The organism is Actinokineospora lacus (assembly GCF_053813445.1).
Map to the genome: position 1 here is coordinate 501521 of NZ_JBQERA010000001.1, position 55636 is coordinate 557156.

At 73.2% G+C, this 55636-nt stretch carries 54 protein-coding genes (2 of these 54 cut by a window edge); 32 read left to right on the plus strand and 22 right to left on the minus strand.

The window, feature by feature from the left end:
* Positions 1 to 352 carry the final stretch of an ATP-dependent chaperone ClpB gene (clpB, locus tag ACTG9Q_RS02495; RefSeq protein WP_455570907.1) on the plus strand. It extends 2240 nt beyond the left edge of the window, so the window shows 352 of its 2592 coding nt (coding positions 2241-2592); the start codon falls outside the window, past its left edge; the stop codon is at positions 350 to 352.
* 85 nt (positions 353 to 437) lie between these two features.
* On the opposite strand, the gene ACTG9Q_RS02500 is transcribed toward clpB, so the two are convergent.
* The 3 genes from ACTG9Q_RS02500 to ACTG9Q_RS02510 all read right to left on the minus strand — a co-directional run bounded on the left by ACTG9Q_RS02500 (position 438) and on the right by ACTG9Q_RS02510 (position 2626).
* Positions 438 to 1007, minus strand: coding sequence for a TetR/AcrR family transcriptional regulator (locus tag ACTG9Q_RS02500; protein ID WP_455570908.1), 570 nt, complete (start codon positions 1005 to 1007; stop codon positions 438 to 440).
* On the minus strand, positions 1004 to 1819 hold the full coding sequence (locus ACTG9Q_RS02505) for a DUF4097 family beta strand repeat-containing protein (RefSeq protein ID WP_455570909.1): 816 nt from the start codon (positions 1817 to 1819) through the stop codon (positions 1004 to 1006). Before ACTG9Q_RS02505 ends, ACTG9Q_RS02500 begins: the two co-directional genes overlap by 4 nt.
* Positions 1820 to 2059: 240 nt before the next feature.
* Positions 2060 to 2626, minus strand: a complete 567-nt coding sequence (locus tag ACTG9Q_RS02510; RefSeq protein ID WP_455570910.1) for a TetR/AcrR family transcriptional regulator — start codon at positions 2624 to 2626, stop codon at positions 2060 to 2062.
* A gap of 184 nt (positions 2627 to 2810) precedes the next feature.
* Between ACTG9Q_RS02510 and ACTG9Q_RS02515 the strand changes: the two genes are divergently transcribed.
* From ACTG9Q_RS02515 to ACTG9Q_RS02560, 10 genes are all read left to right on the plus strand, one after another.
* Positions 2811 to 5072 (plus strand): (Fe-S)-binding protein, encoded by a 2262-nt coding sequence (locus tag ACTG9Q_RS02515; RefSeq protein WP_455570911.1) that lies wholly within the window; start codon positions 2811 to 2813, stop codon positions 5070 to 5072.
* Positions 5073 to 5179: 107 nt separating this feature from the next.
* On the plus strand, positions 5180 to 6352 hold the full coding sequence (locus tag ACTG9Q_RS02520) for an MFS transporter (RefSeq protein ID WP_455570912.1): 1173 nt from the start codon (positions 5180 to 5182) through the stop codon (positions 6350 to 6352).
* 264 nt (positions 6353 to 6616) lie between these two features.
* Positions 6617 to 8005 carry a GH1 family beta-glucosidase gene (locus ACTG9Q_RS02525; RefSeq protein ID WP_455570913.1) on the plus strand — a complete coding sequence of 463 codons (1389 nt, stop codon included), beginning with the start codon at positions 6617 to 6619 and terminating at the stop codon, positions 8003 to 8005.
* A 35-nt stretch (positions 8006 to 8040) separates the two neighbouring features.
* Entirely contained in the window at positions 8041 to 9174 is a 1134-nt protein-coding gene (locus tag ACTG9Q_RS02530; RefSeq protein WP_455570914.1) for a radical SAM protein, read from the plus strand.
* Positions 9175 to 9182: 8 nt separating this feature from the next.
* A complete protein-coding gene (locus ACTG9Q_RS02535; protein ID WP_455570915.1) occupies positions 9183 to 10712 on the plus strand; it encodes a flavin-containing monooxygenase in 1530 nt (509 codons plus the stop codon).
* Positions 10709 to 12772 (plus strand): MFS transporter, encoded by a 2064-nt coding sequence (locus tag ACTG9Q_RS02540; RefSeq protein WP_455570916.1) that lies wholly within the window; start codon positions 10709 to 10711, stop codon positions 12770 to 12772. The genes ACTG9Q_RS02535 and ACTG9Q_RS02540 overlap by 4 nt, the downstream gene beginning before the upstream one ends.
* Positions 12753 to 13466 (plus strand): PIG-L deacetylase family protein, encoded by a 714-nt coding sequence (locus tag ACTG9Q_RS02545; RefSeq protein WP_455570917.1) that lies wholly within the window; start codon positions 12753 to 12755, stop codon positions 13464 to 13466. Before ACTG9Q_RS02540 ends, ACTG9Q_RS02545 begins: the two co-directional genes overlap by 20 nt.
* Positions 13463 to 15946 (plus strand): glycoside hydrolase family 3 N-terminal domain-containing protein, encoded by a 2484-nt coding sequence (locus ACTG9Q_RS02550; RefSeq protein ID WP_455570918.1) that lies wholly within the window; start codon positions 13463 to 13465, stop codon positions 15944 to 15946. The genes ACTG9Q_RS02545 and ACTG9Q_RS02550 overlap by 4 nt, the downstream gene beginning before the upstream one ends.
* A gap of 21 nt (positions 15947 to 15967) precedes the next feature.
* Positions 15968 to 16822: a helix-turn-helix domain-containing protein gene (locus ACTG9Q_RS02555; protein ID WP_455570919.1), complete on the plus strand. Its 855-nt coding sequence runs from the start codon at positions 15968 to 15970 to the stop codon at positions 16820 to 16822.
* A gap of 109 nt (positions 16823 to 16931) precedes the next feature.
* Positions 16932 to 17114, plus strand: coding sequence for a DUF397 domain-containing protein (locus ACTG9Q_RS02560; protein WP_455570920.1), 183 nt, complete (start codon positions 16932 to 16934; stop codon positions 17112 to 17114).
* 161 nt (positions 17115 to 17275) lie between these two features.
* On the opposite strand, the gene ACTG9Q_RS02565 is transcribed toward ACTG9Q_RS02560, so the two are convergent.
* Positions 17276 to 17827 (minus strand): type VII secretion system-associated protein, encoded by a 552-nt coding sequence (locus tag ACTG9Q_RS02565; RefSeq protein ID WP_455570921.1) that lies wholly within the window; start codon positions 17825 to 17827, stop codon positions 17276 to 17278.
* Between the two features lie 297 nt (positions 17828 to 18124).
* Between ACTG9Q_RS02565 and ACTG9Q_RS02570 the strand changes: the two genes are divergently transcribed.
* The 4 genes from ACTG9Q_RS02570 to ACTG9Q_RS02585 are packed head-to-tail and all read left to right on the plus strand — an operon-like array spanning position 18125 to position 20897.
* Positions 18125 to 18361, plus strand: coding sequence for a hypothetical protein (locus tag ACTG9Q_RS02570; protein WP_455570922.1), 237 nt, complete (start codon positions 18125 to 18127; stop codon positions 18359 to 18361).
* A 7-nt stretch (positions 18362 to 18368) separates the two neighbouring features.
* Positions 18369 to 19736 carry a hypothetical protein gene (locus tag ACTG9Q_RS02575; protein WP_455570923.1) on the plus strand — a complete coding sequence of 456 codons (1368 nt, stop codon included), beginning with the start codon at positions 18369 to 18371 and terminating at the stop codon, positions 19734 to 19736.
* On the plus strand, positions 19736 to 20518 hold the full coding sequence (locus ACTG9Q_RS02580; RefSeq protein ID WP_455570924.1) for an ESX secretion-associated protein EspG: 783 nt from the start codon (positions 19736 to 19738) through the stop codon (positions 20516 to 20518). The genes ACTG9Q_RS02575 and ACTG9Q_RS02580 overlap by 1 nt, the downstream gene beginning before the upstream one ends.
* A gap of 7 nt (positions 20519 to 20525) precedes the next feature.
* Positions 20526 to 20897: a sterol carrier family protein gene (locus tag ACTG9Q_RS02585; protein WP_455570925.1), complete on the plus strand. Its 372-nt coding sequence runs from the start codon at positions 20526 to 20528 to the stop codon at positions 20895 to 20897.
* Here the strand turns inward: ACTG9Q_RS02585 and ACTG9Q_RS02590 are convergent.
* Positions 20870 to 21535 (minus strand): TVP38/TMEM64 family protein, encoded by a 666-nt coding sequence (locus ACTG9Q_RS02590; RefSeq protein WP_455570926.1) that lies wholly within the window; start codon positions 21533 to 21535, stop codon positions 20870 to 20872. The two genes, ACTG9Q_RS02585 and ACTG9Q_RS02590, sit on opposite strands and share 28 nt — an antisense overlap.
* A gap of 109 nt (positions 21536 to 21644) precedes the next feature.
* Between ACTG9Q_RS02590 and purF the strand changes: the two genes are divergently transcribed.
* The 5 genes from purF to arfB all read left to right on the plus strand — a co-directional run bounded on the left by purF (position 21645) and on the right by arfB (position 26152).
* Positions 21645 to 23177, plus strand: a complete 1533-nt coding sequence (purF, locus tag ACTG9Q_RS02595; protein WP_455570927.1) for an amidophosphoribosyltransferase — start codon at positions 21645 to 21647, stop codon at positions 23175 to 23177.
* Between the two features lie 25 nt (positions 23178 to 23202).
* The gene (gene purM, locus ACTG9Q_RS02600) at positions 23203 to 24282 is read left to right on the plus strand and encodes a phosphoribosylformylglycinamidine cyclo-ligase (protein WP_455570928.1); all 1080 of its coding nucleotides are present in this window, start codon (positions 23203 to 23205) and stop codon (positions 24280 to 24282) included.
* Positions 24283 to 24347: 65 nt separating this feature from the next.
* The gene (locus tag ACTG9Q_RS02605; RefSeq protein ID WP_455570929.1) at positions 24348 to 24851 is read left to right on the plus strand and encodes a SigE family RNA polymerase sigma factor; all 504 of its coding nucleotides are present in this window, start codon (positions 24348 to 24350) and stop codon (positions 24849 to 24851) included.
* A complete protein-coding gene (locus tag ACTG9Q_RS02610; protein ID WP_455570930.1) occupies positions 24851 to 25696 on the plus strand; it encodes a hypothetical protein in 846 nt (281 codons plus the stop codon). The genes ACTG9Q_RS02605 and ACTG9Q_RS02610 overlap by 1 nt, the downstream gene beginning before the upstream one ends.
* A 27-nt stretch (positions 25697 to 25723) precedes the next feature.
* Positions 25724 to 26152, plus strand: coding sequence for an alternative ribosome rescue aminoacyl-tRNA hydrolase ArfB (arfB, locus tag ACTG9Q_RS02615; RefSeq protein WP_455570931.1), 429 nt, complete (start codon positions 25724 to 25726; stop codon positions 26150 to 26152).
* 524 nt (positions 26153 to 26676) lie between these two features.
* Here the strand turns inward: arfB and ACTG9Q_RS02620 are convergent.
* Positions 26677 to 26871, minus strand: coding sequence for a DUF3073 domain-containing protein (locus ACTG9Q_RS02620; protein WP_455570932.1), 195 nt, complete (start codon positions 26869 to 26871; stop codon positions 26677 to 26679).
* Between the two features lie 277 nt (positions 26872 to 27148).
* On the opposite strand from ACTG9Q_RS02620, the gene ACTG9Q_RS02625 reads away from it, so the two are divergent.
* On the plus strand, positions 27149 to 27928 hold the full coding sequence (locus tag ACTG9Q_RS02625; RefSeq protein WP_455570933.1) for a hypothetical protein: 780 nt from the start codon (positions 27149 to 27151) through the stop codon (positions 27926 to 27928).
* Between the two features lie 7 nt (positions 27929 to 27935).
* Here the strand turns inward: ACTG9Q_RS02625 and ACTG9Q_RS02630 are convergent, their stop codons facing one another.
* The 5 genes from ACTG9Q_RS02630 to ACTG9Q_RS02650 are packed head-to-tail and all read right to left on the minus strand — an operon-like array spanning position 27936 to position 31961.
* On the minus strand, positions 27936 to 28898 hold the full coding sequence (locus tag ACTG9Q_RS02630; RefSeq protein WP_455570934.1) for an asparaginase: 963 nt from the start codon (positions 28896 to 28898) through the stop codon (positions 27936 to 27938).
* 8 nt (positions 28899 to 28906) lie between these two features.
* Entirely contained in the window at positions 28907 to 29482 is a 576-nt protein-coding gene (locus tag ACTG9Q_RS02635; RefSeq protein WP_455570935.1) for an RsiG family protein, read from the minus strand.
* A 37-nt stretch (positions 29483 to 29519) separates the two neighbouring features.
* On the minus strand, positions 29520 to 30374 hold the full coding sequence (locus tag ACTG9Q_RS02640; RefSeq protein ID WP_455570936.1) for a 3-keto-5-aminohexanoate cleavage protein: 855 nt from the start codon (positions 30372 to 30374) through the stop codon (positions 29520 to 29522).
* A 16-nt stretch (positions 30375 to 30390) separates the two neighbouring features.
* Positions 30391 to 31497 (minus strand): CAF17-like 4Fe-4S cluster assembly/insertion protein YgfZ, encoded by a 1107-nt coding sequence (gene ygfZ / locus ACTG9Q_RS02645; RefSeq protein ID WP_455570937.1) that lies wholly within the window; start codon positions 31495 to 31497, stop codon positions 30391 to 30393.
* Entirely contained in the window at positions 31494 to 31961 is a 468-nt protein-coding gene (locus ACTG9Q_RS02650) for a Fur family transcriptional regulator (RefSeq protein WP_455570938.1), read from the minus strand. The genes ygfZ and ACTG9Q_RS02650 overlap by 4 nt, the downstream gene beginning before the upstream one ends.
* Here ACTG9Q_RS02650 and ACTG9Q_RS02655 point away from each other — a divergent pair.
* Complete coding sequence (locus ACTG9Q_RS02655) at positions 31960 to 32805, plus strand: aminodeoxychorismate lyase (RefSeq protein WP_455570939.1); 846 nt, start codon at positions 31960 to 31962, stop codon at positions 32803 to 32805. The two genes, ACTG9Q_RS02650 and ACTG9Q_RS02655, sit on opposite strands and share 2 nt — an antisense overlap.
* Here the strand turns inward: ACTG9Q_RS02655 and ACTG9Q_RS02660 are convergent.
* The 6 genes from ACTG9Q_RS02660 to ACTG9Q_RS02685 form a co-directional block, all read right to left on the minus strand.
* Positions 32784 to 33653, minus strand: a complete 870-nt coding sequence (locus tag ACTG9Q_RS02660; protein ID WP_455570940.1) for a 5-oxoprolinase subunit C family protein — start codon at positions 33651 to 33653, stop codon at positions 32784 to 32786. The genes ACTG9Q_RS02655 and ACTG9Q_RS02660 overlap by 22 nt on opposite strands.
* Positions 33650 to 34252 (minus strand): 5-oxoprolinase subunit B family protein, encoded by a 603-nt coding sequence (locus tag ACTG9Q_RS02665; protein WP_455570941.1) that lies wholly within the window; start codon positions 34250 to 34252, stop codon positions 33650 to 33652. Before ACTG9Q_RS02665 ends, ACTG9Q_RS02660 begins: the two co-directional genes overlap by 4 nt.
* Positions 34253 to 34286: 34 nt before the next feature.
* Positions 34287 to 34919 (minus strand): FABP family protein, encoded by a 633-nt coding sequence (locus ACTG9Q_RS02670; protein ID WP_455570942.1) that lies wholly within the window; start codon positions 34917 to 34919, stop codon positions 34287 to 34289.
* A gap of 212 nt (positions 34920 to 35131) precedes the next feature.
* The gene (locus ACTG9Q_RS02675; RefSeq protein ID WP_455570943.1) at positions 35132 to 35437 is read right to left on the minus strand and encodes a DUF1416 domain-containing protein; all 306 of its coding nucleotides are present in this window, start codon (positions 35435 to 35437) and stop codon (positions 35132 to 35134) included.
* A gap of 15 nt (positions 35438 to 35452) precedes the next feature.
* Positions 35453 to 36286 carry a sulfurtransferase gene (locus ACTG9Q_RS02680; RefSeq protein WP_455570944.1) on the minus strand — a complete coding sequence of 278 codons (834 nt, stop codon included), beginning with the start codon at positions 36284 to 36286 and terminating at the stop codon, positions 35453 to 35455.
* 627 nt (positions 36287 to 36913) lie between these two features.
* Entirely contained in the window at positions 36914 to 37774 is an 861-nt protein-coding gene (locus tag ACTG9Q_RS02685; RefSeq protein WP_455570945.1) for an LmeA family phospholipid-binding protein, read from the minus strand.
* Positions 37775 to 38130: 356 nt separating this feature from the next.
* On the opposite strand from ACTG9Q_RS02685, the gene ACTG9Q_RS02690 reads away from it, so the two are divergent.
* The 10 genes from ACTG9Q_RS02690 to ACTG9Q_RS02735 all read left to right on the plus strand — a co-directional run bounded on the left by ACTG9Q_RS02690 (position 38131) and on the right by ACTG9Q_RS02735 (position 47488).
* The gene (locus ACTG9Q_RS02690) at positions 38131 to 38859 is read left to right on the plus strand and encodes a winged helix-turn-helix transcriptional regulator (protein ID WP_455570946.1); all 729 of its coding nucleotides are present in this window, start codon (positions 38131 to 38133) and stop codon (positions 38857 to 38859) included.
* 38 nt (positions 38860 to 38897) lie between these two features.
* Positions 38898 to 39782 carry a mycothiol synthase gene (gene mshD / locus ACTG9Q_RS02695; protein ID WP_455570947.1) on the plus strand — a complete coding sequence of 295 codons (885 nt, stop codon included), beginning with the start codon at positions 38898 to 38900 and terminating at the stop codon, positions 39780 to 39782.
* Between the two features lie 201 nt (positions 39783 to 39983).
* A complete protein-coding gene (gene pstS, locus ACTG9Q_RS02700) occupies positions 39984 to 41114 on the plus strand; it encodes a phosphate ABC transporter substrate-binding protein PstS (RefSeq protein ID WP_455570948.1) in 1131 nt (376 codons plus the stop codon).
* Positions 41115 to 41293: 179 nt separating this feature from the next.
* Positions 41294 to 42220, plus strand: coding sequence for a phosphate ABC transporter permease subunit PstC (pstC, locus tag ACTG9Q_RS02705; protein WP_455571308.1), 927 nt, complete (start codon positions 41294 to 41296; stop codon positions 42218 to 42220).
* Positions 42217 to 43128 (plus strand): phosphate ABC transporter permease PstA, encoded by a 912-nt coding sequence (pstA, locus tag ACTG9Q_RS02710; protein WP_455570949.1) that lies wholly within the window; start codon positions 42217 to 42219, stop codon positions 43126 to 43128. The genes pstC and pstA overlap by 4 nt, the downstream gene beginning before the upstream one ends.
* A 10-nt stretch (positions 43129 to 43138) precedes the next feature.
* A complete protein-coding gene (gene pstB, locus ACTG9Q_RS02715; RefSeq protein WP_455570950.1) occupies positions 43139 to 43915 on the plus strand; it encodes a phosphate ABC transporter ATP-binding protein PstB in 777 nt (258 codons plus the stop codon).
* A gap of 163 nt (positions 43916 to 44078) precedes the next feature.
* Positions 44079 to 44465: a hypothetical protein gene (locus tag ACTG9Q_RS02720; RefSeq protein ID WP_455570951.1), complete on the plus strand. Its 387-nt coding sequence runs from the start codon at positions 44079 to 44081 to the stop codon at positions 44463 to 44465.
* 29 nt (positions 44466 to 44494) lie between these two features.
* Positions 44495 to 45067 carry a DUF3558 domain-containing protein gene (locus ACTG9Q_RS02725; RefSeq protein ID WP_455570952.1) on the plus strand — a complete coding sequence of 191 codons (573 nt, stop codon included), beginning with the start codon at positions 44495 to 44497 and terminating at the stop codon, positions 45065 to 45067.
* Between the two features lie 22 nt (positions 45068 to 45089).
* Positions 45090 to 46730 carry a hypothetical protein gene (locus tag ACTG9Q_RS02730; RefSeq protein WP_455570953.1) on the plus strand — a complete coding sequence of 547 codons (1641 nt, stop codon included), beginning with the start codon at positions 45090 to 45092 and terminating at the stop codon, positions 46728 to 46730.
* Positions 46730 to 47488: an ESX secretion-associated protein EspG gene (locus ACTG9Q_RS02735; protein ID WP_455570954.1), complete on the plus strand. Its 759-nt coding sequence runs from the start codon at positions 46730 to 46732 to the stop codon at positions 47486 to 47488. The genes ACTG9Q_RS02730 and ACTG9Q_RS02735 overlap by 1 nt, the downstream gene beginning before the upstream one ends.
* Before the next feature lie 18 nt (positions 47489 to 47506).
* Here ACTG9Q_RS02735 and phoU read toward each other — a convergent pair whose 3' ends face one another.
* The 5 genes from phoU to dusB all read right to left on the minus strand — a co-directional run.
* The gene (gene phoU / locus ACTG9Q_RS02740) at positions 47507 to 48172 is read right to left on the minus strand and encodes a phosphate signaling complex protein PhoU (protein WP_455570955.1); all 666 of its coding nucleotides are present in this window, start codon (positions 48170 to 48172) and stop codon (positions 47507 to 47509) included.
* A 76-nt stretch (positions 48173 to 48248) separates the two neighbouring features.
* Positions 48249 to 53690, minus strand: a complete 5442-nt coding sequence (locus ACTG9Q_RS02745; RefSeq protein ID WP_455570956.1) for an LCP family glycopolymer transferase — start codon at positions 53688 to 53690, stop codon at positions 48249 to 48251.
* A gap of 220 nt (positions 53691 to 53910) precedes the next feature.
* Positions 53911 to 54819 carry a GGDEF domain-containing protein gene (locus ACTG9Q_RS02750; protein WP_455570957.1) on the minus strand — a complete coding sequence of 303 codons (909 nt, stop codon included), beginning with the start codon at positions 54817 to 54819 and terminating at the stop codon, positions 53911 to 53913.
* A gap of 174 nt (positions 54820 to 54993) precedes the next feature.
* On the minus strand, positions 54994 to 55443 hold the full coding sequence (locus ACTG9Q_RS02755; protein WP_455570958.1) for a hypothetical protein: 450 nt from the start codon (positions 55441 to 55443) through the stop codon (positions 54994 to 54996).
* A gap of 2 nt (positions 55444 to 55445) precedes the next feature.
* Positions 55446 to 55636 carry the 3' portion of a tRNA dihydrouridine synthase DusB gene (gene dusB, locus ACTG9Q_RS02760; protein ID WP_455570959.1) on the minus strand. The gene runs 940 nt beyond the window's last position, so the window shows 191 of its 1131 coding nt (coding positions 941-1131); its start codon lies off the right edge, out of view; its stop codon occupies positions 55446 to 55448.

Here is a 55636-nt window from a genome sequence, read left to right on the forward strand (position 1 = left end):
GGTGCAGCGCCACTTCAAGCCGGAGTTCCTGAACCGCCTCGACGACGTGGTCGTGTTCCACTCGCTGGCCACCGAGGAGCTGACGGCCATCGTGGACATCCAGGTCGCCCGCCTCGGCAAGCGCCTCGCCCAGCGCAGGCTGACCCTGGAGGTCACCCCGAGCGCCCGCGACTGGCTGGCCCTCAACGGCTTCGACCCGGTCTACGGCGCCAGGCCGCTGCGCAGGCTGGTCTCCTCGGCCATCGGCGACCAGTTGGCCAAGGGCCTGCTGTCCGGCGGCATCCGCGACGGCGACACGGTCACGGTGGACGTCATGGACGACAACTCCGCGCTCACCGTCGGCAGGTCCTGAGGACAGGACTGAGAACATGACTGGGCCCCTCGACCGGAAGCGGTCGAGGGGTCCGGTTCAGGAGTCCCGGTTCAGGAGTCCCGGTTCAGCGGCCGTGGGTGCTGGTCCCCACCAGGTGCAGGACCGCGGTGCGCATGGCGCCGGGGGCGGACTCGCGGCTGACCGAGCGGTGCAGGTCGGCGGCGACCGCGGCCATCAGCGTGTGCGCCAGGGCGCGCGGGTCGGCGGGGGCGCGGGCCTCCACCAGCAGCCGCGCGACGTGGTGGTGCCAGTACCGGTACGGCTCGGCCCGGAAGCGCACGCCGGGCTTGGAGGTCTCCGCGATCCGCATGAGGTCGAGGTTCGCGGTCAGGAAGGCCAGGTAGGCGTCGAAGAAGGCGACCAGGCGCTTGGCGGGCGGCGCACCAGGCCCCAGCGGCGCCTCGCCTGTCGTCACCCGGATGTAGAGCCCCCGCTCCGCCTCCGCGAGCAGCGCCCTGGCCAGTCCCGCCTTGTCCCCGAACCGGCGGAACAGCGTGCCCTTGCCGACCCCGGCCGCGGTGGCGACGTCGTCCATCGTCACCGCGTCGGCCCCGTGCCGCTCGACGAGCAGCCGCGCGGCGGTGAGGATGCGGCGGCGGTTGCGGGCGGCGTCGGCGCGCTCGCGGGTGCTCACGCGTACCGCACGGTGACGTCCCCGCTGGACGCGGCCAGGTCGAGCGCGGCCGTGCCCGCGGGGTCGTCGGCCACGGCGCTGTCGACCTCGCCGCTGCCCACGTCCACGGTCATCCGGTAGCGACCGCGCGGCACGGTCACCGACACCGCGCCGCTGTTCGCGTGGGCCCGGACATCACTGACGGTGGAGACGCCGACGGCCACGTCCCCCGACGTGGCCTCGACGTCCACCTTCCCCCCGACCCCGGCGACGGTGACGGTCCCCGACGAGGACCGGACGGTGGCGTCCCCCCGGACGCCGCGCAGGTCCACATCCCCCGACCGCACCTGCACCGAGGCGTTCTCCCCCACGTCGGCGAGCTCGACCCGACCGGAGTTGGCCTCGACCGAGACCGCTCCGGACACCCCCCGCACGTCGACGTCCCCCGACGACGTCCGCAGGTCGACCGACACCGCCCCCTCGACCGTCACGTCCCCCGACGCGACGTCCCCCGCGAGCGCCACCTTCCGCGGGACGACCACCTCGTAGTCGATCCAGCAGTTGTTGAGCCCGCAGCCCTCCAAGATCAGCGCGCCCCCCTCGACCCGGTGCGTGGCCCCGGGTTTGTCGTCGAGGTGGTGCACCGTCCGCGTCACCGACGGGGTGCCGCCGACGCGGATGTTCACCGCCCCCGCGTCCTGGTTGAGACGGATGCTGGTGATGTCCTGCCCGATGCCGTCCTTCTCGGTGTACCGGCTGGTGGCCAGCCCACATCCCCCGACCAGTGTCGCCGCCAGTCCCGCGACGGCTATCCCCGCCAACACCCTGCTCATCGCTCCCCCTTCAACCGGACCGGACATCGCAGAACGCTATGGCCGGGGCGGGCGCGCGGACATCAGGGACGCCCCCGAGGTGACCCGGAGGTTGCCCCTACCGCCATCCGGAGGCCGGTGGCATGAGGCTAGGGACACCGGCGGTCAGCACACGTCAGCCGGAGCTAGCACGCGGTGCACGACTTCCGTCGTACTCCAGGGCGTGTGGCAGGCCGGGTGCCTGCCGTTATGCCAGGCGTGTCAGCGCAACGGCGCCAGCAGTGCCTCGACCACCGGGAGGAGTTCGGCGGCCGTGGGCGGCTCGTCGTCGATCAGCCCTTGCAGGAGCAGACCGTCCACTCCGGCCAGGAACGCGCGGAAGCCGACCTCGTCGGGGTTGCGGGCCAGGCTGGTGAGCACGTCCAGCCACCGCCGCGCGGCCGGGCGCAGCGCGGGCCTGCGGGCGGCGAGCAGGTACAGCTCGTACTCGGCCATCGTGCGGCCCCGGCGCGGGCCGACGGCCTCGGCGAGCACGTGGGCCACCGCCGCGGCCGGGCTCGCGCCCTTGATCCGGCTGGACTCGATGGAGTCGCGCATGTCGGCGGCCATGTCCTCCGCCGAGGTGGTCAGGGTGGCGACGAGCAGGTCGTCGAGGCTGGCGAAGTGGTAGGTGGTCGAGGTCGGGGGCACGCCCGCCTCGGCGGCGACGCCGCGGTGGGTGACGCCGGAGACGCCCTCGCGCTCGATCACCCGCAGGGCGGCCTCGATCAGCTCGGCCCTGCGGCGCTCGCCGCGGACTCGGCGGCCGTCGGCCCTGGGCCGGGGCATGTCAGCGGGACCGGCGCGCGGGCTCGGGCGGCGGCGAGCAGGATTGACTGGCCATGCCCCAATTTAGCTGGACAATCGTCCCAATATCCTGGAGGTGTGCGCCACACTTGGCCGCCTTAGGCTTCTCTAACTCGGTTACCGACGAGTAAGAAGAGTTCCACCCGAACGGAAGGTCGACACCACCATGGGCGCGGTGCAGTTGACACTGGGACTGATCGCCGTCGCGGTCAGCCTCGTGGCCTGGAGCATGTTCGTGCGCACGGTCGCGCGGATGGTCGCCGTGGTCCGGCTCGGCCAGCCGGACGCCACCCGCAACGGCCCGTTCGCGCCCCGGATGCGCACGCTCGTCACCGAGTTCGCCGCGCACACCAGGATGAACAAGTTCCGCCACGTCGGCTGGGCGCACTGGCTGGTCATGTGGGGCTTCCTCGTCGGCTCGGCGGCGCTGTTCGAGGCCTACGGCGAGGTGTTCGTGCCGACCTGGGGCTGGCCGGTCCTCGACGACTGGAACCTCTGGCACCTGCTGATGGAGCTGCTCGGCGTCGGCACCATCGTCGGCGGGCTGGCGCTGGTGATCATCCGCCAGCTCAACCACCCGCGCCGGGCCGACCGGCAGTCGCGCTTCCAGGGCTCGAACTTCTGGCAGGCGTACTTCGTCGAGTTCGTGGTGATCTTCGAGGGCGTCGGCATCCTCGGCGTCCGCGCGGGCAAGGCGGCGCTGGGGGCGCACGAGCTGCCGCTGTGGGCGGCGTTCGTGTCCAACCCGATCGGCGCCCTGCTGCCCGCGAGCCCGAACTTCGTCTCGGTCATGGCCTTCATCAAGCTGATGGGCGCGATGGTCTGGGTCTACGTCGTGGCCAAGTACATGACCATGGGCGTGGCCTGGCACCGGTTCAGCGCGTTCTTCAACATCTACTTCAAGCGCGAGGCCGACGGCGGCGTCGCCCTCGGCGCGGTCAAGCCGATGACCTCCGGCGGCAAGCCGCTGGACTTCGAGGAGGCCGATCCGGAGAAGGACGTCTTCGGCGCGGGCAAGGTCGAGGACTTCTCCTGGAAGGGCTGGCTGGACTTCACCACGTGCACCGAGTGCGGGCGCTGCCAGTCGCAGTGCCCGGCGTGGAACACCGGCAAGCCGCTCTCGCCCAAGCTGGTCATCACCCAGCTGCGCGACCACGCCTACGCCAAGGCGCCCTACCTGCTGGCGGGCGGTCGCAAGGACATGGCGGGCGACGAGGTCGGCCTGTCCGGTGAGGACATGTACGCGGGCATCGACGTGCTCGCCATCGCCGAGGCCGAGCGGCCGCTGATCGGCGGGGTGGACGACAACGGCGTCATCGACCCCGAGGTGCTGTGGTCGTGCACCACCTGCGGCGCCTGCGTCGAGCAGTGCCCGGTGGACATCGAGCACGTCGACCACATCGTCGACATGCGCCGCTACCAGGTGCTCATCGAGTCGAACTTCCCCTCGGAGCTGGGCGGGATGTTCAAGAACCTGGAGAACAAGGGCAACCCCTGGGGCCAGAACGCCAAGGACCGCCTCGCCTGGACCGCCGACCTCGACTTCGAGGTGCCGGTCTTCGACGGGGAACTGGCCGAGGATGTCGAGTACCTGTTCTGGGTCGGCTGCGCGGGCGCGTTCGAGGACCGGGCGAAGAAGACCACCCGCGCGGTCGCCGAGCTGCTGCACACCGCCGGGGTGTCCTATGTGGTCCTGGGCCCGGAGGAGACCTGCTCCGGCGACCCGGCGCGCCGCGCGGGCAACGAGTTCCTGTTCCAGATGCTGGCCCAGCAGAACGTCGAGGTCATCAACACCGTCTTCGAGGGCCGCGCGCCCGGCAAGCGCAAGATCGTGGCGACCTGCGCGCACTGCTTCAACTCCCTGGCCAACGAGTACCCGCAGCTCGGCGGGAACTACGAGGTCGTGCACCACACCCAGCTGCTCAACCGGCTGGTGCGCGAGCGTCGGATCGTGCCGATCGCCCCGGTCGCCGAGGACATCACCTACCACGACCCGTGCTACCTCGGCCGCCACAACAAGGTCTACGAGGCGCCGCGCGAGCTGATCGGCGCGTCGGGGGCGAACCTGCGGGAGATGCCCCGCAACGCCGACCGCTCGATGTGCTGCGGCGCGGGTGGCGCCCGGATGTGGATGGAGGAGCGCGTCGGCAAGCGGATCAACGTCGAGCGCGTGGACGAGGCGCTGGGCACCGCCCCGGCGAAGATCGCCACCGGCTGCCCGTTCTGCCGCGTCATGCTGACCGACGGGGTCACCGCGCGGCAGGCCGACGGGCTGGCCGGGGAGCACGTCGAGGTCGTCGATGTCGCGCAGCTGCTGCTGAGCGCGGTGAAGCGCGGCCTCCCCGAGCCCGCCGACACCCCGACCGACACCGAGCCCACCGGCACGCCGCTGCCCGACGAGGACAACTCGCCCCGCGTGGGCGGCTGATCCACCCGAAGGCCCGGCCCAGGTCCACCGTCGCCCGGCGGACCTGGGCCGTTCATATTCTGGTATCACTGTTCCGCTGGGCGGGATAATTTAGCTAGCGTAAGCATATGGGACAGCGCTGGGTGATCCTCGCCGTGGCGGTCGCGGCGCAAGCGGCCATGAGCGCGCTCGTCTACGGCCCGCCGTTCCTCCTGCCCGCCATGCAGGCGGCGGAGAACCTGACGCTGGTGCGGGCGAGCACGCTCGTGGCCGCCCCCATCCTCGGAATGCTGCTCACCATGATCATCTGGGGCGCGCTCGCCGACCGGTTCGGCGAGCGGCTGGTGATGGCGGTCGGGATGGCGGGCAGCGGGCTCGCCGGGGTCGGCGCGGTCGTCGTCCCCGGCGTCGTCGGGCTCGGCGTCCTGCTCGCCGTCGCGGGCGTGTTCGGCGCCTCGATCAGCGCGGCGGGCGGTCGGGCGGTGCTGGGCTGGTTCGACGTGCGCGAGCGCGGCCTGGCCATGGGCATCCGGCAGACCTGCACGCCGCTGGGCGTGGGCGTCGCCGCGCTGACCCTGCCCGCCGCCGCGGCCGAGTGGGGCTACCGCGCCGCGCTGGCCGTGCCCTCGGGGCTCTGCCTGATCACCGCGGTGGCGGTCGCGGTGCTGCTGAAGAACCCGCCCCGGCCCGCGGCGAAGGAGGCAGGCGCGACCGGGTCGCCCTACCGGCAGGCGCGGCTGTGGCGGGTGCACGCGGCGAGCGCGCTGCTGGTCGGGCCGCAGTTCACCGCGAGCACGTTCGCGCTGGTGTACCTGGTGGCCGAGCAGGGCTGGGACGCCGTCGCCGCGGGCGCGCTGGTGGCGGTGGTCCAGCTCGTCGGGGCGGGGGCGCGGATCGTCGCGGGGGTGTGGTCGGACCGGGTGGGCAGCCGGATGCGGCCGATGCGCGCCATCGCCGCGCTCGCGGGGCTCTCGCTGCTGCTCTGGGCGGTCGGCGCGGTCGTGGCGCCGTGGCTGGCGGTCGCCGGGCTGGTCGCCACGCTCGTGGTGTCCGTCATGGACAACGGGCTCGGCTTCACCGCGACCGCGGAGCTGGCGGGGCCGTACTGGGCGGGCCGGGCGATCGGCGTGCAGAACACCGGCCAGGGGCTGCTCGGCCTGGCGGTGGCCCCGGTCTTCGCCGCGGCCGTCACCGCGCTGGCCTGGCCGCTGGCGATCGCGGTGTCGGCCGCGCTGCCCGCCGCCGCCGTCGCGCTGACCCCGGTGCGCGGGGAGCGCCTTGAGGCGCCCGCCGCGCGCTGAGGCCGTCTTCGCCGTCCGCCGGGTTTCCACCGTGGCCCCAATGCCGGGGCGCGCCCGAGGCCACATCGCGAACCAAACTGCCTGGGAGCGCTCCCAATGTGGGCGGAGTCTCACGACTGCGTTTGGGTGAACACTGCCGAGTCACCAGGCAACTTCCCGTCCTGATGGTGGTTGAGCCATTGACGCTCGTCACCGTTCCCTGTCAAGATTCGTGAGAGCGCTCCCAAGAGTGCGTGCTGTCCGGGCGAAAGGTGCGAACTCCCCATGACCGACCACGATGGCCCCGCTGACCTGCTCGGCTTCCCCGCCGACTTCCGCTGGGGCGCGGCCACATCGGCGTACCAGATCGAAGGCGCGGCCGCCGAGGGCGGACGCAAGCCGTCCATCTGGGACACCTTCGCCCGCACGCCGGGCAAGGTCGTCGGCGGGGAGACCGGCGACATCGCCGTCGAGCACTACAAGCGCTTTCCCGAGGACGTCGCCCTGATGGCCGAGCTGGGCCTGCGCGCCTACCGGTTCTCCCTGTCCTGGGCCCGGTTCCAGCCCGACGGCCGCGGCCCGGCCAACCCCGAGGCCGTCGCGTTCTACCGCAGGCTCCTGGAGTGCCTGCACGAGAACAACATCGAGCCCGTCGCCACGCTCTACCACTGGGACCTGCCGCAGGCGCTTGAGGAGGAGGGCGGCTGGCTCAACCGCAACACCGCCTACCGCTTCGCCGAGTACGCCGAACTGGCCAAGCAGGCCCTCGGCGACCTCGTGCAGACCTGGGTGACGGTCAACGAGCCCTGGTGCGCGGCGTTCCTGGGCTACAGCAGCGGAATCCACGCCCCCGGCGTGCAGAACCCGTCCGGCTCGCTGTGCGCGGCGCACCACCTGCTGCTCGCCCACGGCCTGGCCAACCAGCGGCTGCGCACCGGCCCGCACCCGGCCAAGGTCGGCCTGGCGCCCAACTTCTACCCGGTCGACCCGCTGACCGACTCCCCGGCCGACGCCGCGGCCGCCCACCGGATCGACATGCTGCAGAACCGGCTGTTCCTGGAGCCGGTCATGCGCGGCGGCTACGCCGAGGACATCCGCGAGCACTTCGACAAGGTCTGCGGTGTCGACCACGTCCGCCCCGGCGACGAGGAGATCATCGCCGAGCCGATCGACTTCGTCGGGGTGAACTACTACAGCGTCTACCAGGTCAGCGCGGGCGCGGCCGACGGCGAGCCGACCTCGTGGCCGGGCGCGGAGGACGTGGTCTTCCACCGCTACAACACCCGCAACACCGACATCGGCTGGGACGTCGCGCCCGAGGGCCTGCTGCGCACCCTGGAGCGCCTCGGCAAGGAGTATCCGGAGCTGCCGGTGTTCATCACCGAGAACGGCGCGGCGTACCACGACAAGCCCGACGCCGAGGGCCACGTCCAGGACGACAACCGGATCGCCTTCCTGCGCGACCACTTCGCCGCGGTGCACGAGGCGCTCAAGCGCGGGGTGGACGTGCGCGGCTACTTCCTCTGGTCGCTGCTCGACAACTTCGAGTGGGCCGAGGGCTACGGCATGCGCTTCGGCATCGTCCACGTCGACTACCAGACCCAGCGCCGGACCCGCAAGGCCAGCGCGGACTTCTACGCCGAGGTGATCCGCAACAACGGTGTTCGGGTCTGACCAGGGCGTCAGCGCTCATCGGAAGGACCAAGCAGTTGTCAGTAGTTCCGTTACCCACCCCGCGTCCCCTGGGCACGGCGTACGTCGAGAAAAGCCTCGACCTGGTGGGCAAGCTGTACCAGCGGTCCATCCACCCGTCCGTCCGCGTGGTCGCGGACGGCGGGCGGCTGGCCGCCCCCCTCGTGGTCGACCTGGACCCGACCACCCTGTGCGACCTGGCCTGCCCGGAGTGCATCAGCTCCAGCGTGCTGCACACCGGGCAGTTCGGCCGCGACCGCATCAGCGACCTGGCCGACGAGCTGTCGGCGGCCGGGGTCAAGGCGGTCATCCTCATCGGCGGCGGCGAACCCCTGATGCACCGGGCGATCGGCACGGTCATCAGGACCCTGCACGACGGCGGTGTCGCGCTCGGGCTGGTCACCAACGGCACGCTCATCGGGCGCTACCTCGACGAGCTGGCCGGGATGCTGTCGTGGGTCCGGGTGTCCATCGACGCGGCCACCGCGGACACCTACGACAAGTTCCGCCCGAGCAAGCGCAAGACCACCGTGTTCCCGCTGGTGATCGAGAACATGCGGCGGCTGGCCGAGCGCAAGTCGGGCAGGCTCGGGTACTCGTTCCTGCTCATGCAGCGCTTCGACGCCGACGGCCGGGTGACCGACACCAACTACGACGAGGTGTACGCCGCGGGCGTCCTGGCCAAGGACATCGGCTGCGACTACTTCGAGATGAAGGCGATGCTCGACGCCGAGCACTTCACGGTGAACCAGCGCGCCGAGGACATCGAGAAGGTGGAGGCGCAGCTGGCCGCGCTGCGCGAGCTGGAGGACGACTCCTTCCGGCTGCTCGGCTCGTCCAACTGGGCAGCGGTCCGCATGGGCAGCGATCCCGTCCAGCCCAAGGACTACGCCACGTGCGCCACCGCCGAGCTGCGCACCACGATCACCCCGAACGGCGTCTACGTCTGCCCCTACCACCGGGGCAACGAGCGCGGCCTGATCGGGGACATCGCCACGACCCCCTTCGACCGCATGTGGGCCGAGGCGGACACCTCGGTCATCGATCCGCGCGCCGACTGCCGGTTCGTCTGCGCGCGGCACCCCACGAACCTGGCCGTCGCCGACCTGGGCGCTCCCGCGCTCGTCGACGACTTCGACCCCTTCATCTAGGCGGAACCATGCGGATAGCGGTGATCGGCGCGGGCCCGGCCGGACTGACCGGCGCCAAGCAGGCCATGGCCGCGGGCCACGACGTCGTCGTGCACGAGAAGCACGCCGACGTGGGCGGCATCTGGAACCCGGCGGCGCGCGGGGCGTACGACTCGGTGCGCATGCAGACCTCCCGGATGGCGTTCCCGTTCACCGACTTCCCGCCCGCCACGCCGACGGACTTCCCCTCGCTCGCGGAGGTGCACGCCTACCTGCGCGAGTACGCCGAGCACTTCGGCGTGCTGCCCGCCATCCGGTTCGGCAGCGAGGTCGTCGGCGTGGCCAGGGCGCAGGGCTCGTGGCGGGTGGCGGCCGGGGGCGGCGTCGAGGAGTTCGACGCGGTCATGGTCGCCACCGGCGAGCTGTGGCGGCCCAGGCTGCCGGGGCGGATGTCGCCCGGGCAGCTGCCGCCCGGCGTGCTGACGGCCAAGGACTACCGCGGACCCGAGCCGTTCCGGGGCGGGCGGGTGCTGGTGGTCGGCGGCGGGGTCAGCGGCGCGGACATCGCCGCGGAGCTGACCGGCTCGGCGGCCTCGGTCGACTGGTCGGTGCGGCGCAAGCAGCTGTTCCTTCCCCGGTACTGCGGGGAGTCCTACAACGACGCGCTGTTCTCCTACGCGGGCCGCGTCGCCCTGGAGGAGCTGCCCTACGGCGAGTACCTGCGGTGGCTGGAAGACCTGATGCCCGCCTACATGGCCGCCTACCGCGCCACCGGGCTGCTGCCCGATGACGGCTTCCACGGCGCGGTGCACGTCAACGAGAAGATCATCCCGCTGGTCGACCAGGGCGCCGTGCTGGCCCGCCCGGCGTTCGGCGCCGTCGAGCCCGACGGCGCCGTGGTGTTCGCCGACGGCTCCCGCGAGCGCTACGACACGGTGATCCTCTGCACGGGCCACGAGATGCCCGACTACGGCTTCATCGAGGACTTCGCCCGCCAGGACCTCTACGAGCACCACTTCCACCGGCTCGACCCGACCCTCGCGGTGATCAACACCCCGGTGGACACCGAGGCGTTCGGCACCGCGTGCCCGTACTTCGAGGCCATCGCGGGCTGGGTGCTCGCCGTCTGGGACGGCCGGGCCTCGCTGCCGGACGCCCGCGAGCGCGCGCGCTGGTGCGCCGAGCACATGGCCGACCTCGACCGCAAGCGCTACCTCGACTGCTGGCTGGAGACCATCCGGTTCCGCCTGCTCAGCGGGTCGCTGCCGGACCCGGCCACCGACTTCGCCGACTACTGGACCGTGCTGGCCAGCACCGTCTCCCCGAACAACCTGCTGTGGCCGAGCCCGCGCCCGGCCGCGCACGACAGCGCCGTCGACGTCACGGGCGTGCGCCGCCGGGTGCTGGCCGCACTGCCGGAAGGCACCCGGGACGCGCTGCTGGCCGATGCCCAGATCACCCCCGACGACCACGCCGCGGCGGCGCTCGTGCCCCCGGGGTCGGCGCTGGACCCGTCGCTGCCCTACCGCCAGTGGCCCAGGGTCGGGACGCACCGGTGAAGGCGCTGGCACGGGTGCTCTCGGACGGGCCGCTGACCCGGCTGGCGGGCGCGACCGCGGTGATCGGCGTCGGCGGGGCGTTCGTGGTCACCACGACGAGCCTGTTCCTGGCCGAGGCCGTGCTGGCCACGCCGCTGATGATCGGGCTGTTCTTCGCCGGGCGGGCCGCCGCCGAGATCGGCACCGACCTCTACGTCGGCTCGCTGTCGGACCGGCTGCGCAGCAGGCGCACGCTGATCGCGGTCTGCGCGCTGCTCTCGGCGGTCGGCGCGTTCTCGTACATGCTGCTGCGCGACTACACGGCGCTGCTCGTCGCGGGCGCGCTGTTCTTCGGCATCGGCGGGGCGACCTTCGCGCAGCTGTTCGCCTACACGCGCGAGTTCGCCGAGCACCGCAGGGTCGGGCCGACGCTGTTCACCTCGGCGCTGCGGTCGGTGACCACGATGGCCTGGATCATCGGGCCGCCGCTGGCGTTCCTCATCATCGCCGAGTTCGACTTCGCCACCCTGTACGCGGTCGCGGGCGTGCTGTACCTGGCGGGCGCGGCGCTGTCGCGGTGGGGGATGCCGGACCTGGCCAAGGCCGTGGAGGAGCGGCCCCAGCGCCGCCGCTCGGTGTACGCCGGGCTGGGCGCGCGGACGTACCTGCTGCTCGGCGCGCTGGTGCTCATGCTGACGGTGAACATGGCCTACCAGATCACCATCGCGCTGTTCGCGACCAAGGACCTCGGCATGGGCACCGGCGTGCCCGGCCTGCTCGTCGGGCTCGCCGCGGTCATCGAGATCCCGGCGACCCTGCTCATCGGCGCGCACGCCGACCGGCTCGGCAAGAGCCGCATCCTGCTCGCCAGCACCGTCATGGCCGCGGTGTTCTTCGCCGTGCTGCCCTTCGCCACCACCCTGCCGATGCTGCTGCTGTTGCAGGTCCCCAACGCCCTGTGGACCGCGGGCGTGCTGAGCCTGCCGGTGATCATGCTGCAGGACGAGATGCCCGACCGGCTCGGCGCCGCCTCGGCGCTCTACGCGTCGGGGTTCAAGGCGGGCGCGCTGCTCGGCGGCAGCGTGACCGGCGTCGCGGGCCAGTTCCTGGGCTACACCAACGTGTTCTGGGTGTGCGCGGGCCTGTCCGCGCTCGCCGCCCTGTTGATCGGAGTGCGCGGTATGTCAGATGTCCGTCCGGTCGCCGTCACCGTGGTCGTCCCCACCTACAACCGGGCGGGCCTGCTGCGGCACACGCTGGACTCGCTGGCCCGACAACGCGTCGGGGAGCGGTACGAGGTGGTCGTGGTCGACGACGGGTCCACCGACGACACCGCCGAGACCGCGCTGGCCTACCGCGACCGGCTCGACCTGACCTACGTGTTCCAGGAGGACCAGGGCTACCGCGTGGCCAAGGCGCGCAACGCCGGGCTGGAGCGCGCCCGCGGCGACATCACCGTCTTCGTCGACTCCGGGGTCGTGCTGCACTCCGGGGCGCTGGCCGCGCACCTGGCCAGCCACCGCGGCAGCGCCGACGCGGTCGCGGTGTGCGGGTACGTCCTGTGCTTCAACGAGAACAACGAGGACGGCGCGGAGATGGTCGCGGCCATCGACTTCGCCGACCCGGACTCCACAATGGACCAGCTGCGGGCCCAGGGCCGCTGGCTCGACATCCGCGAGGAGTTCTACGCCAAGTACGGCGACGAGTTCGGCGGCCTGCCCGCGCCGTGGCTGATGTTCTGGACCTGCAACGTCTCCGCTCCCACCGCGCTGGTGCGCGGGGTGGGCGGGTTCGACGAGGCGTACCGCTCCTGGGGCGTCGAGGACGTCGACCTGTCCTACCGGCTGCACAAGGTGGGCGCGCGCTTCGCGCTCAACCGCGACGCCTGCGCCATCCACGTGCCCCACCCCAAGAGCTACGAGGCGAACATGGCCTCCGCGGCGGGCAACTACCGCTACTTCGCGGCGAAGTACAACACGCCGATCACGGACCTGTTGGTGGACAACCACTTCTTCGTGATCAACGACATCATCCGCGACCGCAGGCTGCAGGAGGACACCGATGCCGCGCCCTCCCGCTGAGCTGGTCGTCGTCCTGTCCCCGCACCCCGACGACGACGTGATCGCCTGTGGCGGGACGATCGCCGCGCGGGCCGCCGCGGGCGCGCGGGTGGTGGTCGTCGTGGTCACCGACGGCGCCCAGTCGCACGCCGCCGTGCTCGGTCTGGCCGACCCGACGCCCGCCGAGCTGACCGAGATCCGCCGCGGCGAGGCCCGCGCCGCCGCCGCCGTGCTGGGCGCGGCGGAGGTGCGCTTCCTCGGCCACGGCGACACCCGGCTCGCCGAGAGCCTGACGCGACTGCGGGCGCAGCTGCTGCGGCTGTTCACCGAGCTGCCCGCCGACGAGGTGTTCCTGCCCCACGACGTGCTCGAGCTGCACGGCGACCACCGGCTCACCGGCGAGGTCGCGCTGGGCTGCCTGAAGGAACTCGGCCAGACCCCGAAGCTGCGCAAGTACGTCGTGTGGGACGAGCGCACCGAGGCCGAGTTCGCCTTCACCAGCCGCAGGCCGACCGACCGGCCCGCGCCCGCGGGCGAGCGGCTGGCCGAGTTCGACATCTCCGCGCACCGCGAGACCAAGCGGGCGGCACTGGCGGAGCACCGCACGCAGGTGGAGCTGTTCGCCCCCGGCCAGACCCGGCCGGTCGTCCCGGTGGCGTTCCAGAAACGGGTGTTGGACCGCACGACCGAGGCGTTCTGGACGGAGCACGCATGAGCCGACTGCCCTACCACGAGACCTGGCCGCGGCTGCGCTCGGCGATCCCGCCCGACCCCGCGGTCGAGGCCAGGGTCGCCCGGCTGGTCACGCAGATGACGCTGGAGGAGAAGCTCGGGCAGATGATCCAGCCCGAGCTGGCCCAGCTGACCCCGCAGGACGTCACCGACTACAAGATCGGCTCGGCGCTCAACGGCGCGGGCATCTGGCCCGGCGGCGACCGGCACGCGGGCGTCGCGGCGTGGGTGGAGACCGTCGACACGTTCTGGACCGCCGCTGAAGCGGCCTACCGCGACCGGCCCTTCCGCGTCCCGTTCATGTGGGCCACCGACGCCGTCCACGGCCACAACAACGTCTACGGCGCGACGGTCTTCCCGCACAACATCGGCCTGGGCGCGGCGGCCGACCCGGACCTGGTCCGCCGCGTCGGCCGCGCCAGCGCGCGCGAGATCCTGGCCACCGGCATGGACTGGACCTTCGCCCCGACGGTCACCACGCCGCGCGACCGGCGCTGGGGGCGCTACTACGAGGGCTACTCCGAGGACCCCGAGCTGGTGCACGCCTACGCCGCGGCCATGGTCGAGGGCCTGCAGGGCGGGGCGGAGTCGCTGCGCGCCGGGCGCGGGGTCATCGCCACGGTCAAGCACTGGGTGGCCGACGGCGGCACCGCCGACGGCGGCGACCGGGGCACGGCGCGCTGCGACGAGGACCTGGTCCGCAACATCCACGCCGCCGGGTTCTACGCCGCCATCGAGGCGGGCGCGCAGTGCGTCATGGCCTCCTTCAGCAGCTGGGAGCACCCGGCCAACTACGACCACTCGCCGGGCCGCGGCGATCCGTACAACCACAAGGTGCACGGGTCGAAGTACCTGATCACCGACGTGCTCAAGGACGCCATCGGCTTCGACGGCATCGTGATCAGCGACTGGGACGCCCACTCCGAGGTCGCCAACTGCCATATCGGCGACGCGGGCTACGCCATCAACGCGGGCCTGGACGTGCTCATGATCGCCGGGCGCACCGCGTGGCAGTCGGTCTACAACACCGCAGCCGAGCAGGTCAGGGCCGGGATCATCCCGATGTCGCGCATCGACGACGCCGTGGCCAGGGTGCTGCGCGTCAAGCTGCGCGCCGGGCTGTGGACCCGGCCCCGGCCCACCGAGCGCCCGGTCGGCACCATCGGCGACCCCGCCCACCAGTCCCTCTCCCGGGAAGCCGCGCGCCGGTCGGTGGTGCTGTTGAAGAACACCGCGGGCGTCCTGCCGATCCGGCGCTCGGCGCGGGTGCTGGCCACCGGCAGCGGCGTCAACGACATCAGCAAGCAGACCGGCGGCTGGACGCTGACCTGGCAGGGCGACGACATCGTCCCCGCCGACCTGCCCGGCGGCGCCACCGTCGCCGAGGCCCTGGCCGCGGTGGCCGCCGACACCGTCGTCGACCCCGAGCTGATCCGCGTCGACCCCTCGCTCTACGACGTCGCGGTGGTCGTGCTCGGCGAGGACTCCTACGCCGAGATGCGCGGCACGCTGAAGCCGTGGCGCAGCATGGGCTACGCCGACCTCAAGCTGTCCTACGCGCGCGACCTGGAGATCCTGCGCAAGCTGCGGGTCGTCGGGGTGCCGATAGTGACGGTGTTCCTCACCGGCCGCCCGCTGTACGTGACCGAGGAGATCAACCTCTCCGACGCCTTCGCCGTGGCCTGGCTCCCCGGCCCGCACGGCGGCGCGGTCACCGACCTGCTCTTCGGCGACCACGACTTCAGCGGCACCCTGCCCAGCAGCTGGCCGCGCGGCAGGCTGGCCTCGGCGGTCAACCGGATACCGCCGCACATCCCCGGCTACGCCGTCCCCGCCGAGGAGGCCGAGCCCGAGGGCGACGACGCCCCGCTGTTCGAGGTCGGCTACGGCCTGCGCCTGGGCGACACCGGCCCCGGCCCGCTGCCCCTCGACCCGCCGAGGGTGGCCAGGCCCGCGGCCGCCGAGGCGACCCCGCTGCCGATCCTGACCGGCGGGCAGCCCGCCGACGGCCTGCGCTTCCGCATCGGCGGGCACAACACCTGGTCGCGCGTGGACATCGACTTCGACGCCCCCACCGACGAGCTGATCGTCCGCGCCGACCCCCTCGGCGGCGAGCTGCGCCTGCGGTTCAAGGGCTTCCCGGCCTTCGTCTACGCCGAGAACACCTCCGGGCTGCCCCGCGACCTGCGCGGCTACGCCGCCGCGGGCGGCGCCATCTCCCTGGGCATCCGGGTGGTCGAGCGCCCGGAGCGCCCGCTGTACCTGGCCGTCCACGACGACTACCCGGCCCAGCCGGGCCTGGACATCACCGACCGCCTTGGCGAGGACTGGACCACTCTGCGGGTGCCGCTCGCCGAACTGCGCGGGATAGGCTCGGACCTGGAGCACGTCGACGTGCCCTTCATGATCTACACTGAGGGTTCGGGTTGCATCGAACTCCGCAACATCCGCTGGACCCCATAAAGGACCCAATCCGGCAAAGTCATGGACCGCGTGCAGACGATCCGCAGCCGAGAACTCGGCGACGCACTGCGACAAGCCCTCAAAGCCGCGGGCCTGACCGGACAGGAAGCCTCTCGCAGGCTCGGCTGGTCACCATCGAAGGTCTCCCGCCTGCTCTTGGGCGCCCGTGGGGCGACGGAACGGGACGTGGCCTCCGTTCTGCTGCTCTGCGGCGTGAACGGGGCCGAACGCGCCCGTCTGCTGTCGCTGTGCCGCGAGCCCAGCGGCGGCGGCTGGGTCCAGCAGCTGGGCAGGCTGCCCACCCAGCTGCGGACCCTGGTCGACCACGAGAACCAGGCGTCGACCATCGACGAGTTCGAGCCGACGCTGGTGCCCGGCCTGCTGCAGACGGTCGACTACGCCCAGGCGATCGTGCGGGCGAACACGAACGTGGCCGACCACGAGGTCGATGAGCGGGTGGTCGCGCGCACGGCCCGCCAGCAGCTCTTCCGCCGCGCCCGCCCGCCCGCTTTCTCGTTCCACATCCACGAGTTCGCCCTGCGGCTGCCGGTCGGCGGGCCGGAGGTCATGGCCGACCAGCTGAACCACCTGGTGCGGATGTCGGCGCGGACCAACATCAGCGTGCGGGTGGTGCCCGCCGCCGTCGGGGCCCACGCCGCCCTGGCGGGCGCGTTCCGGCTGATGGAATTCCCGCACTACAAGCCCATCGTGTACCTGGAGAGCGAGAACTCCAGCCTGTTCCTCGAGCGGCCGGAGGAGATCGCGGCCTACCGAGGCATCCTCACCGCCCTGTCCGACACGGCCCTGTCCGCCGAGGAGTCGCGGGCGGTGATCTCCGCCCTGTCCGCGGAGCTGTACGCCGAGGACCCGGTCTGAGCCGTCTGGTCCCGTCCGCTCGGCCCTCGCCCGCACTCGGCCGCGTGCGGGAGAATCGCCGCAGCCGTCGCCCCACAAGGCGGCAGGCTGTACGCGGACGGAGAGGACAATGGGGTCCCTTGAGCCGGAGCCGCCCGCCCGCTGGCGCCGCAGTGGCGCGAGCGCGGCGAACGGGAACTGTGTCGAGGTCGCGCAGGCGCCCGCGGGGTGGCTGGTGCGCGACAGCAAGCACGTCGGGCCGCTGCTGCGGTTCCCGGGCGCGGCTTGGGGGGCGCTGTTGACGCGGCTCTAGGTCGTGTTTCAGATGTGGGGGGTGGCAGAGTCGTGATCAGTCCGCTCGCCGGCGGTGCGGACGGATCGTCCTAATACCGGTGTTGTATTCGGGTGTGTCCGGCCGTGCCGCCTGCGGGTGGACTGGCGCGGCTATGCCGTGCTCCACATCTGAAACACGGCCTAGCCCAGCTGCCCCAGCAGATCCGACGCGGGGACGATGGCGGTGATCGGACCGGCGGGGTTGACCACCAGCGGGTAGCCGTTGAGCAGCGGGGCCAGCGTGGAGCCCGTCACCTCGCGCCACCCGGGCCACTGGCGGGGCACGCGGGCCACCGAGGTGCAGGCGGGCACCATCACCCGGCCGTCGAGGTCGGGGAACGCCGTCACCGCGGTGTCCTGGCCGTCGCGCGAGTAGACCAGGAGCTTCGCCGCGCGCAGGGCGGGCAGGAGGGCGGGCCGCTCGAGGTGGCGGGTGCTGACGAGCTGCATCACCTCCTCCACCTCGTTGGACGGCAGCGGCATCCGCAGCGCGTGCGGGGAGGGGCGGTAGTCGGCGTTGGGGCGGAAGACTTCTTGGATCTCGCCCGAGGCGTCGACCGGGTAGGCGCCCACGACCCCCCACGGCGGCACCTCCTCGTCCGGGCCGAAGGCCGGGTCGATGACGTGGAGCCAGCTGCCGGGGTTGGCGCGGGCGGCGACACGCATGTCGAGGGTGATCTCCGGCTGGTGCATCCGCTACTCCGAAAGGCGTATCTCACGTTGGGCCGCCTATCGTATGCGCTCGATCACCGGTGGTGAAGGGCGCACGGTTCCACCAAGTCGGTGGGAACCATTCCGCATCCGTCGCCATCACAGCTAAAGTCGTCGCAATCGCACAGGACGAGGGAGCCGCAGGTGTTTCTAGCCGATGGCGGAGGGGGCTCGGCCGTACCAGCGCCGCCCGCCTATTCCGGGACCCAGACCCTGAAGATCGAGCCGTCCGCCATCCCGGGCGCGCTCGCGGCCTTCCGGGACGCACACGAGCGCGTGATGGCGAAGGTCAGGGCCCTCGACGGCCTCCCGGTGCGCGAGTGGGCCGGTGACCCCGTCAGCGGGGAGACGGCCGCGCAGTTCGCCGAGCGGACCAACAGCGGCGCGGCCGACTCGGCCATCGCCTGCCTGCGCGGCTACGAGCGCCAGCTCCAGGGCGCCATCGACGCGCTGAAGGCCGCGAACGACGCGTACACCATGACCGAGGGCACGAACGCCGCCATGTGGGGCAGGTGATCCGGCGATGACCATGCACCGCTGGCGCGGATACGACCATCCCGAGCTGCACCGGATGATCAACGAGGGCCCCGGGCCCGCCGCGTCGACCCCGCAGACGGAGTACTGGGAGACCCTGCTCTCCGAACTCGGCGAGATCGACGCCGACCTCAACGCCAAGCTGGCCACCATGGCCGCCACCTGGGAGGGCGCCGCGGCCGATGGCGCCCAGAGCGCGCTGAACCCGTTGCAGCAGTGGGCCGTCGACGCGCAGACCGGCGCCAGCGGGATGCGCGCCTCCACCGAGTACCAGGCCGACATGATCGCCCGCGCCCGCGCCGAGATGCCCGAGCCGGTCGCGGTCACCACGCCCGCGCCCTCGGGCTGGGCCAAGGTCGCCGCGGGCGCCGCGGCGCTGACGGGCAACCTCGGGCCCGCCGCGGCCGTCGTCTCGCAGGCCGCCGACCACGAGGCCCAGGAGGCCAAGCAGGACGCGGCCTCGCAGAAGGCCGTCGACACCATGGACTCCTACTCCAACAGCAGCGAGTTCAACCGCAACACCCTCGGCGAGTTCGTGCCCCCGCCGGACGTCGTGGTGGCCACTCCCGCGCCCTCCGGTGGCACCGGCACGGCCGCGGCCACCTTCAGCGGCGGCGGGTACGCGCCTTCCGGCGGCTCGGGGAGCACGGCTCCCGCGGGCTACACCCCGACGGCCCCGCCCTCCGGCGGCGGCGGTGGCTACACTGCGGTGCCCGGCGGCACCCCCGGCCACACCCCGACCACCCCGCCCAGCGGCGGGGTCACCACGCCCACGGGCTACGCCCCGCCGACCGGCACCACCCCCTCCGGCTACGCGCAGGCCCCGGGCACCCCGGTCACCCCCGGCGTGCCCGCCCCCACCACGGCGCCGACCGGCGCGAACCGGTACCTGCCCGGCGGCGCGGGCCCCACCGGCCTGCCGCTGCCCGGCGGCCCCGGCTCGCCGTCCGGCGGCGGTCTGGGTCCGCGTGGCGGATCGGGCGGGTTCGGCGCGGGCGGTCAGGGCACGGGCGGCCTGGGCTCGGGCGGTCTCGGTGGCGCGGGCGGCGCGGGTGCTGACGGCACCCGCCAGACCGGCCAGCCGCTGCGCCCGGGCATGGGCGCGGAGTCCGGCCTCGGCCGCGGCGGTGTCATCGGCGGCGCGGGCGGTCCCGGCGGCGCCGGCGTGACCTCCGGCGCGGGCGGTCGCGGCGGCGCGGGCATGGGCGCGGGCGGCGGCATGGCGGGCGGCCGCGGCGCGAACGGCGACGACGACCACGAGTACGAGCTCGCCGACTACCTGGTCGAGACCGAGGACGTCTGGGGCGATGAGCGCATCGTCTCCTCGTCGGTCATCGGCGACACCCCAGAGAAGTGATGCCGTTCATGGCGGCGGAGGTCGACAGCGAGCCGGTCTCGCTCTCCGCGCTGGAGTTCGACATCCTGTGGGAGCACCTGTCGCTCGGCGCCATGCCGCTGATCGTCAAGGTGCCCTCGCCGGGCAAGACCCACGAGGAGCGCGCCGCGATCGAGGACGGCGTCTGGGCCGGGCTGGCCCAGCGCGGCATCGACCGGCAGGACCCGAGGCTGGCGGAGCTGTTCGGGCTGCTGGCCCGGCCCGAGCGCGAGGTCGACGGCAGGCTGTGGGCCGGGCGCGGCGTCCGGTTGCTGGCCTGCGCCGCCGCCGACACGGCCGCGCTGGCCGTGCTGGCCGGCGACACGCTCACCCTGAGCCCGATCTCCGCGCTGGGCCTGGCCGCCGCCGCCGTGGGCGCGCTGCCCTCGGCGCCCGCCGGTCCCGGCCGGTCGGTCACGCTGCGCACCGCCGACTTCGAGGCCGCCGCCCAGGGCGACGGCACCGCCCGCGGCTTCGAGGCCGGGCTGCACGCCCGCGGCGTCCGCGGCGACGACGCCACCGCGCTGGCCGAGATGATCGGCGACGTGGTCAACACCGGCAACTTCGGCGCCGCCGTCCGCGACCGCCTCGGCCGCCGGGTCCGCCGCGACCGGGTGGTCTCCTTCTTCGACACCGACGCGGGCCGCTACGTCCAGATCCGCAGGCCCGCCCCCGACGGCGAGCTGTGGACGACCATCTCCCCGGCCGACGCCCGCAAGCTCACCCACCACGTCGAGGAACTGCTCACCGAGAGCGACGAGTGACCCCCGGGTGAGGACCGTCGACGCCCACGCCCTGCGCGCCGCCGTCACCGAGGTCCTGCCCTGGCTCGACGGCGGCGAGCGGCCCGCCCGCCCGGCCCTGGCCGCCGCGGTCCGGCTGAGCCTGCGCTCACTGGCCCAGACCGCGCCCGGGCGCACCGTCGAGGTGCGCGTGCCGCCGTTCGCGGCCGTGCAGTGCGTCGAGGGCCCCCGGCACACCCGGGGCACCCCGCCGAACGTCGTCGAGACCGATCCGCGCACCTGGCTCGAACTCGCCACCGGCAGGCTGGGCTGGGCCGACGCCGTGGCGGCCGCCCGGGTCACCGCCTCGGGCAGCCGCGCCGACCTGGCCGCCTACCTGCCGGTCGTGCGGTTCTCCTGAACGGCCTCCGGGTGCGTCCGCTTGAGCGCCCGGTACAGCCCGAGGCCGCCCGCGACCGCCAGCACGCCGTAGATCACCAGCAGCTCGGGCGGGGTGGTGCCGGTGAGCGCGTCGCCCAGGACCACCGCGGCGGCCGTGCCGGGGAGGCTGCCGACGAGCGTGCCCGCCAGGTAGGGGCGCCACGCGATCGTGGAGAGCCCGCAGCAGTAGTTGACCGGGGCGAAGGGCACCACCGGGATCAGCCGCAGCGACACCACCCCGGCGAACCCGCCCGAGCGCAGCCGCGCGTCCACCGCCCGGACGGCGCCGTGCTCCAACAGCGGCGCCATCGCGCGCCTGCCCAGCCGCCGGGTCAGGAGGAACGCCAGGCTCGCGGCGAACCCGGTGGCCACCATCGCCACCGCCACGCCCAGCAGCTCGCCGAGCAGCAGCCCAGCGGAGAGGTTGAACACCGTGCGCGGGATCGGGGCGACGGCCAGCACCGAGTACGCCAGCAGGAACAGCACCGGCGTCGCCCAGCCCGCGGCGGCTGCCCAGTCGCGGACCGCGGCCGGGCTCGGGAAGGGCACGAGGAAGCCGACCGCCACCGCGACGACCAGGAGGCAGCCCACAGCCATCAGCGTGGTGCGGCGGGACACGCTGGGTAACGCTACCGGCGTGACGCGGCACACCCTCTGATGGTCGGAGCACAGCCATCGACCGCCTACACTGCGAAGGCAGGCTGATGTCGTCGACAGGGAGCACTCGTTGGTCTCCGACCAGTTCTCGACAGCCCCTTCTCCACACGACTCGCCCGACCCCGACCCGCGTGAGGAATGCGGCGTGTTCGGTGTCTGGGCCCCAGGTGAGGAAGTCGCGAAGCTCACGTACTACGGCCTGTACGCCCTGCAGCACAGAGGGCAGGAGGCCGCGGGCATCTCCGTGTCCGACGGCCGCCAGATCGTGGTGTTCAAGGACCTCGGCCTGGTGAGCCAGGTCTTCGACGAGCAGGTGCTGGTCTCGCTGCGCGGGCACGTCGCCGTCGGGCACTGCCGCTACTCCACCACCGGGTCCACGACCTGGGAGAACGCCCAGCCGACCTTCAAGACCACGGCCACCGGCAGCGGGCTGTCGCTGGGCCACAACGGCAACCTGGTCAACACCGCCGAGCTGATGGAGAAGGCCAGGGAACTGGGCCTGACCACGACCAGCGGCGCGACCACCGACTCCGACCTGATGACCGGGCTGCTGGCCGCCGCCGCGGCCGACAAGGGCATCGAGCAGGCCGCGCTGGAGCTGCTGCCGACGGTGCGCGGGGCGTACTGCCTGGTCTTCTCCGACGAGTCCACCCTCTACGCCGCCCGCGACCCGCACGGGGTGCGGCCGCTGGTGCTGGGCAGGCTGGAGCGGGGCTGGGTGGTGGCCAGCGAGACCGCGGCCCTGGACATCGTCGGCGCGTCGTTCGTCCGCGAGGTCGAGCCCGGCGAGCTGATCGCCATCGACGCCGACGGGCTGCGCTCCAGCCGCTTCGCCACCCCGGAGCCCAAGGGCTGCCTGTTCGAGTACGTCTACCTCGCCCGCCCGGACACCACGATCTCCGGGCGCTCCGTGCACGCCACGCGGGTGGAGATCGGGCGCAAGCTGGCCGCGGAGTGCCCGGTCGAGGCCGACCTGGTGATCCCGGTGCCGGAGTCCGGCACGCCCGCGGCCATCGGCTACGCCCAGGCCAGCGGCATCCCCTACGGCTCGGGCCTGGTGAAGAACGCCTACGTCGGGCGCACCTTCATCCAGCCGTCGCAGACCATCCGCCAGCTCGGCATCCGGCTCAAGCTCAACCCGCTGCGCGACGTCATCCGCGGCAAGCGCCTGGTCGTGGTCGACGACTCCATCGTGCGCGGCAACACCCAGCGCGCGCTGGTCAGGATGCTGCGCGAGTCCGGGGCGCTGGAGGTGCACGTGCGCATCGCCTCGCCGCCGGTGCGCTGGCCGTGCTTCTACGGCATCGACTTCGCCTCCCGCGCCGAGCTGATCGCCAACGGCCTGGACGCCGACGGCATCCGGCGCTCCATCGGCGCCGACTCCCTGGGCTACGTCAGCCTGGAGAGCCTGGTGCAGGCCAGTGAGCAGCCCCGCACCCGGCTGTGCTCGGCGTGCTTCGACGGCGACTACCCGATTCCGCTGCCCGACGACGCCCGCATCGGCAAGCACCTGCTCGAAGGTCTGGAGAAGGGTGTGGCGGGGGACGCCGAGCCGCTCCTGGCCGCCGGGTACGGTGCCTCGGATGCGTTGACGCGTCCCTAGGACTTTCTAGATTCCGGAGATCTCAGTGACCGACCCGCAGTCGACCGGGCCCGCGACCTACGCAGCGGCTGGGGTGAGCATCGAGGCGGGCGACGAGGCCGTCGAGAAGCTCAAGCCCTGGGCGGCCAAGGCCAGCAGGCCGGAGGTGCTGGGCGGGATCGGCGGTTTCGCCGGGCTGTTCAAGCTCCGGCTGGACCGCTGGCGCGAGCCCGTGCTCGCCTCGTCCACCGACGGCGTCGGCACCAAGATCGCCGTCGCCCAGGCCCTCGACGTGCACGACACCGTCGGCATCGACCTGGTCGCCATGGTCGTCGACGACCTGGTGGTCTGCGGGGCCGAGCCGCTGTTCCTGCAGGACTACATCGCCGTGGGCAAGGTCCTGCCCGACCGGATCGCCGCGCTGGTCAAGGGCATCTCCGAGGGCTGCGTGCAGGCGGGCTGCGCGCTGCTGGGCGGGGAGACCGCCGAGCACCCCGGGCTGATGACCGACGGCGCCTACGACCTCTCGGCCACCGGCGTCGGCGTGGTCGAGGCCGAGGCGATCCTCGGCCCGGACCGGGTGCGCCCCGGCGACGCGCTGATCGCGATGCGCTCCTCCGGGCTGCACTCCAACGGGTACTCGCTGGCCCGCCACGTCCTGCTGGACATCGCGCGGATGCCGCTGTCCGGGCACGTGGAGGAGTTCGGGCGGACGCTGGGCGAGGAGATGCTGGAGCCCACCCGCATCTACGCCAAGGTCTGCCTGGCGCTGGCCCAGGAGGCCGAGGTGCGCACCTTCGCCCACATCACCGGCGGCGGGCTCGCCGCGAACCTGGCCAGGGTGATCCCGCACGGGCTCAAGGCCACCATCGACCGGGGCACCTGGACGCCGCAGCCGGTGTTCTCGCTGATCGCCCAGCGCGGGCGGGTCGAGCGGGTGGAGATGGAGCGCACCTTCAACATGGGCGTCGGCATGGTCGCCGTCGTCGCCCCCGAGGACGTCGACCGGGCGCTGGCGATGCTGACCGCGCGCCACGTGCCCGCCTGGGTGCTGGGCGAGGTCCGCCCCGACCCCGACGACTCCCAGCCGCGCGCCGAGCTGCGCGGGGACCACCCGAGGTTCTAGGGCAGGCCCTAGGCAACCTCCCGCGCCCCCGCGCACGTAGTAGGGGTGAGGGGGAGGAGGTGCCGGTGGGGGATCGGGACGCCGGGTTCCGGGAGTTCCTGGACAGCCGGGCCGCGGTGATGCGCCGCACCGCGTACCTGCTGTGCGGCGGCGACTGGCACCGCGCGGAGGACTTGGTGCAGTCCACCCTGGCCAAGATCTACGTCGTGTGGCCGCGGCTGCGCCGCGCCGACGCCATCGACGCCTACGCCCGCAAGGTCATGGTGCGCACGGCGATCGATGAGTCGCGCCGGGCGTTCCGGCGCCGTGAATCCGTTGTGGACACCGTGCCCGAGGTCGTCATGGCCCCGCCGGGCACCGCCGAGGCGCTGGACGTGCGCCGGGCGCTGGCCCGGCTGCCACCGGGTCAGCGGGCGGTGGTCGTGCTGCGGTACTGGGAGGACCTGTCGGTCGCCGAGACGGCCAGGGCGCTGGGCAGGAGCGAGGGCACGATCAAGAGCCAGGCGGCGAAAGGGCTCGCCGCGCTGCGGGCGCTGCTCGCCGACGGGCCTGTGCTGGAGGACGCCTGATGAGCGACGAGCGGGAACTGAAGCGGCTCCTCGACCTCGCGGTCGGGCAGGAGCCGCCGCTGCGGCTGGACCCGGAGGCGGTCCTGGGCGAGGGCAGGCGCAGGCTGCGGGCCCGGCGCGCGGCCGCGGTCGGCGGCGCGGCCACCGCCGTGGCCGCGCTGGTGATCGGGGTGGCCGCGGTGGCCGGGTCCACCTACGGGATGCCCGGCCAGGTGGGGCCCGCCGGGTCGGTCACCGTCGACGGGCCGGGGCCAAGGTCGGGAACGGAGACGGCGGCGCCGGTCGCGGAGCCGACGCGGCCGGTTCCGGGGAACCAGGCGCCACCGCCGTCGCTGACCACCGCGCGGAACACACCGCCGACCGCGACAGTGCCTGCCGGGACCGTGCTGAGCCCGGCCGCCGTGGAACGCCTCGGCGCCGCGCTGCGCGACGGGAAGGTCGAGTGGCCCGCGCTGGCGAAGGAGGGGCAGGGCCGCCCGTGGCACGCCTTCGACCGGAGCGGCACGGCCCGGTTCGACCTCGTCACCCCCGAGCGCGCCCGGCGGACGGTGGTGGTCACCGTGAGCGTGGGCCGGGTCTACGAGTCCGAGCTGTGTGTCTCCCATGACAACGGCCCGCCCTGCGAGACCTGGCGACTGGGCGACGGCACCATGCTGACCTTCACGAACGCGCCCGAGGCGGCGGACTCCTCGCCCACCTCGCGGCTGCGCGCGGTGCGGCCGGACGGCCTGGTCGTCGTCGTCATGGACGTGGGCGGGTCGGGGCCGCCGTGGCGGCGGCAGCCGCTGCTCGACCAGACCGCGATGGTGCAGATCGCCACCCTGCCGGGGTTCGGCGTCAATTGACTTCCCCGGTGCGGCATCCTCGTAGGTGTGCCTGGTGAACTGGTTGTCTCCCGGTCGCTGGTGATACCGGCGGCCGAGCTGCGCGAGCGCTTCTCCCGCTCGTCGGGGCCGGGCGGGCAGGGCGTCAACACCGCCGACAGCCGCGTGGAGCTGTCGCTGGACGTGGCCAACTCCCCGTCGATCCCCGACCACGTCCGCGCGCGGCTGCTCGAGCGGCTGGCGAACCGGCTGGTCGACGGGGTGCTGACGATCGCGGCCAGCGAGTTCCGGGCGCAGCTGGCCAACCGCGAGGCGGCCCGTGAGCGCATGGCGGCTTTGCTGCGCCAAGCCGCCGCGCCGCCGCCGCCCGCCCGCCGGGCGACCAAGCCCAGCCGGGGTGCGCGCGAGCGCCGCCTGGAGTCGAAGAAGAAGCGCGCGGCGACCAAGCAGACGCGCAGGCGCCCGGACCTGGGCTGAGACAGCGCTCGCCGGGGAACACCGGCGCGCGTCTCCGCGACCGGACTGGACTATGGCGGGCGCACCGCGAGACCTCGCGGGCGCGGACCTGATCGGCGTGTCCACGGGTGGACTCGCCGTCAGGCCGGCAACTCAGCCGGCATCCCAGCCTGATATTCCAGCCGGCATCCCAGCCGGCATCCCAGCGGGCCCCGGTTTTCCGGTGCCCTTAGCCGAGGCCGCGCGGCGCGATGCCGACGTGCCCACCGGAGCCGCCGGGGGGATCGTCACCGACCAGGGCGAGGCGATCGGTGCCGCTGGGGCGGCCTGCCTCGTCCTGATCGGTCGCGAACTCCCGGGCGACCCCGTACTGACCGCGTCGTGCGGCGGCCGACCTCGGAGCCGAACCCACTCAGCCGCGGCGAGCACGCCAAAGCCTCATGAGTCGCAATGGAAGGCCACCCCGTTGTCACGGGGTGGCCTTTCCGGCTTGCGAGGGGAAACGACAGGGACCCCGACACCAAACCCCCGGTGCCGGGGCTGAGTCAACGACGGTAGTCGTCGTACCCGTCGTCGTCGTACTCGTCGGACTCGATTCGCTCAGAGTCGGAGCCCCCACTGGAGGACCTGGGCTCACTCGACAGCTCGCGCTGAAGAGCGTCCAGATCCATGTGGTGGCTGCTGTACTTGAGCTCCCGGGCCACCTTTGTCTGCTTGGCCTTGGCTCGGCCGCGCCCCATGGCTCGACCCCCTCGCACAGGTGACGGGGCGGCCGGGGGAACGGCGGCCCCGTAGATGTCGACAGTTGATTCCTGGTAACTACCGTACCGTGCCGAAGGGGTTCGATGCGACGCGGCTCGGTGTGCAGAACCCGACACCCCGACTCCGCCTCCCCCACGCTCGGTCCGGCGCTGTTCGTGGAACTATGGGAGCGTGCCTCGTCCGTTCGTCGCCTACCTGCGGGTGTACGAACCGTTGTCGGCTTTTCCGGCCGCCGACCGTGATCGACTGCGACATATGGCCGAGCGCTCCCCGCTCTCCCGGGCGGAGGCGGGGGTGCACGAGCGGCTGATGTGGCTTAAGTCACAAGAGAACGGTGTGCCCGCGGCTTTGCCTGGTGAGCGGGCGGATGGCTCGCCGCTGCCGGTGCGGGACGTCCTGGCCGTGCGCTCCTCCGAGGTGTCTCCCGAGTCCTCTGGCGACAGCCTGCTGGTGTGCCCGCTCGACCTGCGGCCGCGGTCCGCGGCGGCGGTCGTGGGGTTCCTGTCGACAGCCGGGGTGCCGCTGCGCATGGCGACGCTCGGGGAGTCGGCGGAGCGCCTGCGGCAGAAGGCCGGGACGGTGCTCGGGGAGATGCCGAGCGGCGCCGTGCACGTGGTGTCCACGACGTGGACCGTGCCGCTGCCCTGGTTCGTGCTGGTGAAGCCCGAGGAGCGGGTGGTCTCGGGCGAAGGCGCCGAGCTGACCGTGCACTGGCTGGTGTCGATGCGGGTGGCCCGGCAGCGCGTGCAGCGCGCCTACGACCTGGCGGAGTCGACGTTCGGGGAGTCCGGGCCGACGAAGGTGCTGCTCGACACCTCGCGGTGGCTCGCCAACTTCCACGAGGGCTCGGCCGTCGAACTGGACTACGGCGGCCTGGTCGAGCTGATGGGCGATGTCGAGGACGACACCTCGGCCGAGGACGTCAACGCCATCCTGGACGCCATCGAGCAGCCCGACCCCGGCGCGGTGGCCGAGCGGTTCGACCGGCTGCGGGAGTTCTGGAGCGACCTCGCCGTGCGCGAGCGGATGCAGTGAGCCCCGGCTACCGGAGGCCGTCCAGCAGTCCCTCGCGCAGGCGCGCGGCGCCCACCGGGACCCCGCCGCCCATGATGTCGCGCTCCGCCTTGTCCTCCAGCTCAGGGGCGTCGTAGCCCAGGGCGCGCAGGACGCCGACGAGGATGGGGGTCCGCGGCCGGGGCGCGCCGTCATCGATCTTCATGGCCATGGCGGTGCCGTCGGGCAGGACCATGGCGTGCACGCCCTCGGCGCCGCCCTTGACCAGCAGGCCGGGGATGGCCCGCATCAGCTCGGTGTCGTCGCGGTCGGTGCCGCCCACCAGGTGGGGGTGCGCGCGCATGGCGTCGGCCACGCGGCGGTCCTGGGTGCCGGGAGCGGCTCGGACCAGGGCCGTGTAGCCGGTGGCCAGGGCGGTGAGGGTCAGGGCGAACAGGGGGGCGCCGCAGCCGTCGACGCCGATGGTGTGGATGTCCTCGCCGGTCATCTCGGTCACCGTGGTGGCGATGGCCCGCTGGGCGGGGTGGTCCGGGTCGAGGTAGGAGATCGTCTCCCAGGACCGCTGCGCGGAGGCCGCCAGCATGATCGCGTGCTTGCCCGAGCAGTTCATCGCGGCGCGGCGCTTGCCGCCGCCGCCCGCGATGACCCGGTTGCGGGCGGCCTCGTTCATGGGCCAGTCGGGAGGGCAGCCGAGGTCGGCCTCGGACAGCCCGGACTTGTCGAGGATGCCCACGACCTGGTGGACGTGCTCGGGCTCCCCGCTGTGGGAGCCGCAGCCGACCGCCAGGTCGGCGTCGTCCGGGACTTCCAGGCCCGCCCTGAGCAGGCCGAGCGCCTGCAGGGGCTTGTTGCACGAGCGGGTGAAGACCGGCTCGGCGACCTCGCCGATGGCCAGGCGGACCTCGCCGTCGGGGGACAGGACGACCACCGACCCGCGGTGCGCCGACTCGACGAAACCGGAGCGCAGGACTTCGACCAGGACGGGGTTCACGCCGGGGTTCAGGACGGCTCCCGCGGTTCGGGGCGGGCGCTCTCGGCGGCCAGGAGGTCGTCCACCGAGGCGGTGCCGGAGCGGTAGCGGCCCGCGATCTGCTCGTTCAGCAGGTCCATGACGACCTGGACCTCACGCCTGCGGGTCGAGACCGAGGCTTCTTCGTCCTCGTAGGTGTGCAGGGCGAGGGCCAGGCGCTCGTCGGGGAGGTTCGCGACGTCGGAGAGGTCGGCGTCGGAGACCAGGGCCTCGACGTGGCGGCGGTGGGCCTCGGCGCGGGAGGGCTCCATGTTCTGGTGGCGGCCGGAGCCCATCGCCGGGCCCACGGCGTTGTCGGCGAGGATCGTGGCCAGCTGGTCGACGATCGAGGCGCCGCCGCTGGCGCGTCTGCGCAGCTCGGCGCGCACGATGTCGATGCGCGCGTGCAGGAGCCTGCGCAGGTAGGACAGGTCGGTCTCCTCCTGGGCTGCGTCGTCGCGGCGGGCGCGGACCTCGCCGAGGTCCAGGCGCTCCAGGTCGGCCACATAGTCCGGGGCGAGGACCCGGTCGATGCGCCTGCGCCCACCCGGGCGGACTTCGATCACCAGGCCATCCTCCGTCAAAGAGTGCTCGATCGCCAGATCATGCCGACGCGGGGGCCCGGCCCGCCACCCCCAGGAGTCGCCGTGCCTCGTCCGGGGCGACCGGGGGGCGCTGCGCGATCCGGGCCAGCCCGGATGCGCGCGCGACCAGTTGGGCGTTGTCCTTGACCCGCTCCCCCCGGGCGTAGGAGATGGTGTCCTCCATCCCGACCCGGACGTGGCCGCCCGCGGACAGGGCGCCGAACAGCACCGGCAGGGTAGCGCGGCCCACCCCGGTGGCCGAGAAGGTCGCGCCGTCGGGGATCAGGCGCAGGGCGGCGGCCAGGGTCTCGGTGTCGCCCGGCATCCCGCCCGGCACGCCCATCACCAGGTCGACGTGCACGTGGCCGCCCGCGGGCGGGCCGTGCTTGTCCAGCAGCCGGTGCAGCGAGGTCAGCTGGCCGATGTCGAAGATCTCGTACTCCGGGAGAATCCCGCGCTCCCGCATCCGCTCGTGCAGCTCGACGATGAACTCCCACCGGTTGAGGAAGACGTCGTCGCCGAAGTTGACCGTGCCCATCGAGCAGGACGCGGAGTCGGGCAGCGCGTCGAGGACGCGCAGGCGGTCGGCCTCCGGGTCGGTGACCGCGCCGCCGGTGGAGAGCTGCACGATCAGGTTCGTCTGCTCGCGGACGGCGGCGACGGTGTCGGTGAGCCGCTTGAGGTCCAGGGTCGGCCTGGCCTCGTCGTCGCGGATGTGGATGTGGATCATGGCGGCGCCGACCCGCTCGCAGTCGCGGGCGGTCTCCACCAGCTCGTCCAGGGTCACTGGGAGGTTGGGGACGTCGGCCTTGGTGTGCTCGGCCCCGGTGGGGGCGACGGTGATCACCGTGCCGGGGCTCGTCGTCGCTGACATGCCGCCGATCCTGCCACTACCCCCGCAGGCCCTGGACAGCCGCGCGGCCCGCGCCCGGGGTGTCCGGCGGAACGGAGTCCGGATCGATCGACGCCGCCGCGCCGCCCGCGGTCAGCTCCGTGGCCGGGTCGACCGAGCGCTTGACGAGCGCCAGGGCGACCGGGCCCAGCTCGTGGTGCTGCACCGCGCTGCCGACCCGGCCGACGACCCGCTCGCCCGCGCGCACCGCGGCGCCGGGCTCGGGCAGCTCGTCGGCGGCGCCGTCGAGGTGCAGCAGGACCATCCGCCGGGGCGGGCGGCCCACGTTGTGCACCTTGGAGACCGTCTCCTGCCCGCGGTAGCAGCCCTTGGCGACGTGCGCGGCCGAGGGCACCCAGGACACCTCGTGCGGGATCGTCTTCTCGTCGGTGTCCACGCCGAGGCGGGGCCGCAGCGCCTCGACCCGCAGCGCCTCGAACGCCAGGCTGCCCATCGGGCGCGCGCCCGCGCCGCTCAGCCGCGCCCACCAGTCGGCCAGCCCGGCACGGGGCACGAGGAGGTCGGCGGCGTCCGGGCCGGGCCAGGGCATCCGGCGGACGATCACGTCCGCGCCCTGGGCGCAGGCGTACCCGCCCTCGGGCGCGGGCAGGCCCGCGGCGGCGAGGACGGCGGCGGTCTGCGGGCCGACCAGGCTCAGCACGGCCCGCTCCCCGGTGGCGTCGCGGGGCTCCACCTTGGACCAGAACCGCATCTGCTCCAGGTACTCCAGCAGCGGCACCCGCAGCCCGCCGCGCGCGCCGATGGTCGAGGCGCCCGCCTCGGTGTCCAGCCACACCGTCCCGCCGACGTGGGCCAGCAGCAGGTGCGCGTCCACCCGGCCCTGGCTGTCGAGCACCAGCGCCTCGCACCCGGCGTTGTCGGGCAGGGCCGAGACGTGCTGGGAGATCACCAGGTGCAGCCAGGACAGCCGGTCGTCGCCGGGCACCGCGACCACCTCGCGGTGCGAGCGGTCGACCAGCCCGGCGCCGCGGGTGGCGGCGCGCTGCTCGGCGAACGGGTCGCCGAAGTGCCAGGGGACGCCGGGGTCGGCGGTCTCCTCCGGCGGGGGCACGGCGCCGGGGGCGGTGAGGATGGGCGAGGTCACGTGATCTCCCTGGTGCAGTCGCGGCAGGTGCCGGACAGCGCGAGGTGCGCGGCGTCCAGTGCGAACCCGTACCGCTCGCGCAGTGTTCCGCACAGCTGGTCCATCAGCTCGCGCGGCGACTCGTCGACCCGGCCGCAGCGGTGGCAGACCAGGTGGACGTGCTCGTGCTCGTGCAGCGAGTAGGTGGGCGCGCCGTGGCCGAGGTGGGTGTGCCGGACCAGGTCCAGCTCCTCCAGCAGCTCCAGCGTGCGGTAGATGGTGGTGATGTTGACCGACGGCGTGGTGCGCTGCACGTGCCTGCACACCTGCTCGGGTGTGGCGTGCGGCAGCTCCAGCAGCGCGTCGAGCACGAGTTGGCGCTGCGGGGTCATCCGCATGCCGCGGCGGTGAAGCGTCCTGCGCAGGTCCTCCCGGGTCTCCACCCCGCCGATGGTATGCCGCCCGTCGGCGTAGGGTGTTCGCATGGTTTTGCTCGCCCTGTTCGACGGCACGATCGCCGACCCGGCGGCCCCGCACATCCGGGTGGACGACCTGGGCCTGACCCGCGGCGACGGTGTCTTCGAGACGATCCTGGTGGTGGACGGGCGCACCCGCGAGCTGGGCCCGCACCTGGACCGCCTGCTGCGCTCCGCGGCGATGCTCGACCTGGCGGTGCCCGCCCGCGCGGAGTGGGAGCGGCTGGTGGAGATGGTGGCCGCGGCGTGGCCGGAGCCGGGTGAGTGGGCCGTCAAGCTGGTCTGCACCCGCGGCCCGGAGTACGGCGACGGCACGCCCACCGCCTACGCGCTGGCGTTCTCCGTCGAGGCGAACACCCTGCGGCGGCGCCGCGACGGGGTGTCCGCCGTGGTGCTGGACCGCGGGTTCGACCCGGAGCTGGTCGAGCGCGCGCCGTGGCTGCTGCTGGGCGCCAAGACCCTCTCGTACGCGGTGAACATGGCCGCCCAGCGCCACGCCGCCGCCGTCGGCGCCGACGAGGTGATCTTCCGCGCGGCCGACGGCTCGGTCCTGGAGGGCCCGACGTCGACGGTCGTCGTCGCGCACGGCCGCACGCTGAGCACCCCGCCCGCGAGCAGCGGCATCCTGCCGGGCACGACCCAGGCGGCGCTGTTCAGGGCGGCCGAGCGCGCGGGCTGGTCGACGAAGGTCGAGCCGCTGGCGGCAGCCGAGCTGACCGACGCCGACGGGGTCTTCCTGGTCTCCAGCGTGCGCCGGATCGTCCGGGTGAACTCCCTCGACGGGGTGGCCCTGCCGGAGACCGGCGAGCTCACCGCCGAGCTGTGCGCGCTCTACGAGGCCGAGTACGCCTGAAGCCGCACCTTCGTGCCGGGCCGCGCCTGGGCCAAGGCGGCCAGGTGCCCGGTCGGGACCACACCGAGGACGGGGTAGCCGCCGGTCGTGGGGTGGTCGGCCAGGAAGATCACCGGCCGCCCGTTCGCGGGGACCTGCACCGCGCCGGTCACCACGCCCTCGCTGGGCAGCTCCCGCCCGCGGTGGCCGGGGGCCCGGGTCAGCGCCGGGCCGAGGAGCCGCAGGCCGATCCGGTTGCTCTCCGGGGACACCGACCACCGCGCCGCGCCGAGCTGGGCCGCCGGGTCGGCGAACCAGTCGTCGCGGGGGCCCAGCAGCACGGGGACCGCGAGCCGGTCGGGGGCGCGCACGGGCGCGACCACGTCGGCCCCGGCGGGCAGCCCGGTGACCGGCCCCAGCGCCAGCACGTCACCCGCGCCCAGCGGGGCGGGGCCGATGCCGGAGAGCACGTCGGTGGAGCGCGAGCCGAGCTGGGCGGGCACGGCCAACCCGCCGGAGACGGCCACGTAGTTGCGCACACCGGAGCGCGGTGACCCGAGCGCGATCTCCTGCCCGGCGCGCAGGTGCAGCGGGGTGTGCGAGCCCGCGTCGCGGCCGTTGACGGCCACCGGCACGCTTGGGCCGGTCACCGCGACCGTGCAGGAGGCGTCGGCGCGCAGCCGGAGCCCGCCCAGGACGCACTCCACCCCGGCGGCGCCCTCGGCATTGCCGACCAGCCGGTTCGCCAGCCGCAGGGACGGGGCGTCCAGGGCGCCGGACGGGGGGACGCCGAGGTGGGCGTTGCCGGGCCTGCCCAGGTCCTCGACCAGCGCGAGCGGCCCGGGGTCCAGCACGGTCACGGTCCTCATCCGACGGCCTCGAAGCGGACCAGGTCCCCGGGGGTCAGCAGCGCGGGCGGGACGCGGTCGGCGTCGAACAGGGCGGGGGCGTGCCCGGCGAGCCTGCCCAGCAGCCGCCAGCCGCCGGGGGACGCGCGGGGGTAGACGCCGGTGAACTCCCCGGCGACGCCGACGGCGCCCGCGGGCACCCGGGTGCGCGGGGAGCCCAGGCGGGCCTGCCGCAGCGGCTCCGGCAGGCCGGTGAGGTAGCCGAAGCCGGGGGCGAACCCGGTGAACGCGACGGTGTACTCCGCGCCGGTGTGCAGGGCGACCACGTCGTCGGGGGAGATCCCGGCGGTCTCGGCGACCAGCGCGAGGTCGGGCCCGTCGTAGACCGCGGGCAGGACCACTTCGCGGCCGGGGGCGGCCGGGTGCGCGGAGAGGTCGGCGAGGATGTCGCCGAGGTCGCGCGGGACCCCGGCGGCGAAGGTGGCCAGCACGGTGCGGGCCGCGGGCACCACGTCGACCACGCCCGGGAGCCCGGCCAGCACGGACCGGGCGGCGGCGACCTCGGTCAGGGAGCCCAGCTCGACGAGGACGGCGTCAGTCCCGCACCGGCGCAGCCGCATCCCGGACCCCGCCGACCCGGCCAGCCCAGCGCGCTCAGCCGACGACGCGGCGCAGGTACGCCGACGTGTGCGGCTGCAGCGGCTGCCCGACCATGGCGCGCTCCTCGACGTAGGCGAGGTCGCCGTTGTTGACCAGGCCGTAGAGCCGCTTGGCCGCGTTGACCTCCTTGGCGCTGGCCGTGCGGCCGACGAGGTCGGTCACCAGCTCCCAGGAGGTCTGCGAGTGGGGGGAGCCGTAGTAGACCTCGGTCACGCCGGTGTTGTGGGAGAGCAGCAGCTCGATGGTGTCGTCGGGCTGCGGGCGCCACCAGCCGACCTCCCGGGCCGCGGGCCGGATCACCTTGCCGTCGGCGTCGAGCAGCCAGGTGCGCGACTCGTAGGCGAGGAAGGGCCGCCCGTCGTGGGCGAAGGTGATCTGCTGGCCGAAGGTGAAGGGGCCGTCGATGGTCGGGTAGACGACCTCGCCCTCGCCGCGCCAGACCCCCACCAGCGGGAGCAGGACGAGCAGCGCGTCGTGCAGCGCGGGGCCCTCGCGCAGGTTGGCGGTGTCGCCGGGGATCGGCAGGTCGTCGAACTGCGGCAGGTTCCGGTGCCGGGTGCGCGCCGCGCGCTCGGCCGCCGCCTGGATGGCCGCGTCGCCACTGCCGGGGATGGGGGCCTCCGTCATCAGCGCTGGTCGCTGTACAGGCGGTAGAGGACGTAGCCCGCGAACCACACGGTCGCCAGGCCCATCAGGACGAGCAGACCCGTGAAGAAGATTTCCACGCTGGGAGGATAGCGGCTGCCGCGCCCGCGCAGCCCGTGCGGACACCCACGCCCAACCAAAGTCACAGCAGCCCCCGAGGGAGACCTCGGGGGCTGCCGGTCACAGCGCGGGGCTCAGCCGACCGAGATGGCGACCGGGTGCACACCCGGGCCCTCGGCGGCCACGGTGGCCTCGCCGTTGCCGTCGCGGTGCAGGGCGCGGACCGTCCAGCTCCCCGGGGCGGCGTAGAAGCGGAAGACGCCCTCGGGAGAGGACACGACCTCCGCGGTGAACTCGCCGGAGGAGTCCAGCAGGCGGACGAAGGCCCCGGCCACCGGCGCGCCCGCGTTCGTCACCGTTCCGTCCAGCACGATCTCCTTGCCCGGGTCCACGTTGGCCGGAAGGGCCGCGGACTGCTCGGGTGCTCCACAGGAACTCATGTGCGATGTCCTCTCTCAGGCGCCGGTCTCGACGGGCACGCCCACCATCGAGCCGTACTCGGTCCACGAGCCGTCGTAGTTCTTCACGTCCTCGTAGCCCAGGAGCTCGCGGAGGACGAACCAGGTGTGGGAGGAGCGCTCGCCGATGCGGCAGTAGGCGATGGTCGCCTTGCCCTCGTCGAGGCCCGCCTCCTTGTACAGCTCCCGCAGCTCCTCGTCCGAGCGGAAGGTGCCGTCCTCGTTGGCGGCCTTGCTCCACGGGACGTTGATGGCGCTGGGGATGTGGCCCTTGACCTGGGCCTGCTCCTGCGGCAGGTGCGCGGGGGCGGCGAGCTTGCCGGAGAACTCGTCGGGGGAGCGGACGTCGACGAGGTTCTTGGTGTCGATCGCGCCGACGATCTCGTCGCGGAAGGCGCGCAGGGCCTTGTCCTGCGGCTTGGCCGTGTAGGCGGTCTCCGGGCGGGAGACGGCCTCGGCGTCGAGCGGGCGGCCGTCGAGCTCCCACTTCTTGCGGCCGCCGTCGAGCAGCTTCACGTCGCCGTGGCCGTAGAGCTTGAAGTACCAGTAGGCGTAGGCGGCGAACCAGTTGTTGTTGCCGCCGTAGAGCACCACGGTGTCGTCGTTGCCGACGCCGCGCGCGGACAGCAGCTTCTCGAAGCCCGCCTGGTCGACGAAGTCGCGGCGCACCGGGTCCTGCAGGTCCTTCTTCCAGTCGACCTTCACCGCGCCGGGGATGTGGCCCGTGTCGTAGGCGCTGGCGTCCTCGTCGACCTCGACAAACACCACCCCGGGCGTGGTGAGGTTCTCCTCGGCCCACGCGGCAGAAACAAGCACGTCTTCGCGGCTCATCGGGCGGTTCCCACTTCCTTGTTCGTGACGGACATACGGTTCAGCAACGGATGCGCCTCGCGGTCGAGGCGGGACCCGGGCGCGGCGTGGGGAACGCCGCGGCGAGGGCGGGAGCGGTGGCTGTGGTCCCAATGCGGTCAGGGGTCCCAGCGCGGTCAGGACAAGGACGCGGAACAGCGCGGAGCGGGGGCTGGTCGACGCGTGCGGACATGACAAACCTTCCTGACCTGGGAGAACGGCGTACGGACGGAGTTATGCCGCCATAGCGCGCGTGCCCCGACAAAGGCTGCTGTCGACGCGGCAGAAGTCCACCGCGCGCCGCCTGGTCAGGTACTGAGTCACGGCGGCGAGCCTACCGCCGTTCCTCGGACTGGGAACCGCACGTCCACTTCGTGGGACGGCGGACGCGGCCGTCGCCCGACGGGGAATGCGCAGGTCCGGCGGCTGGTTGGGCTGCCGGACCTACTGCCGGTCCTACTGGGAGTCTCGCCGGGAGTCCGTTAGCGAGTCCCGCTGGGAGTTTTGCTGGAAATCTGGCAGGGAGTTCCGCTGGGAGTTCTGCCGGAAATCCGGCTGGGAGTTTGCTGGGAGCAGCGTGCCGACCGCGGCCAGGGCCCGGTCACCGACTCACCCGCCCAGCACGATCCCCGACGCCGTGCCCTGCACCGCGAGCACGCCCGCCTCGACCTTGACCTCGGTCGGGGTGACCGCGAACGGCAGCTCGCCGGGGTCGAGGGAGACCGCGAACAGCGGCAGCACCTTGTCCTGGATGGGCTTGGGCACCTGGGCGCGGCTGATCGAGTTCTTCAGCTCGAGGCGCTTGGGCTGCACGGCGATGCCGCCGTTCTCCAGCGCGATCAGGGAGAACACGCACAGCTCCGTGGTCTGCCCCGCGACCTCGACGGTCCCGCACAGCTTGACGCCCGCGGTCTTGCCCGCCCGGTCGGCGATCTCGGCCTCGGTCGCGGTGACCTCGGCCTCGGGGTCGGCCACGAGCTCCTCGGCCACCGGCGCGATCGTCAGGTTGGTGATCGAGGCGACCACGCGGTTGGCGTTGCTCTGGATGGCCCGGTTGACGTCGGTTGCCTTGACCCGCACCTGGCCGTGCACCTCGCGCACCGGCACCCCGGTCAGCGTGCCGCCGATGACGTCGGACAGCGGGGCCTGCACCCCGCGCAGCTCGGCGTGCACCTCGACGTCGCGCAGGGTGTTGACCGGCACGCCCTGGGCGTCGACGGTCACCGACTCGTACTCCCCGGAGACCGCCTGCACCAGGAACGAGAACCCGCCGATCTTCACCGAGGGGTGGTCGCGCAGGTCGAACTGCTGCTGCGCGCGCTTGGACACCTCGTGCTCGACGATCGCCGCGGCGCCGAAGTCCGCGGCCACCAGCAGGCCGAGCAGCACCACCAGGATCACGATGGTCCGGCGCACCGCCTTGGAGCGGCGGCGCCTGGGGGGCGCGCCGGTGTTCGTCGTCGTGGTCATCAGCCGTCCTCGCCTCGCCACCGCGGTCGGCGTCAAGCGTAGTCACGCGGGCCCGGCCCGCCGGGTGGACGGGGGCAGCCGGGGTTACACCGTGTTCACAAATGATTTTCGCCGATCGCCCCGCACGCCTTGAATTCTGCGTTTTCCGGCGGTGTGCAGCGGATTTACCCGGCTGTAACACGCCCTGGCCAGAGCGCCTGCCAGGCTGCTCGCGCAGGGCCGCCCGTGTGACAGAGGCGTCACGCCGGCGACAATTGCCACTCGCGCGGTTTATTCTCCTCGCATCGTCTTTACCGATCCCCACGCGGGACCGCACCTCAACGACGCGGAGCGGGCGATCACGTCAGGAGGCGTCGATGAGCCTGGATCTGCTGTTGCTCACCGCGGACCCCGAGCCCGGCTCCGTTCTCCCCTCGCTGATGCTGCTGCCGCACTCGGTGCGCGCGCAGGCCCCCGAGGTGACCGCCCTGCTCGACGCGGGCTCCCGGGACGCGGTGATCGTCGACGCGCGCACCGACCTGGCCGCGGCCAAGAGCCTGTGCAGGCTGCTGACCAGCGGCGGTGACAACGCCCCGGTGATCGCCGTGGTCAACGAGGGCGGCCTGGTCGCCATCAACGCCGACTGGCGCATCGACGAGATCCTGCTGCCCGGCGCGGGCCCGGCCGAGGTCGACGCCCGGCTGCGGCTGCTCAGCTCGCGCGGCTCCGCGGGCGCGGGCGTCGACGGCGCGCTGCGCCTCGGCGAGCTGGTCATCGACGAGGCGACCTACGCCGCCAAGCTGCGCGGGCGCCCGCTCGATCTCACCTACAAGGAGTTCGAGCTGCTCAAGTACCTCGCCCAGCACGCGGGCCGGGTGTTCACCCGCGCGCAGCTGCTGCAGGAGGTCTGGGGCTACGACTTCTTCGGCGGCACCCGCACCGTGGACGTCCACGTGCGGCGGCTGCGCGCCAAGCTCGGCACCGAGCACGAGCAGATGATCGGCACCGTGCGCAACGTCGGCTACAAGTTCGTGCAGCCGCCCAAGTCCGGCGTGCGCCGCGAGGTCGAGGTCGAGGACCTGTCCTACCAGGTCGACGCGCGTTGATCGCCCGCACCCGGTGATCCACCGGTAGTTTCGGCCGGGTGGACCTGACCTGGCACCCCGAGATCGACCCCGCCCTGGTGCGCGAGTTCCTGCTCGCCGTGCGCGCCACCGACGGCCGACCCGAGGTCACCCCCGAGGGCCCCGTCCCCCGGGAGTTCCGCGGCGGGCGGCACCTGGTCGCCGCGGTCGGCGACCGGCTGCTCGGCTACGCCCACCTCGACACCGGCGGCGACGCCTTCGGCAGACAGGTCGCCGAGGTGCTCGTCCGCCCGGAGGACCGCGGCCGCGGCCTCGGCACGGCCCTGGTCGCCGAGGTCCGCGCCCAGGCGCCCGCCGACGTGCGGTTCTGGTCCCACGGCGACGACCCGGCCGCCGCCCGCATCGCCGAGCGGCTGGGCATGGCGCGGGTCCGCGAGCTGTGGCAGATGCGCCTGGACTTCGCCGACCCGCTGCCCGAGGCCGCCTGGCCCGCCGGGATCTCGGTCCGCGCGTTCCGGCCGGGCCGCGACGAGGACGCCGTCGTCGCGGTCAACAAGCGCGCCTTCGACTGGCACCCCGAGCAGGGCGCGCTCACCGCGGCCGACGTCGCCGCCACCGAGGCCGAGCCCTGGTTCGACGCTGACGGGTTCTTCCTGGCCGTCGACACCGCCGAGCGCGTGGTCGGGTTCCATTGGACCAAGGTGCACCCCGACGGCGTCGGGGAGGTCTACGTCGTCGGTGTCGACCCCGACGCCCAGGGCGGCGGACTGGGCCGCGCGCTCACCCTGGCCGGGCTCGCCCACCTCCGCGATCGGGGCCTGACCTCGGTGATTTTGTACGTGGAGGCAGACAATGCGCCAGCGGTCGCGGTGTATCGGCGACTCGGATTCGCCCGATCAGCCGCTGACATTCAGTACGCGGCCGTTCCGGCATCTGGCGGATAATTGATTACGTCAGGCAAACGCGCAGGCCACGGGTAGGACACAGGTTCACTCACCGAACGTCGGTCCCATCACAGTAACGGCCTTGTTCACTTCACGTTCACCTATACAGGGCCGTTCGTCCACTACTGCTGCTTAGCGTCCCGGCATACGGCGCACTCAGCGTGACGCCGCGCCATTGAGGTTCCTGCTGGAGGAATACCTGTGAAGATGAAGCGGTACGCCAACGTGCTCGGCATGGTCGCGGCGGGCGCCTTGGCGCTGTCCGCCTGCGGTAGCGACACCAACACCCCGCAGAACCAGGGCCAGGAGTCGGGGGCGCCCGCGCCGACGGGCACCGCCGCCGTCGAGTGTGGCGGCAAGAAGGACCTGACCGCGGAGGGCTCCTCGGCCCAGAAGGGCGCGATGGACGCGTTCATCGCCGCCTACGGCCAGGCGTGCTCCGGTCAGCAGCTGGCCTACACCCCCACCGGCTCCGGCGCGGGCGTCAAGCAGTTCATCGGCGGCATCGTCGACATCGGCGGCAGCGACTCGGCGCTGAAGAAGGACAAGGGCGAGGTCGACGACGCGGCCACCCGCTGCGGCGGCAACCCGGCGTGGAACCTGCCGATGGTCTTCGGGCCGGTCGCCGTCGTCCACAAGGTCGAGGGCGTGACCGACCTGACGCTCAACGGCGAGACGCTGGGCAAGATCTTCTCCGGTGGCATCACCAAGTGGAACGACCCGGCCATCGCCGCGCTCAACAACGGCGCCACCCTGCCGGACACCGCCATCACCGTCGTCTACCGCGGTGACGAGTCGGGCACCACCGACAACTTCCAGAAGTACCTGACCGCCGCCTCCAAGGGCGCGTGGACCAAGGACGCGGGCAAGACCTTCAACGGCGGCGTGGGCCAGGGCGCGCAGGGCTCCGCCGGTGTCGCCGAGGCCGTCGCGGCGGGCAACGGCGCCATCGGCTACGTCGAGTGGTCCTACGCCCAGGACAAGAACCTGGCGATGGCCAAGCTCGACAGCGGCTCCGGCGCCGTCGAGCTGACCGCGGAGACCGCGGGCAAGGCGATCGACTCGGCCAAGATCAAGGGCGAGGGCAACGACCTGGTCATCGACCTCGACGCGCTCTACGCCAGCGACACCGCGGGCGCCTACCCGCTGGTCCTGGCCACCTACGAGATCGTCTGCTCCAAGGGCTACGACGCCGAGACCACGAAGGCCGTGAAGGCGTTCCTCACCACCGCGGCGACCACCGGCCAGGCGGGCCTGGTGGACGCGGGCTACGTGCCGCTGCCGCAGGCCTTCCAGACCAAGCTGCTCGACGCCATCAAGGCGATCGCCTGATCGTCCCAGTGGCACACTCGCTCCACGGTCAGCGGCCCCGGCCGTGACGCCGCCAGTCGGACGCCCCGCGCACCCGATCCGGGTGCCGGGGCGGCTCGGCGTCCACCACCTCGACGGAGGCGACGATTACACCCACCGAGCAGGGCGCAGGCACCCCGCGGGCCGAAGGCGCCACCAGAATCGTCACCCGCCCGGGTGACCGCATCTTCAAGGCGCTGACCGTCGGCTCCGGCGTGCTCGTCGTCGCCATGATCGTCCTCATCGGCGTGTTCCTGCTGATCCAGGCGATCCCGTCGCTCGCGGAGAACTCCTCGAGCTTCCTGTTCAGCCGGGAGTGGAGCGCCGACCCGGACAGCCTGGCCTTCGGCGTGCTCGACCTGCTGCTGGTCACCGTGTTCAGCTCGATCTTCGCGCTGGTCATCGCCATGCCGGTGGCGCTGGGCATCGCGCTGTTCCTCACCCAGTACGCCCCGCGCAACCTCGCGCGGCCCTTCGCCTACCTCGTCGACCTGCTGGCCGCGGTGCCCTCGATCATCTACGGCCTGTGGGGCGCCTACGTCCTGGCGCCCGCGCTGACCCCGGTCAGCACGTGGCTCAACGAGAACCTCAGCTGGGTCCCGATCTTCGCCGACGGCAACACCAGCCTGGTGATCGGCCAGACGATCTTCACCGCGGGCATCGTGCTGGCGGTCATGCTGCTGCCGATCATCACCGCGATCAGCCGCGAGGTGTTCGACCGCACGCCCACCATGCAGGTCGAGGGCGCGCTCGCGCTCGGCGCCACCAAGTGGGAGGTCGTGCGCACCACCGTGCTGCCCTTCGGCCGCGCGGGCTACGTCAGCGCCTCGATGCTCGGCCTCGGCCGCGCGCTCGGCGAGACCATCGCGCTGCTGATCATCCTGGCGCCGACCTCGGAACACTTCGGCTGGAGCCTGTTCGACGGCGGCGACACCATCGCCTCCAAGATCGCCAGGGCCGCGCCGGAGTTCAACGACCCCCGCGGCGCGGGCGCCTACATCGCCGCGGGCCTCGTCCTGTTCGTCCTGACGTTCGTCGTCAACGCGTTCGCCCGGGGGATCATCGCCCGGCACAAGGAGTACGAGTGACGACAGCGACCGACCTGGACCGCCCGGCCGCCCCGCCCGCCTTCCAGGAGATCAACGCCCGCCGCCGGTTCAAGGACCGGCTGGCCACCATCCTGATCTGGGGCACCTTCGCCCTGGCGCTCGCCCCGCTGGCGTGGGTGCTGATCACCGTGGTGGCCAAGGGGTTCGTCCACGTCCTGAACCCCGACTGGTGGCAGAAGTCGCTGGCGGGCCTGACCTCGCGCCAGTTCGGCGGCGGCGTCTACCACGCGATCTTCGGCACCCTGCTGCAAGGGCTGATCTGCGCGGTGATCGCGGTGCCCATCGCGATCATGGTCGCGGTGTACCTGGTGGAGTACGGCAAGCGCAGCAGGCTGGCGCGCGCGGTGACCTTCACCGTCGACATCCTCTCCGGCGTCCCGTCGATCGTCGCCGCGCTGTTCATCTACGCCCTGTGGGTCACCACCCTCGGCATGCCGCGCAGCGCCTTCGCCGTGTCGCTCGCCCTGGTGCTGCTGATGATCCCCGTCGTGGTGCGCACCACCGAGGAACTGCTCAAGATCGTCCCGGACGAGCTGCGCGAGGCGTCCTACGCGCTGGGCATCCCGAAGTGGAAGACCATCGTCAAGATCGTCATCCCGACCGCGATGTCGGGCATCATCACCGGCATCACCCTCGCGATCGCCAGGGTGATGGGCGAGACCGCGCCGGTGCTGATCCTGGTGGGGTACACCTCGTTCATCAACTACGACCCGTTCAACGGCAACATGGCATCCCTGCCACTGCTGATGAACGTGGAGCGGCTCGTCATCAACGACGTCGGCGAGGCCAGGGTGTGGGGCGCCGCGGTCACCCTGATCGTCATCATCACCGTGTTCAACGTGCTGGGATCGCTGATCTCGCGGTTGACGTCCCTGAAGACCAAGTGAGCGGGTAGCCATGGCCAAGCGGATCGAAGTCAAGGACCTGAACCTGTACTACGGCAAGTTCCACGCCGTCGACAGGGTTTCGCTGACCGTGCCCCCGCGCAGCGTCACCGCCTTCATCGGGCCGTCCGGCTGCGGCAAGTCCACCGTCCTGCGCTCGCTCAACCGCATGCACGAGGTCATCCCCGGCGCCCGCGCCGAGGGCCGCGTGCTGCTCGACGGCGAGGACATCTACGCCCAGACCGTCGACCCGGTCTCCGTGCGCCGCACCATCGGCATGGTGTTCCAGCGGCCGAACCCGTTCCCCACCATGTCCATCCGCGACAACGTCGTCGCCGGGCTCAAGCTCGCCGGGGAGAAGGACAAGGACAAGCTCAACGAGGTCGCCGAGCGCGCCCTGCGCGGCGCCAACCTGTGGACCGAGGTCAAGGATCGGCTCCCGCGCCCCGGCGGCGGCCTCTCCGGCGGCCAGCAGCAGCGCCTGTGCATCGCCCGCGCCATCGCCGTGCAGCCCGACGTCCTGCTGATGGACGAGCCCTGCTCCGCCCTGGACCCGATCTCCACCCTGGCGATCGAGGACCTGATCCAGGAGCTGAAGAAGGACTACACGATCGTGATCGTCACCCACAACATGCAGCAGGCCGCGCGGGTGAGCGACCAGACGGCGTTCTTCAACCTCGCGGGCGTCGGCCAGCCCGGGCGGCTGGTCGAGATCGACCACACCGAGCAGATCTTCTCCAACCCCTCGCAGAAAGCCACCGAGGACTACATCTCCGGCCGCTTCGGCTGATCACCCGCACCTGCCCTCACCCCACACCGGGCCCCGATCCGCACCGGATCGGGGCCCGTGTCGCACCCGGGAACCGGCAACCCGCCGATAGCGTCACAGCCGGGACGTCGACCACGGTCGATTGGTACCGTGCTCGTGGGGTCTGACCGGTCGGAGGGCAGCGATGTACATCGACGACGCGGGCGGCGCCAGGATCGGTGCCACCATCGGCAAGTCCATGGCGGGTTTCGCCGCCACCGCCAAGTCCGGCGGCTTCGCGGTGAGCGAGCAGGGCGGCGAGGCCCTCCTCAAGGCCATCTACGACATGGCCGACTGGGTGGACAACCAGTCCTTCGAACTCGACCTGCTCGCCCAGCAGGCGAAGCTCGGCAGCACCAACAACGCCCAGGCCATGAAGCCGTACCTGCACGAGGTCGCCGTGGACCAGCAGGGGCTCATCACCCAGCTCAAGCAGTTCCGCCAGTCCCTCGTCGAGGCCGAGGAGGGCATCAAGGCCGCGATGGCGAACTACCAGAAGACCGACCGGCTCAACGCGGGCAAGCTCGCCTGACCACGCTTCGCGAAAGGTGCACGTTCACTGTGAGGACTCCGCTCGTGGTCGTCGTGGCCTTCGTCTCCGTGCTCGTGGGCGCGGTCGGGTGCTCGCCGACGACGCCTGGCGTGCCCAATCCCAGCGGCTCGACGCCCGGCCCGGCCTCGACCTCGGCCGATGGGCCCACCGGCGAGCCGACGACCTCCACGGACGCGCCGGGGTCGCCGCTGGCCTCGGTCGATCCCTGCGGGCTGCTGGACGCCGCCGCGCTGTCGTCGTTGGGGATCACCGCCGAGGGCGCGGAGGTGACGGTCGGCGACGCCCGGGGGTGCCGGTGGCGGGTCCGCAAGGACAGCGTGAGCGACAGCTACACGATCGGCACCGCGATCTATGAGGAACTCGGGCTCAAGGACGTCGTCGCGGATGGCGATACCAAGGAGATCACGGTCAACGGCCGTGACGCGGTGGAGCGGCTCGGGGTGGGCGGCACCGCCTGCGCGGTCGCCCTGGCGGTCACCGAGACCTCCCGGGTGGACGTCGTGGCGACCGGCGCTGACGGAAAGGCCCTGTGCCCAGCGGTGAACCAGGCCGCGAAGCTGGTGGAACCCGAGTTGCCGTGACGGCGGGAAGGGTGGAGCGACGATGACCGGACAGGGTTACGACCCGACCCGTGATCCCAACAGCCCGTACTACATCGACCGGCGGGACACCTCGCAGACGCGCGACGAGGTGCAGAGCGAGGCCGCGCGGGATGTCGACCGGGACATCGAGGACTCCGGCTGGCTGGAGGAGTTCATCCGGCGGTTCACCCGCAACAGCGAGATCGATCAGCAGTTCAACCAGCAGCTCAACGCACAGGCCGACGCGCTGGCGGGCGGCGTGAACATGCGTCAGCCACCGGCGATGATGTGCACGAACTACATGAGCTACGACCACTCCGCGCTCAAGCCGATGGTGACCCAGGACGTCAGTCCCGAGGAGGTCGGGGCGATGAGCGACGCCTACACCAGCACCGGCAACGCCATGGTCAAGTTCCAGACCGACGTGGCCTCGGCGATCAACAGCAGCCAGACCGAGTGGGAGGGCCCCGCGGGCGACTCCGCGCGGCAGTTCATGGCGAACGTGGGCAACTGGGTCGGGCAGGCCGGGCAGAGCTCGCAGTACGCGGGCACGCAGCTGGCGCTGCACTCGACGGCGCTCACCGAGGCCAAGAACACCATGCCCGACGAGAAGCCGTTCAACTACGACGCGGCCATGCAGGACCTGGCGACCACGACGAACCCGATGGTCTTCGCCACCAAGGCCGCGGGCTACATGAACGACTACCGGGAGAGCCAGGCCGCGCACGAGGAGGCCGCCCGGGTCGTGGGCACCTACGACAGCCAGCTCGGCTCGGCGTCGACCATGCCCGCCTTCGCGACGCCGCCCAGCATGGCCGACTCCGGCGGCGGCGACCCGACCAGCACCGATGACGGCCGCGGCGTCGAGCAGGCGCGCGACACCGACGTCACCGTCAACGACAGCGGCACGACGCCCTCGAACAGCGACAACGGCACCCCGCCGTCGGGCAGGCCGGACACCGGCCTCACCCCGCCGCCGGGCGACACCGGCAGGCCGCCCGGCACCGGCCCGGACGGGAGCGGACCCCGGCCGGTCGGGCCGTCGGTCCCGCTGCCCGTGCCCGGCGGTCCCGGTGGCGGCGGCACCACGCCCGGCGGGTTCGACCCGTCCACACCCGGAACCCCGTTCCCGCCCCCTGGCGGCTATCCCGGTGGCCCGGGTGGTCCCGGTGGCCAGCCCGGCGGAATGTCGCCCATCGGCGGTCTGCCGATGGGCCCTGGCGGCGCGGGCGGCGACACCTCCCGTGGCGGACGCGGCGGCGCCGGCGGCGGGTTCGGCGGCGGCAGGCCCGGTTTCGGTCCTGGCGGCGGCCCGGGTGGCGCCGGTGGTGGTGCGGGCGGCGCAGGCGGTGGTGCGGGCGGCGCAGGCGGTGGTGCGGGCGGTCTGGCCGGGAAGGGCATGGGCCTCGGGCCGGGCGCGGGTGCGGCGGCTGAGCACGCCGCGGGCCGCGGCGGCGGCGTGGGGGCCGGTGCGGGAGCAGGCGCGGGCGCGGCGGGTGGCCGTGGCGGCGGCGCCGGGATGGGCGGGATGGGCGCGACGGGCGCCCGGGGCCAGGGCGGGGAGGACGAAGAGCACCAGCGGCCGTCCTACCTGGTCGAAGCCGACCCCGACGAGGTCTTCGGCACCTCGGAGATGACCGCGCCGCCGGTGATCGGCGGCTGATGAACCGGTCCTTCTCGCTGTCGCTGGCCGCGGTCGACGTGCTCTCGCAGCTGCTGCGCGTCAACTGCAGGCTCTACCCGTTCGAGATCCCGAGCTTCGGGCAGTACGCCGAGGACCGGGGCCGCATCGCCAGGGCGGTGTTCACCGACCTGGCCAGGCGCGGGCTGATCGGCCCGGACGGCGTGGCCGAGGACGTGGAGCGGGCGCTGACGGTGACCGCCGACCACGAGGTCGGCGTGGCCGTGTCCGGCTCGCTCGCGCCGGGCACGCTGATCAGGGCCCGCGCCGCCGCGTCGGGCGACACCGGGGTGCTGGCGGTCCAGGAGGGGCAGAGCCTGCGCTTCGAGCTGGTCGGCGCCCCCGGCCTGGCCAGGGCCCTGGTCGCCCTGCTGCCCTTGGCATCGCCGGGACCGGGCCAGTCGGTGCAGATCGAGCAGCCCGCCGCGACCGTGCCCAGCGGCGGGGGCTTCGCCCAGCCGGTCCGCGCCCCCCGCTCAGTCGCCGACGCCCAGCTGCGCATGGCCGCGACCATGCTCGAACGCCCCCGCAAGGGCTTCGGCTTCTTCACCATCACCGGCAAGGGCCGCCACGGCCGCGAGGTGGACGCGGGGAACCTGGGCTGGATCGACACCGACGCGGGCCGCTACCTCACCCTGACCCGCCCCAGCCCCGACGGCGCCCTGCGGGCTACCTACTCCCCCGCCGACAGCACGAGGCTCGCCCAACAACTGGACGCCCTGCTCCAAGCCGCCCGCTGACGGGCGGCGTCTCAGGTCTTAGGGGTCCAGGTCCGAGCCCGAGCCGGGCATGCGGCCGGTGACGACGAAGACGACGCGCTTGGCGACGGAGACGGCGTGGTCGGCGTAGCGCTCGTAGAAGCGGCCGAGGAGGGTCACGTCGACCGCGGCGGCGACGCCGTGGGGCCAGTCCTTGTCCATGAGCACCGTGAACAGGTGGCGGTGCAGGTCGTCCATCTCGTCGTCGGCGTCCTCGAGGGCGCGGGCGGCGGCGACGTCCTGGGTGCGGATGACCTCCTCGGCCTGGCGGGCCAGGCCGACGGCGATGCGGCCCATCTCGCCGAAGTAGCCGAGGACCGGCTCGGGCAGGACTGGGCTGGGGTGCCTGCGCCGCGCCGCCTTGGCCACGTGCAGGGCGAGGTCGCCCATGCGCTCCAGGCTTTCCGCGGCGTGGATGGCGCCGAGGACCGTGCGCAGGTCGGTGGCGACCGGGGCCTGCAGGGCGAGCAGCGAGTACGCGTGCTCCTCACAGGCCGAGCGCGCGTCGTCGATCTTCTCGTCACCGCTGATCACCTGCTCCGCGAGACCGAGGTTGGTCTCCAGCAGAGCGCGCGTGGCGAGGTCCATCGCCTCGCCGACCATCGCGCACATCGCGCCGAGCTGGTCGGCAAGTTTTCCTAGTTCACTGTGGTAGGCCTCGCGCATGCCGACGAGCCTAGACGCAACCGCCTCGGAAGCACCCATTGGTGGATGAATCCGCGGTGAACCCCGGTGGACGAGTTCACGCGCAGGTGACGTCGCCGCCGTTGATCGCCGAGAGGTCGGCGGGCAGCTTCTCCGGCTCGGGCTCGGCGACCTCGGCGGTGCCCGGGGCGACGACCTGCCCGTCGTACTCCGGGCCCAGCACCAGCGCCAGCGCGTTGCCCATCGACCGGTCCGCCTTGAGCTGCGTGCCCGGGATCGATGAGGCCAGGGTGCGGGCCGCGGTCTCGTTGCCCGTGCTGTAGTAGACGACGGTGTGGGAGACCTCGGGCGCGGAGTTCACGAACACGACCTGGTAGCCGAACGCGGCGAGCTTGTCCGCGGTGCGCCGGGCGATGCCGCCCGCCTCGTTGCCGCCGTTGAGCACCTGGATCTTGAGCTTCTTCGGGTCCGCCTGCTGCAGGCGCGCGCGCAGCGGCGATGACTGCGGCAGCGCGCGCTGCTCCTCGCCGTCCGCGGCGGGCTTCTCCCCCGGCAGCGGCTGGTTGTTGACGATCGCGCGGAACAGCGCGGCGTTGTCCTCGACCCGGAGTTCCTCGTTGCCGCGCCGGTTGGACGTCCCGACGGTCGGCACGGTCAGGAAGGTGACCCGCCCGGCCTCGAGGCGCTGCAGCGACTGCCCGAGGGAGAACAGCGAGTCGACGGTGATGTTGTCGCCGAAGGTGGAGCTGGTGAACGCCTCGGTGAACCCGGTCAGCTTCGACGGGTCGAGCAGCACCTGGGCGGACATGGACTTGCGCAGCAGCGAGGACAGGAACCGCTGCTGGCGCTTGATCCGCCCGTAGTCCGACGTCGGGTCGCCGCGCACTTGGCGCGCGCGCACGAAGTCCAGCGCCTGGTCGCCGCGCAGCACCACCTCCTCGCCCGACTGCTGCACGATCCACTTCTTCATGAACGTGTCGTACATCGGCTCCTCGACGCACACGGTGACGCCGTCGACGGCCTCCACCATGCCCTTGAAGCCGTGGAAGTCGATGCCGATGAACCGGGTGATCCGCAGCCCGGACAGCCGCTGCACCACCTTGGTCGCGCACAGCGGCCCGCCCACCTGGTAGGCGCTGTTCATCTTCGCGGTGGACTGCCCGGCCACCTGCTCGCCGGTGTACTTGCTGGACTTGGGGTCGAACCGCTCGCACTCGGGCCGGTCGATCTCCAGGTCGCGCGGGAAGGACACGATCACGACGCGGCTCCGGTCGGCCGGGATGTGCGCGATCATCATGGTGTCCGCGCGCGCCCCCGGCACCTCGCTGGCGTCGCCGACGCCCTCCTCGCTCTCGGCGCCCTCGCGGGTGTCGGAGCCGACGAGCAGGAAGTTCTCGTCACCGCGCTGCGCGTCGGCGTTCTGGATGGCCGAGGACTCCGGGTCCAGCGCGCGGACCTTGTCGATGTTGTCGCCGGTGTTCTTGATGAAGCTCCAGCCGACGCCGGTCGCGATGAACACCAGGATCGCGGTCGTGCCCGCGAACACCCGGGCGAACAGGCTGCGCTTCCTGGGCTTGGGCCGCTCCTCGTCGTCCTGGGCGCTCTCCCCCGGGGGCTTGGCCAGCTCGTCGAGCTGGTCCTCCAGCTCGGCGTCCTCGGCGTTCCTCGGCAGCCGCCGCTTCGCCCGCTTGGCCCGCTCCTCGGCCTTGAGCTCGTCGTGCACCTTGGAGAAGCGCGCCAGCGTCTGGTCGACCCGCCTGCGCTTCTGGGTCGCCTCGCCGATGGGCTCCATCTCGGTGGTCAGCCCGGCCGCCTCGGCCCCCGACACCCCGGGGGGCGGGGTCAGCGCTACGCGGGCGGTCTCCTCGGGGTGGGCGGCCTGCCCCGGCGGCATGGACGACTGGCCGGGGGGCTGCTGGCGGGGAATCCGCGGCTTGCCGTCCCCGGTGAGCCGCTGCGCGCCCTCCCCGCCCGCGTCGACCGGGAACCGGCCGGAGGGCTGCGGGGCCTCGGGGAAGGGCGGGCGGTCGTCGGGGAAGACCCCGTCGGCCCCCGAGCGGCGGGCGGTGTCGTCGGCGGGGACGGGGTGCCCGCCGGTCTGGTGCTGCCTACCGCGCTCGTGCCCGGGTCGCTGGGGCTCGTCCAGGGGTCCCGTGGGCATGGGGTAGGCGCCGGTCGGCTGCGGACCGCGCCGGGGCGGGACCGGGTGGCCCCCGCTCGCCTGCGGACCGCGCCGGGAGTCCTCGGGCGGGATGGGGAAGGCGCCACTCGCCTGGGGGCGGCGCTGGGGCTCGTCGGCGGGGCCGTTCACGCGGGGGGCGCGGCGGTGGGGCTCGCCCGGCGGGATGGGGAAGGCGCCGCTTGCCTGGCGACCGCGGCCGTGGGGCTCGTCGGTCGGGCCGTTCGCGTGTGGGCCGCGGCGCTGGGGGTCCTCGGGCTGGACGGGGACGGCCCCGGTCGCCTGTGGGCCGCGGCGCGGGGGCTCGTCGGCGGGGCCTCCGCCTGCCCGCGGGCCACGCCGGTGGGGCTCGTCACCTGGGCCGTTCGCGTGTGGCCCGCGTCGCTGGGGGTCGTCCGGTTGGACGGGGACGGCGCCGGTTGCCTGGCGACCACGACCGTGGACCTCGTCGGTCGGGCCGTTCGCGAGTGGCCCGCGTCGCTGGGGGTCGTCCGGCTGGATGGGGACGGCGCCGGTTGCCTGGCGGCTGCGGCGCTGGGGTTCGTCGGCGGGGCTGTTCGCGTGTGGGCCGCGGCGGTGGGCGTCGTCGGGCGGGATGGGGAAGGCGCCACTCGCCTGTGGGCCACGGCGGTGGGGCTCGTCGGCGGGGCCTCCGCCTGCCTGGGGGCCGCGAGGGGGCTCGTCGGTGGGGCCGCTTGCCTGCGGGCCGCGGCGGTGGGGCTCGTCGGCGGGGGCGCCGCTCGCGTGTGGGCCGCGGCGGTTGGGGGCGTTGGGTGGGATGGGGAAGGCACCGCTCGCCTGGGGGCCACGGCGCTGGGGCTCGTCCACCGGGTAGGCGCCGGTCGGGTGCGGGCCGCGGCCGGTGGGGCGCGGGGACTCGTCGCTTTGGCGAGGACCGCGGCCCGCGGGGCGCTGCGGCTCGTCGCCCGGATGGGAAGCGCGGCCCGCGGGGTGCTGGGGGCCGTCGCCGGGGTGGGGACCGCGGCCCGCGGGGCGGGGGTCGTCCAGGGGAGCGTGCTGGAGCGGGTGGGCGCCGGTCGGCTGCGGCCTGCGGCCGGGCGGGAAGGCGGGGGGCTCGTCCGGGGGGCCGGTGTGGACCGGGTGGCTGCCGGTGGGCCTGCGGCCTGCCGGGCGCTCGTCCGGGGGGCGGTTCTGGAGCGGGTGGGCGCCGGTGGGCTGGCGGCGGCCGGGGTGGGGCTGGGCGCCGGTCGGCTGGGGCTCGTCGGCGAAGAGCGCGTCCGGGCGGGGCAGCGGGCGCCTGCCCGGTGGGCGCGGCGGCTCGTCGGCCAGGGGGTGCTCACCGGTCAGGCGGGGCGGGCCGTCCGGACGGCTGGGCTCACCGCCGAGGCGCGGGTCGGGGCGCGGGCCGCTGGATCGGAGCGCGTCCCCGTGCGTGTACTCGCCGCCCGCTCGCGGGGGCTCGCCACCGTCGCGCGGATGCCCGACGCCGGGGCGCGGGCGGGCGCCCGGCTCGGGGACGCCGCGGTCGACCGGGAAGTGGTCGTCGGACGTCGCGGCGGCGCGGTGGTCGCGGGGGAACGGCTCGTGCCCGGGGACGGGGTAGTACTTGCTCGGCCGGTCATCCTCGATGAAGTCGCCGGTCTGCGTCGGTTCGGGCCCGCGCTTGGCCGGGCGGGCGGGCGGCGGCGCGAGCCTGCTCGGCGGCTCGGCCGGGTCGCCCGCGGGGATGAACTGGTCGAAGTCGAGGCCCGGCGCGTCGTCCGGCACCCGGTGCGTCCCGGTGGCCTGGCGGACGACGTCCGCGGGCACGGAGGCCCGGTGCGGACCACCCGGCTCGACCGGGGGCACGATCGGCGCACTGCGCTGACCGGGCGCCTGCCTGCGCGGCGCGCGCTCGGGGGCGGGCTGGCGCGGCTCCACCGGCGAGCCGGGCCTACGCCCTTCCGCGGCGTTGCCGGGCCGCTGACCTTCCGGCGGACCGGTTCGACGGCCTTCCGCGGCATGACCCGCGCCGTGGACATCCGCTGACGGGCCGCCCCGGCGCGCTTCCGTGGCGTGGCTGGGCCGGTTGATCTCGGTCGGCGGACCGGCGCGGTGGCTTTCCGCGGCATGACCTGCGCCGTGGACGTCGGGTGACGGGCCGCCTCGGTGCGATTCCGACGTGTGGCCGGGCCGGTTGATCTCGGTTGGGGGGCCGGATCGGTGGGCTTCCCCGGGGCCCGGCCGGCGGGCTTCCGCGGCGTAACCGGGCTGGTGCTCCTCGGGACCCGACTGACGGGCTTCGGCGTGGCCCGGGCGGTCCGGAGACGGGCCGGGTCGGCGGGCTTCGGCGGGGCCCGGCCGGCGGACTTCTGCGGCGTGGTCGGGCTGGTGTGCGTCCGGTGATGGGCCGGGCCGGTGGCCTTCCGCGGCGTGGCCCGCGTGGTGGCCCTCCGGTGACGGGCCAGGCCGGTGCGCGTCCTGGGACGGCCCGCGGCGGGCGTCTGGGGGAGGTCCGGGCCTGCGGCCCGCGACCGGAGCGGGCCGGTGGGCGTCTGGCGATGGCCCGCGGTGCGTCTCCGGCATAGGGCCGGGATGGATGTCCGGGGACGAGCCGCGGGGGGACTCCGGTGCAGGGCCGGGGTGGTGGACGTCTGCGGACGAGCCGGGGTGGTAGGCATCCGGCGACGGACCGGGGCGGTGGACGTCCGGAGGCGGCCTGCGGTGGGTCTCCGGCGCAGGGCCGGGGTGGTGGACGTCCGGGGTCGAGTCGGGGTGGTAGGCATCCGGCGTGGGGCCGGGGCGCGGTTCCGGGGCTCGGCGGGTGGGCGGGGGCTGCCGGAAGGGCGGCTCGTCGGCCTGGCCGCGGGTCGGCCGGGGGTCGGGCGCCTGTGGGTACGGCTCCGGGGCGCGGCGGGGGGGCTCGGGCCGGGTGGGGTACGGGTCGGGCTGCGGGGCGTACCCCTCGGGCTCGGACCCGTACGGCGTGGACTGGGAGCCGTGGGGCTCGGAACCGTGGGACTCGGGCTGGGAGCCGTAGGGGTCGGAGCTGTAGGACTCGGGGGAGGTCTCGCCGGAGGACTGCTCCGGCGCGCGCCTGCGGCCTTGGCGGGCGGGCGGGGTGTCGTTCTGCTCCGCGGCGGCCTTGCGGCCCTGGACGGCGGCGCCGAGGTCCTCGATGCCGCCGCGCCGCGGGGGCTCGGGGGCGGCGTGGCGGGACTCGTCGGGGGCGCGGCGGCGGCCCGCGGCCGGGAGGTCGGTTCGGGAGGCGCTGTGCCGCTCTACCAGGTCGGAGACGCTGAGGCCGCCGTCGTCGTCGAGGGAGCGGCGCCTGCGGCGCGGCTGGTCGGAGTCGGGCGCGCGGCGCTTCCCACCTGGGCTGGAGGGCGGGGCGCCGTCGCCGTCGTAGTCGTCGGGCACCCAGACTCCTTCCGTGTCACCGCGCAAGCGTTGCAGGTTGGTTATCAACACGTTGCGTTGCCGCACTCGGTTGCTTACCCGATCGTGTCAGTGTTGCGGAGGCGATAGTACGGATGGCAGCCATCCGTGACGACCACCGCCCGGCGATTCCGCACGCACCGTAGGCGGAATTGCCCACGGGATTACCCCGATTGGGCGACTTGAGCGCGCTCGCTCGCTCTCAGCGGGCCGCCGCGCGCGGCGGCGTCACCGCGCGTCGTCCCGCCGCCGGTCCGGCCAGGTGGGCCTTGCCCGCGGTGAGGTAGGCCACCGCGTTGCGGCCGGACTGCTTGGCCGTGTACAGCAGGCCGTCGGCCTCGCGCAGCTGCCGCTCCGCGGAGGCGGGTGTGTCGTCCGCCACGTCCGCGGCGGGCGCGTACGCCAGGCCCACGCTCACCGTCACCCGCAGCCCGAGCACGAGGCTCGACCACGGGTGGGTCTCCACCCGGGCGCGAGCCGCCTCGGCCAGCGCGACCGCCGTCGGCCGGTCGACGGCGGGCAGCACGAGGACGAACTCCTCGCCGCCGTAGCGGGCGCAGAAGGCGTTGTCGGGCAGGTCCTGCTGCAGCAGCTCCACGACCCGCTGCAGCACGCGGTCGCCGACGAGGTGACCGAAGGTGTCGTTGACCTGCTTGAACCAGTCGAGGTCGACCAGCGCCACGGCCAGCCCGCCGGTGTGGCCGCGGTCGGCGAGCACCTCGATCAGCCTGCGGTCGAGGTAGCGGCGGTTGTAGCTCGCGGTCAGGCTGTCGCGGATGCTCTGCTCTTGGGCCTCGGCGTGCTCGCGGCGCAGGCGGTCGACCTCGCGGCGGAGCTGCTCGGGGATCGGCGGCGGCGCGGTCAGCTCCGACATCAGGTCCAGCGCGGAGCGCAGGTGCTGGTAGGCCTGCCGGTACTGGCCCCGGGAGGCCAGCAGGGTGGCGATCGACTCGTGCAGGTTCACGAGGTTCGCGGCGTCGACGGGCGCCCCGGCCTCGGCTCTCGGGTGGTGGCGCAGCGGCACGGTGGGTTCGTTGACCCGGCGTTCACGCCAACTGGCCGTGCGCTGGTCGGGTTCCGGCTCGGCCACACCTCGTCCCAGTACGGACACCGCGGTCACCTCCCTACCTACGAGTGTGTCGTCCGGAATGAAGGTCCGCTTGAGCGGACGGGACGCTTGGGACGGGGAATTCCCCCTACCGGTGGATAAGCCGACCCGGGAGGTTTCGGGGCGTCGTCAACGAGGGGTGGTGGATTACGACATTCGGGTGTCACCCGAACGTCGTCATTCGCTGGGGCAGGGGGTGAACCCGTATGCCTTCCCGTCGAGCAGGACGACCCGCTGTGACCCGATTTGCTCCCCGAGGGTGGTCGTGCCCCGCCGAATGGTCACAGTCACGGCGACCACATAGGTGTCACCCCGTGGTTTCTCGCCTGCCTTCTCCGGTTTCCACGCCGGATCGGCGCGCACTGTCGAGGCCACCGGGGCCATCCGCAGGACGAGGTCGTCGAGGTCGCAGAACCGGTCGGTGAAGTCGGGGTGCTGGGTGCGGCGCAGGAAGTCGGCCTGGGCGGTCGAGCCCTCCTCACCGGCCTCGTTGAGCGCGGTGAAGTAGCCCAGCACCTGGTCCTGGCCCGCGTCGCCGGTCGACGTCGGCACGGGCGTGCCCGCCACCGTGGTGGAACAACCCGCCACCGCGGCCGCCACGACGGCCACCCCTGCCAGTCGGCGCACTGTCAGCCCCCGGAGTGCATCAGGTCGGCCCCGACGGGCACCGCGGTGTCCTCCGGGTCGTCGAGCCAGCCCTCGGGCAGCACGACCCTGCCCGGCGAGCCCTGCCGCCCGCGCGGCCCGTCGGCGTCGGCCGGGTAGGGCGCGTCGGCGTCGAGCCGGTCGATGAGCCCGGCCAGCTCGCCGAGTCCGGACA

Excerpts from the sequence above, each read along its gene's own strand:
- ACTG9Q_RS02505 (WP_455570909.1), bottom strand. The coding sequence starts at position 1,819 with ATGAGCAGGGTGTTGGCGGGGATAGCCGTCGCGGGACTGGCGGCGACA.
- ACTG9Q_RS02510 (WP_455570910.1), bottom strand. The coding sequence starts at position 2,626 with ATGCCCCGGCCCAGGGCCGACGGCCGCCGAGTCCGCGGCGAGCGCCGC.
- ACTG9Q_RS02515 (WP_455570911.1), top strand. The coding sequence starts at position 2,811 with ATGGGCGCGGTGCAGTTGACACTGGGACTGATCGCCGTCGCGGTCAGC.
- ACTG9Q_RS02520 (WP_455570912.1), top strand. The coding sequence starts at position 5,180 with ATGGGACAGCGCTGGGTGATCCTCGCCGTGGCGGTCGCGGCGCAAGCG.
- ACTG9Q_RS02525 (WP_455570913.1), top strand. The coding sequence starts at position 6,617 with ATGACCGACCACGATGGCCCCGCTGACCTGCTCGGCTTCCCCGCCGAC.
- ACTG9Q_RS02535 (WP_455570915.1), top strand. The coding sequence starts at position 9,183 with ATGCGGATAGCGGTGATCGGCGCGGGCCCGGCCGGACTGACCGGCGCC.
- ACTG9Q_RS02545 (WP_455570917.1), top strand. The coding sequence starts at position 12,753 with ATGCCGCGCCCTCCCGCTGAGCTGGTCGTCGTCCTGTCCCCGCACCCC.
- ACTG9Q_RS02550 (WP_455570918.1), top strand. The coding sequence starts at position 13,463 with ATGAGCCGACTGCCCTACCACGAGACCTGGCCGCGGCTGCGCTCGGCG.
- ACTG9Q_RS02555 (WP_455570919.1), top strand. The coding sequence starts at position 15,968 with ATGGACCGCGTGCAGACGATCCGCAGCCGAGAACTCGGCGACGCACTG.
- ACTG9Q_RS02560 (WP_455570920.1), top strand. The coding sequence starts at position 16,932 with ATGGGGTCCCTTGAGCCGGAGCCGCCCGCCCGCTGGCGCCGCAGTGGC.
- ACTG9Q_RS02565 (WP_455570921.1), bottom strand. The coding sequence starts at position 17,827 with ATGCACCAGCCGGAGATCACCCTCGACATGCGTGTCGCCGCCCGCGCC.
- ACTG9Q_RS02570 (WP_455570922.1), top strand. The coding sequence starts at position 18,125 with ATGGCGAAGGTCAGGGCCCTCGACGGCCTCCCGGTGCGCGAGTGGGCC.
- ACTG9Q_RS02575 (WP_455570923.1), top strand. The coding sequence starts at position 18,369 with ATGACCATGCACCGCTGGCGCGGATACGACCATCCCGAGCTGCACCGG.
- ACTG9Q_RS02580 (WP_455570924.1), top strand. The coding sequence starts at position 19,736 with ATGCCGTTCATGGCGGCGGAGGTCGACAGCGAGCCGGTCTCGCTCTCC.
- ACTG9Q_RS02610 (WP_455570930.1), top strand. The coding sequence starts at position 24,851 with ATGAGCGACGAGCGGGAACTGAAGCGGCTCCTCGACCTCGCGGTCGGG.
- ACTG9Q_RS02620 (WP_455570932.1), bottom strand. The coding sequence starts at position 26,871 with ATGGGGCGCGGCCGAGCCAAGGCCAAGCAGACAAAGGTGGCCCGGGAG.
- ACTG9Q_RS02625 (WP_455570933.1), top strand. The coding sequence starts at position 27,149 with ATGGCCGAGCGCTCCCCGCTCTCCCGGGCGGAGGCGGGGGTGCACGAG.
- ACTG9Q_RS02640 (WP_455570936.1), bottom strand. The coding sequence starts at position 30,374 with ATGTCAGCGACGACGAGCCCCGGCACGGTGATCACCGTCGCCCCCACC.
- ACTG9Q_RS02655 (WP_455570939.1), top strand. The coding sequence starts at position 31,960 with ATGGTTTTGCTCGCCCTGTTCGACGGCACGATCGCCGACCCGGCGGCC.
- ACTG9Q_RS02650 (WP_455570938.1), bottom strand. The coding sequence starts at position 31,961 with ATGCGAACACCCTACGCCGACGGGCGGCATACCATCGGCGGGGTGGAG.
- ACTG9Q_RS02660 (WP_455570940.1), bottom strand. The coding sequence starts at position 33,653 with ATGAGGACCGTGACCGTGCTGGACCCCGGGCCGCTCGCGCTGGTCGAG.
- ACTG9Q_RS02665 (WP_455570941.1), bottom strand. The coding sequence starts at position 34,252 with ATGCGGCTGCGCCGGTGCGGGACTGACGCCGTCCTCGTCGAGCTGGGC.
- ACTG9Q_RS02670 (WP_455570942.1), bottom strand. The coding sequence starts at position 34,919 with ATGACGGAGGCCCCCATCCCCGGCAGTGGCGACGCGGCCATCCAGGCG.
- ACTG9Q_RS02675 (WP_455570943.1), bottom strand. The coding sequence starts at position 35,437 with ATGAGTTCCTGTGGAGCACCCGAGCAGTCCGCGGCCCTTCCGGCCAAC.
- ACTG9Q_RS02680 (WP_455570944.1), bottom strand. The coding sequence starts at position 36,286 with ATGAGCCGCGAAGACGTGCTTGTTTCTGCCGCGTGGGCCGAGGAGAAC.
- ACTG9Q_RS02685 (WP_455570945.1), bottom strand. The coding sequence starts at position 37,774 with ATGACCACGACGACGAACACCGGCGCGCCCCCCAGGCGCCGCCGCTCC.
- ACTG9Q_RS02690 (WP_455570946.1), top strand. The coding sequence starts at position 38,131 with ATGAGCCTGGATCTGCTGTTGCTCACCGCGGACCCCGAGCCCGGCTCC.
- pstB (WP_455570950.1), top strand. The coding sequence starts at position 43,139 with ATGGCCAAGCGGATCGAAGTCAAGGACCTGAACCTGTACTACGGCAAG.
- ACTG9Q_RS02720 (WP_455570951.1), top strand. The coding sequence starts at position 44,079 with ATGTACATCGACGACGCGGGCGGCGCCAGGATCGGTGCCACCATCGGC.
- ACTG9Q_RS02730 (WP_455570953.1), top strand. The coding sequence starts at position 45,090 with ATGACCGGACAGGGTTACGACCCGACCCGTGATCCCAACAGCCCGTAC.
- ACTG9Q_RS02735 (WP_455570954.1), top strand. The coding sequence starts at position 46,730 with ATGAACCGGTCCTTCTCGCTGTCGCTGGCCGCGGTCGACGTGCTCTCG.
- phoU (WP_455570955.1), bottom strand. The coding sequence starts at position 48,172 with ATGCGCGAGGCCTACCACAGTGAACTAGGAAAACTTGCCGACCAGCTC.